Annotated in this window: 50 protein-coding genes and 2 pseudogenes; 30 read left to right on the forward strand and 22 right to left on the reverse strand. The window is 72.5% G+C overall.

What is annotated here, in order from left to right:
• The first annotated feature begins 156 nt into the window (after nt 1–156).
• From ACYQ8L_RS09105 to ACYQ8L_RS09130, 6 genes are all read left to right on the forward strand, one after another.
• Nucleotides 157–354, forward strand: coding sequence for a type II toxin-antitoxin system HicA family toxin (locus tag ACYQ8L_RS09105; RefSeq protein ID WP_459941476.1), 198 nt, complete (start codon nt 157–159; stop codon nt 352–354).
• Nucleotides 351–563, forward strand: a complete 213-nt coding sequence (locus ACYQ8L_RS09110) for a type II toxin-antitoxin system HicB family antitoxin (protein ID WP_459941477.1) — start codon at nt 351–353, stop codon at nt 561–563. Before ACYQ8L_RS09105 ends, ACYQ8L_RS09110 begins: the two co-directional genes overlap by 4 nt.
• A gap of 255 nt (nt 564–818) precedes the next feature.
• Nucleotides 819–1,043: a DUF2283 domain-containing protein gene (locus tag ACYQ8L_RS09115; RefSeq protein ID WP_459941478.1), complete on the forward strand. Its 225-nt coding sequence runs from the start codon at nt 819–821 to the stop codon at nt 1,041–1,043.
• A 345-nt stretch (nt 1,044–1,388) separates the two neighbouring features.
• Complete coding sequence (locus ACYQ8L_RS09120) at nt 1,389–2,711, forward strand: RCC1 domain-containing protein (protein WP_459941479.1); 1,323 nt, start codon at nt 1,389–1,391, stop codon at nt 2,709–2,711.
• On the forward strand, nt 2,708–3,982 hold the full coding sequence (locus ACYQ8L_RS09125; protein WP_459941480.1) for a tetratricopeptide repeat protein: 1,275 nt from the start codon (nt 2,708–2,710) through the stop codon (nt 3,980–3,982). The genes ACYQ8L_RS09120 and ACYQ8L_RS09125 overlap by 4 nt, the downstream gene beginning before the upstream one ends.
• 21 nt (nt 3,983–4,003) lie before the next feature.
• Complete coding sequence (locus ACYQ8L_RS09130) at nt 4,004–6,196, forward strand: spermidine synthase (protein WP_459941481.1); 2,193 nt, start codon at nt 4,004–4,006, stop codon at nt 6,194–6,196.
• A 15-nt stretch (nt 6,197–6,211) separates the two neighbouring features.
• On the opposite strand, the gene ACYQ8L_RS09135 is transcribed toward ACYQ8L_RS09130, so the two are convergent.
• The 5 genes and pseudogenes from ACYQ8L_RS09135 to ACYQ8L_RS09155 all read right to left on the reverse strand — a co-directional run.
• Nucleotides 6,212–7,183, reverse strand: a complete 972-nt coding sequence (locus tag ACYQ8L_RS09135; protein ID WP_459941523.1) for an LVIVD repeat-containing protein — start codon at nt 7,181–7,183, stop codon at nt 6,212–6,214.
• Nucleotides 7,184–7,543: pseudogene (locus tag ACYQ8L_RS09140) on the reverse strand (carboxypeptidase-like regulatory domain-containing protein); the annotation flags it as partial.
• A 32-nt stretch (nt 7,544–7,575) separates the two neighbouring features.
• On the reverse strand, nt 7,576–8,916 hold the full coding sequence (locus tag ACYQ8L_RS09145; RefSeq protein WP_459941482.1) for a right-handed parallel beta-helix repeat-containing protein: 1,341 nt from the start codon (nt 8,914–8,916) through the stop codon (nt 7,576–7,578).
• A gap of 130 nt (nt 8,917–9,046) precedes the next feature.
• Nucleotides 9,047–9,286 (reverse strand): nucleotidyltransferase domain-containing protein, encoded by a 240-nt coding sequence (locus ACYQ8L_RS09150; protein ID WP_459941525.1) that lies wholly within the window; start codon nt 9,284–9,286, stop codon nt 9,047–9,049.
• Between the two features lie 76 nt (nt 9,287–9,362).
• Nucleotides 9,363–9,482 (reverse strand): annotated as a pseudogene (locus tag ACYQ8L_RS09155) (hypothetical protein); the annotation flags it as partial.
• Nucleotides 9,483–9,584: 102 nt separating this feature from the next.
• On the opposite strand from ACYQ8L_RS09155, the gene ACYQ8L_RS09160 reads away from it, so the two are divergent.
• From ACYQ8L_RS09160 to ACYQ8L_RS09195, 8 genes are all read left to right on the forward strand, one after another.
• The gene (locus ACYQ8L_RS09160) at nt 9,585–9,791 is read left to right on the forward strand and encodes a hypothetical protein (RefSeq protein WP_459941483.1); all 207 of its coding nucleotides are present in this window, start codon (nt 9,585–9,587) and stop codon (nt 9,789–9,791) included.
• Nucleotides 9,788–10,042 (forward strand): type II toxin-antitoxin system RelE family toxin, encoded by a 255-nt coding sequence (locus ACYQ8L_RS09165; RefSeq protein WP_459941484.1) that lies wholly within the window; start codon nt 9,788–9,790, stop codon nt 10,040–10,042. The genes ACYQ8L_RS09160 and ACYQ8L_RS09165 overlap by 4 nt, the downstream gene beginning before the upstream one ends.
• Before the next feature lie 9 nt (nt 10,043–10,051).
• On the forward strand, nt 10,052–10,441 hold the full coding sequence (locus ACYQ8L_RS09170) for a HEPN domain-containing protein (RefSeq protein WP_459941485.1): 390 nt from the start codon (nt 10,052–10,054) through the stop codon (nt 10,439–10,441).
• Nucleotides 10,419–10,772: a nucleotidyltransferase domain-containing protein gene (locus ACYQ8L_RS09175; RefSeq protein ID WP_459941486.1), complete on the forward strand. Its 354-nt coding sequence runs from the start codon at nt 10,419–10,421 to the stop codon at nt 10,770–10,772. The genes ACYQ8L_RS09170 and ACYQ8L_RS09175 overlap by 23 nt, the downstream gene beginning before the upstream one ends.
• Nucleotides 10,773–10,795: 23 nt before the next feature.
• Complete coding sequence (locus ACYQ8L_RS09180) at nt 10,796–11,761, forward strand: ethylbenzene dehydrogenase-related protein (protein ID WP_459941487.1); 966 nt, start codon at nt 10,796–10,798, stop codon at nt 11,759–11,761.
• 54 nt (nt 11,762–11,815) lie between these two features.
• Complete coding sequence (locus ACYQ8L_RS09185) at nt 11,816–12,511, forward strand: carboxypeptidase regulatory-like domain-containing protein (protein ID WP_459941488.1); 696 nt, start codon at nt 11,816–11,818, stop codon at nt 12,509–12,511.
• A gap of 317 nt (nt 12,512–12,828) precedes the next feature.
• Nucleotides 12,829–13,665: a HEAT repeat domain-containing protein gene (locus tag ACYQ8L_RS09190; protein ID WP_459941489.1), complete on the forward strand. Its 837-nt coding sequence runs from the start codon at nt 12,829–12,831 to the stop codon at nt 13,663–13,665.
• Between the two features lie 276 nt (nt 13,666–13,941).
• Nucleotides 13,942–15,381 (forward strand): 4Fe-4S binding protein, encoded by a 1,440-nt coding sequence (locus ACYQ8L_RS09195; RefSeq protein WP_459941490.1) that lies wholly within the window; start codon nt 13,942–13,944, stop codon nt 15,379–15,381.
• Nucleotides 15,382–15,498: 117 nt separating this feature from the next.
• On the opposite strand, the gene ACYQ8L_RS09200 is transcribed toward ACYQ8L_RS09195, so the two are convergent.
• The 8 genes from ACYQ8L_RS09200 to ACYQ8L_RS09235 form a co-directional block, all read right to left on the reverse strand.
• Nucleotides 15,499–16,356, reverse strand: a complete 858-nt coding sequence (locus tag ACYQ8L_RS09200) for a right-handed parallel beta-helix repeat-containing protein (RefSeq protein WP_459941491.1) — start codon at nt 16,354–16,356, stop codon at nt 15,499–15,501.
• A gap of 208 nt (nt 16,357–16,564) precedes the next feature.
• On the reverse strand, nt 16,565–17,605 hold the full coding sequence (locus tag ACYQ8L_RS09205) for a carboxypeptidase regulatory-like domain-containing protein (RefSeq protein ID WP_459941492.1): 1,041 nt from the start codon (nt 17,603–17,605) through the stop codon (nt 16,565–16,567).
• Nucleotides 17,602–18,633: a hypothetical protein gene (locus ACYQ8L_RS09210; RefSeq protein ID WP_459941493.1), complete on the reverse strand. Its 1,032-nt coding sequence runs from the start codon at nt 18,631–18,633 to the stop codon at nt 17,602–17,604. Before ACYQ8L_RS09210 ends, ACYQ8L_RS09205 begins: the two co-directional genes overlap by 4 nt.
• Before the next feature lie 236 nt (nt 18,634–18,869).
• Nucleotides 18,870–19,907 (reverse strand): carboxypeptidase-like regulatory domain-containing protein, encoded by a 1,038-nt coding sequence (locus tag ACYQ8L_RS09215; protein ID WP_459941494.1) that lies wholly within the window; start codon nt 19,905–19,907, stop codon nt 18,870–18,872.
• The gene (locus ACYQ8L_RS09220) at nt 19,904–22,342 is read right to left on the reverse strand and encodes a spermidine synthase (RefSeq protein ID WP_459941495.1); all 2,439 of its coding nucleotides are present in this window, start codon (nt 22,340–22,342) and stop codon (nt 19,904–19,906) included. Before ACYQ8L_RS09220 ends, ACYQ8L_RS09215 begins: the two co-directional genes overlap by 4 nt.
• Complete coding sequence (locus tag ACYQ8L_RS09225; RefSeq protein ID WP_459941496.1) at nt 22,323–23,789, reverse strand: CRTAC1 family protein; 1,467 nt, start codon at nt 23,787–23,789, stop codon at nt 22,323–22,325. The genes ACYQ8L_RS09220 and ACYQ8L_RS09225 overlap by 20 nt, the downstream gene beginning before the upstream one ends.
• Before the next feature lie 115 nt (nt 23,790–23,904).
• The gene (locus ACYQ8L_RS09230) at nt 23,905–24,396 is read right to left on the reverse strand and encodes a ribonuclease toxin HepT-like protein (RefSeq protein ID WP_459941497.1); all 492 of its coding nucleotides are present in this window, start codon (nt 24,394–24,396) and stop codon (nt 23,905–23,907) included.
• Nucleotides 24,356–24,760 (reverse strand): nucleotidyltransferase family protein, encoded by a 405-nt coding sequence (locus ACYQ8L_RS09235; protein WP_459941498.1) that lies wholly within the window; start codon nt 24,758–24,760, stop codon nt 24,356–24,358. The genes ACYQ8L_RS09230 and ACYQ8L_RS09235 overlap by 41 nt, the downstream gene beginning before the upstream one ends.
• Before the next feature lie 244 nt (nt 24,761–25,004).
• Between ACYQ8L_RS09235 and ACYQ8L_RS09240 the strand changes: the two genes are divergently transcribed.
• Together ACYQ8L_RS09240 and ACYQ8L_RS09245 are read left to right on the forward strand one after the other, a co-directional pair.
• Nucleotides 25,005–25,400 carry a HEPN domain-containing protein gene (locus ACYQ8L_RS09240; protein ID WP_459941499.1) on the forward strand — a complete coding sequence of 132 codons (396 nt, stop codon included), beginning with the start codon at nt 25,005–25,007 and terminating at the stop codon, nt 25,398–25,400.
• Nucleotides 25,375–25,734 (forward strand): nucleotidyltransferase domain-containing protein, encoded by a 360-nt coding sequence (locus ACYQ8L_RS09245; RefSeq protein WP_459941500.1) that lies wholly within the window; start codon nt 25,375–25,377, stop codon nt 25,732–25,734. The genes ACYQ8L_RS09240 and ACYQ8L_RS09245 overlap by 26 nt, the downstream gene beginning before the upstream one ends.
• A gap of 152 nt (nt 25,735–25,886) precedes the next feature.
• On the opposite strand, the gene ACYQ8L_RS09250 is transcribed toward ACYQ8L_RS09245, so the two are convergent.
• On the reverse strand, nt 25,887–27,236 hold the full coding sequence (locus ACYQ8L_RS09250) for a hypothetical protein (protein ID WP_459941501.1): 1,350 nt from the start codon (nt 27,234–27,236) through the stop codon (nt 25,887–25,889).
• A gap of 393 nt (nt 27,237–27,629) precedes the next feature.
• Entirely contained in the window at nt 27,630–28,010 is a 381-nt protein-coding gene (locus ACYQ8L_RS09255; RefSeq protein ID WP_459941502.1) for a response regulator, read from the reverse strand.
• An 806-nt stretch (nt 28,011–28,816) separates the two neighbouring features.
• Here ACYQ8L_RS09255 and mutL point away from each other — a divergent pair.
• From mutL to ACYQ8L_RS09285, 6 genes are all read left to right on the forward strand, one after another.
• Nucleotides 28,817–30,631 carry a DNA mismatch repair endonuclease MutL gene (gene mutL, locus ACYQ8L_RS09260; RefSeq protein WP_459941503.1) on the forward strand — a complete coding sequence of 605 codons (1,815 nt, stop codon included), beginning with the start codon at nt 28,817–28,819 and terminating at the stop codon, nt 30,629–30,631.
• Nucleotides 30,632–30,787: 156 nt separating this feature from the next.
• Nucleotides 30,788–31,729, forward strand: coding sequence for a tRNA (adenosine(37)-N6)-dimethylallyltransferase MiaA (gene miaA / locus ACYQ8L_RS09265; RefSeq protein ID WP_459941524.1), 942 nt, complete (start codon nt 30,788–30,790; stop codon nt 31,727–31,729).
• Between the two features lie 213 nt (nt 31,730–31,942).
• Nucleotides 31,943–32,188, forward strand: coding sequence for an RNA chaperone Hfq (gene hfq, locus ACYQ8L_RS09270; RefSeq protein WP_459941504.1), 246 nt, complete (start codon nt 31,943–31,945; stop codon nt 32,186–32,188).
• Nucleotides 32,163–33,287, forward strand: coding sequence for a hypothetical protein (locus ACYQ8L_RS09275; RefSeq protein ID WP_459941505.1), 1,125 nt, complete (start codon nt 32,163–32,165; stop codon nt 33,285–33,287). The genes hfq and ACYQ8L_RS09275 overlap by 26 nt, the downstream gene beginning before the upstream one ends.
• On the forward strand, nt 33,284–34,282 hold the full coding sequence (locus ACYQ8L_RS09280; protein WP_459941506.1) for a tRNA dihydrouridine synthase: 999 nt from the start codon (nt 33,284–33,286) through the stop codon (nt 34,280–34,282). The genes ACYQ8L_RS09275 and ACYQ8L_RS09280 overlap by 4 nt, the downstream gene beginning before the upstream one ends.
• A complete protein-coding gene (locus tag ACYQ8L_RS09285) occupies nt 34,264–34,854 on the forward strand; it encodes a Maf family protein (protein WP_459941507.1) in 591 nt (196 codons plus the stop codon). The genes ACYQ8L_RS09280 and ACYQ8L_RS09285 overlap by 19 nt, the downstream gene beginning before the upstream one ends.
• Here the strand turns inward: ACYQ8L_RS09285 and ACYQ8L_RS09290 are convergent.
• Nucleotides 34,813–35,187, reverse strand: coding sequence for a hypothetical protein (locus ACYQ8L_RS09290; RefSeq protein WP_459941508.1), 375 nt, complete (start codon nt 35,185–35,187; stop codon nt 34,813–34,815). The genes ACYQ8L_RS09285 and ACYQ8L_RS09290 overlap by 42 nt on opposite strands.
• A 299-nt stretch (nt 35,188–35,486) precedes the next feature.
• On the opposite strand from ACYQ8L_RS09290, the gene ACYQ8L_RS09295 reads away from it, so the two are divergent.
• The 3 genes from ACYQ8L_RS09295 (at nt 35,487) to ACYQ8L_RS09305 (ending at nt 38,612) form a co-directional block, all read left to right on the forward strand.
• Complete coding sequence (locus ACYQ8L_RS09295) at nt 35,487–36,671, forward strand: TIGR04013 family B12-binding domain/radical SAM domain-containing protein (protein WP_459941509.1); 1,185 nt, start codon at nt 35,487–35,489, stop codon at nt 36,669–36,671.
• A 238-nt stretch (nt 36,672–36,909) separates the two neighbouring features.
• Nucleotides 36,910–37,725, forward strand: coding sequence for a DUF3786 domain-containing protein (locus ACYQ8L_RS09300; RefSeq protein ID WP_459941510.1), 816 nt, complete (start codon nt 36,910–36,912; stop codon nt 37,723–37,725).
• The gene (locus tag ACYQ8L_RS09305; protein WP_459941511.1) at nt 37,722–38,612 is read left to right on the forward strand and encodes a LysR substrate-binding domain-containing protein; all 891 of its coding nucleotides are present in this window, start codon (nt 37,722–37,724) and stop codon (nt 38,610–38,612) included. The genes ACYQ8L_RS09300 and ACYQ8L_RS09305 overlap by 4 nt, the downstream gene beginning before the upstream one ends.
• Here the strand turns inward: ACYQ8L_RS09305 and tatC are convergent.
• The 4 genes from tatC to sfsA all read right to left on the reverse strand — a co-directional run bounded on the left by tatC (nt 38,598) and on the right by sfsA (nt 41,958).
• A complete protein-coding gene (gene tatC, locus ACYQ8L_RS09310; RefSeq protein WP_459941512.1) occupies nt 38,598–39,428 on the reverse strand; it encodes a twin-arginine translocase subunit TatC in 831 nt (276 codons plus the stop codon). The two genes, ACYQ8L_RS09305 and tatC, sit on opposite strands and share 15 nt — an antisense overlap.
• A 21-nt stretch (nt 39,429–39,449) precedes the next feature.
• Nucleotides 39,450–39,752, reverse strand: a complete 303-nt coding sequence (locus ACYQ8L_RS09315; RefSeq protein ID WP_459941513.1) for a twin-arginine translocase TatA/TatE family subunit — start codon at nt 39,750–39,752, stop codon at nt 39,450–39,452.
• A 222-nt stretch (nt 39,753–39,974) separates the two neighbouring features.
• Nucleotides 39,975–41,114 carry a prolyl oligopeptidase family serine peptidase gene (locus ACYQ8L_RS09320; RefSeq protein WP_459941514.1) on the reverse strand — a complete coding sequence of 380 codons (1,140 nt, stop codon included), beginning with the start codon at nt 41,112–41,114 and terminating at the stop codon, nt 39,975–39,977.
• 127 nt (nt 41,115–41,241) lie between these two features.
• A complete protein-coding gene (sfsA, locus tag ACYQ8L_RS09325) occupies nt 41,242–41,958 on the reverse strand; it encodes a DNA/RNA nuclease SfsA (protein WP_459941515.1) in 717 nt (238 codons plus the stop codon).
• 60 nt (nt 41,959–42,018) lie between these two features.
• On the opposite strand from sfsA, the gene ACYQ8L_RS09330 reads away from it, so the two are divergent.
• Nucleotides 42,019–42,222 (forward strand): hypothetical protein, encoded by a 204-nt coding sequence (locus ACYQ8L_RS09330; RefSeq protein ID WP_459941516.1) that lies wholly within the window; start codon nt 42,019–42,021, stop codon nt 42,220–42,222.
• Nucleotides 42,223–42,438: 216 nt separating this feature from the next.
• Here ACYQ8L_RS09330 and ACYQ8L_RS09335 read toward each other — a convergent pair whose 3' ends face one another.
• Together ACYQ8L_RS09335 and ACYQ8L_RS09340 are read right to left on the reverse strand one after the other, a co-directional pair.
• Entirely contained in the window at nt 42,439–43,251 is an 813-nt protein-coding gene (locus tag ACYQ8L_RS09335; protein ID WP_459941517.1) for an energy transducer TonB, read from the reverse strand.
• Between the two features lie 18 nt (nt 43,252–43,269).
• Entirely contained in the window at nt 43,270–43,638 is a 369-nt protein-coding gene (locus ACYQ8L_RS09340; protein ID WP_459941518.1) for a hypothetical protein, read from the reverse strand.
• A 301-nt stretch (nt 43,639–43,939) separates the two neighbouring features.
• Between ACYQ8L_RS09340 and ACYQ8L_RS09345 the strand changes: the two genes are divergently transcribed.
• From ACYQ8L_RS09345 to ACYQ8L_RS09360, 4 genes are read left to right on the forward strand one after another with little or no spacing between them, the layout of a single operon-like run.
• Complete coding sequence (locus ACYQ8L_RS09345; RefSeq protein WP_459941519.1) at nt 43,940–45,139, forward strand: pyridoxal phosphate-dependent aminotransferase; 1,200 nt, start codon at nt 43,940–43,942, stop codon at nt 45,137–45,139.
• Nucleotides 45,136–45,567 carry a DUF1178 family protein gene (locus ACYQ8L_RS09350; RefSeq protein ID WP_459941520.1) on the forward strand — a complete coding sequence of 144 codons (432 nt, stop codon included), beginning with the start codon at nt 45,136–45,138 and terminating at the stop codon, nt 45,565–45,567. Before ACYQ8L_RS09345 ends, ACYQ8L_RS09350 begins: the two co-directional genes overlap by 4 nt.
• Nucleotides 45,560–46,408: a radical SAM protein gene (locus ACYQ8L_RS09355; protein WP_459941521.1), complete on the forward strand. Its 849-nt coding sequence runs from the start codon at nt 45,560–45,562 to the stop codon at nt 46,406–46,408. The genes ACYQ8L_RS09350 and ACYQ8L_RS09355 overlap by 8 nt, the downstream gene beginning before the upstream one ends.
• Nucleotides 46,405–47,541 (forward strand): aminotransferase class V-fold PLP-dependent enzyme, encoded by a 1,137-nt coding sequence (locus ACYQ8L_RS09360; protein ID WP_459941522.1) that lies wholly within the window; start codon nt 46,405–46,407, stop codon nt 47,539–47,541. Before ACYQ8L_RS09355 ends, ACYQ8L_RS09360 begins: the two co-directional genes overlap by 4 nt.
• Nucleotides 47,542–47,802 lie beyond the last annotated feature (261 nt).

Consider the following 47,802-nt stretch of genomic DNA (forward strand, 5'->3'; position numbering starts at 1 on the left):
ACGGCGATACCCTCGGGTACATTGAGATCGACCCGGACGTCTGGGCGGACGAGTACGCGGGAACGTTGGGACGGTAGGACGCTGGAAGGCGGGACGGAAGTGGGAAGCTGAGGTAATCTGGTTTCGAGGTGTGAGGAGAGAGGTTGGGGGCGGCAATTGAAAATTCGCGACCTGATTCGGTTGCTGCAGGACGATGGTTGGTACGTGGCACGGACGAGGGGGAGTCATCGGCAGTTCAAGCACCCCCAAAAGAAGGGGTTGGTGACGGTGTCTGGACATCCGGGGGATGATGTGGCTCCCGGAACGTTGGCGAGCGTGCTGCGGCAAGCCGGGTTGGGGAAGGAGAGTCGATGAGATACCTTGTGGTGATCGAGCGCACGACGACGGGGTACTCGGCGTTTTCGCCTGACGTGCCGGGCTGTGTCGCGACTGGGGCCACCAAGGAGGAGGTCGAAAAAGCCTTCCGGGAGGCGATCGAGTTCCACCTCGAAGGGCTTGCGGCCGAGGGGGAATCTCCACCAGAGTCCCGGAGCGAAGCGGTTATGGTGGAAGTTGCGGTTTGATCGCTACCCGCGCTGAGCCCTGCGGGCCCTTACAACGAAGGGGGGCGCATACCGGCAGGTTTCGAGATCCGTGTGGGAGCGCCTTTTGAGGCGCGATTCGGAGCGGAGGCCGGCCCGGATTTGGGGACTCGGAAGCCGCTCCTACAGGGTGGGACGAGCCGAGACGCTGGAATCAGAGGCGGTTTTGCGTTCCCGCGTCCTAGCCTCCCAGCCTCCTAGCAGAAGTTTGCAAAGATTTAAGCCGAGATTTTGACCATGAAAGTGGCCTACTACCCGGAAACCGACTCCCTGTACATCGAACTGTCGGCAGCCCCTGCCGCAGATTCCGTGGCGGTGGTGGAAGGGGTTGTGATCGATGTCGATGCGAAAGGACTGCCGGTGGGAATCGGCATCGACCCGGCAAGCGGAGTCGTGGACCTAGAGTCGATCGATCTGCGGTTGTGGCCGGGAGATAGGGAAAAGGTCGCGAGCGCCGGTTGACGGGATAGGTGGCGACCGGCTTCGCTCGCCGTGCGCCAGAGGAAGGCGAGGCGAGCTGCGCGAACGACCAACGACCCGCGACCAACGATTCACGATTTACGATTTACGGCCTTTAGCCCCCCAACCCAAAGGAGCGAGCCATGAAGAAGACGACCTACGTGAAGCCCAAGGTGGTGGGGACCTCCAGCGTGCATCCCTGCTAGCGTGGAGCGGGGTGGGTAGCAACAAAGGGGCCGGACGGACCGGCCCCTTTGTTGTCGGTGGCCGGGGAGTTGCCGTTTCTTGGGTTTGCGGTACCCTGCGCGTGGAGGCGAGAAAGGGGATGGAGGAGGAGAGGGGACGAGGATGAAGCGCCTGTCGAGTGTCAAAAGGGGCAGCGTTCTGGCCGTCGCGGGAGTCTTGACGGGGGCGGTGGGCGCATGGTCGGGGCCGGTGCCCCCGCAGAGACCGCTCGTGGCGGCTGGCGCGGGGCATTCGATGGTCTTGGACGTTGAGGGGCGCCTGTGGGCGTGGGGATGGAATGCACACGGACAGTTGGGTGTGGGAGACACCGCGGACCGACACGAGCCGGTGGAAGTGACCGCGACCGGGTGCGACAGGTGGGCCGCGGTGGCCGCGTACGGGCGTTTCACGGCTGGGATCTGCGCCGATGACGGGTCGCTGTGGACCTGGGGCTACGATTTCGATGGGCAGTTGGGAGACGGGGAACCTAGAGAGGACGTGGTGTTTCCGGCGCAGATTTCGGCGCTCGGTGACTGGGTGGGGGTAACGACAGGGTTAGATCACGGAATAGCCGTGGCTGGAAAGTCTCTGTGGTCGTGGGGGTGGAACAAGAACGGGCAAGCGGGCAGTCCTCCCGACGCCAATCAGGTGATCGAGACGCCCGAAAAGATGGCCGGGGTGCCGGAAGAGGGCTGGGTCTGGCTCGGGGCCGGTCGGGACCACTCGCTTGCCGTGGACACCGCCGGCCGGCTGTGGGGCTGGGGGCGCAAGGAGTACGGGCAACTGGGTGACGGCGTCGGCGGGGCCACTGAGCCCGACCGGGGTGACCCGAAGGAGATCCCTCACCCGGCCGGGAAGAAATGGGCTGTTGCAACGGGAGGCGCCGACCACACCTTGGCCATCGACGAGGACGGCGCTCTCTGGGCTTGGGGCAGGAACCACAAGGGTCAGTTGGGCGTGGGGGATACCGTGGACCGCGGGGAACCCGTGCGCGTGGGGACGGAAACGGGGTGGGTTGCCGTGGCCGCTGCGGGGGATTTCAGCGTGGCGATCCGCACAGGCGGGACCCTGTGGGCATGGGGTGAGAACCGATTCGGCCAGCTCGGGCTGGGCAATACCGAAAATCGCCTCACCCCGACGCGGGTAGGGTCGGAGACGGACTGGGCGGCCGTGGACGCCGGTCAGGAGGATATGCCGGTCGAGGTTCCTGGGGGGGACCCACTGGAACCCGGAGGGCACGTGATCGCTCTGAAGTCGGACGGGCGGGTGTTTGCTTGGGGGCGGAATACCCGCGGGCAGGTGGGGGACGGAAGCACGGAGGATCGCTGGACCCCGGTCGAGGTGTTCCGGGTGGCGGTGTCGGCGCCGACTGGCGGGGGAGGCGGCGGGGGAGGGGGAGGCGGGGGGTGTTTTCTCCAGGCGGTGGCCTGGGGAGCGGGTAGGTGACCCGTCAGACGATGTGGCGCGGATTCCGGCGGGCGTCGCAGGCGGCGCTCGCCGTTTTCGCGTTCATGATCGGGGCGAACGCAGCCGCGGCACCCGCGGTGTTCGAGGAGGCGTCGGAGGCCGTCGCCTGGTGGACGGGCGAGCCGGGCCGGGCGCTTGTGCTTCTCAGCCGGGATCCGTACTTGGTGCCGCTCCCCCCGCCTGTCCGGGCGAAGGCGCTCGGCGCCCTTGGTCCGAGCGTGTCCGACATCGGGCGTGGTGCACGATGGGAGTCGGCCGATCCCCTCTTCCTGCCCGAGAACGCCGTCCGGTTGGCGCTGGCGACGGGCCGGATCGGTGCCCTCGTGTGGGTGGTGCCGGTGCCGGCGCGCCTATTGGCGGATGCCCGTGTGGAAATCGTCCTCGATCAGATGCGCGACCGCGGACTCATTTCGGAGGGGGAGAGAGCGACGTTTCAGGTGGTCCAGGGCTGGGGCCGCGGCTATGTGGAAGGGGTGCCCACGGTCATCGGGTTTCGGCTGGAGGAGGTTGGCGACGCGTTGGGGGGGCGGCCCTACGGGATGCACGTCGATCTCAGCTATCTCAGCGCCTTGTACCTCGACGAGGTCCGAACGCCCGTGTTCGGGTTGCTCCAGGACGTGGCGCGGCAGATCGTGTCTTTGGCCGAAGGGGCCGACGGCGTCACCTTCTCTTTCTCCAACGGCCCACTCGGTGTGCCCTTGGACTTCCGGTTCGCGGGCCGGAGGCTCCTGGACGTGATGCAAGCCCCAAGCGTGTTGGAGCAACCGCTCCCTACCTCTTGGCGGGAGAGGGCGCGGGCGCTGTTTCTCTCCTCGATGCTCGAGGTTGAGGGGGCGCTCACCGTGTGCCGGGAGTTGACGGAAACCGATCCGGGTGACCCCGACGCCTGGTACGCCCGGTTCCGGGCGGAGGCCGCGGTGGGGCGGACCGAGGGGGCCCTCCTGGCGCTGGAGCGGGCGGCAGGACTCGATGCCGCCTATGGCCTCGAATATGCCGTGCAGGCGGGCGGGGCGCTGGACGCAGGGGACCTGGTCGGGGCGCTTCGGATGCTGGATCTCGCCCTGCGGTACCGCCCATGGGACGACCTGGCCCGGCTCGCCCGGGCGGAGGTCTTGGTACGCCTGGGCCACGAGCGGGCGGCCGGGGCGGTGGAGGAGGTGCGGCGGCTAGCGTGGTCACCGGTGTTCCATCCGGACGCGGCGGCCCGGGTCGCGGCCCTGGCCGAAGGGTTGGGGATCTCCTCCCCGTAGTCGGAGATGTCGGGCGATGTCATGACGGCGGTTCGCGTGCTGTGCGCCGCCTCCGGATTCGCGGCGCTCGGGATCGAGGTGCTCTGGTTCCGGGCTCTGGAACTCGTGCTCGGGGCCTCTCCGCCGGCTCTCGCCGCGGTCGTGTCCGGATACATGGGCGGCATGGCCCTCGGGACCTGGGCGGTGGGCTGGGCCCTCGAGCGAAGACGCTGGGGGCCGGGACCGGCGCTGGTGGCCGCCCACGCCGGGATCGCGGCTTCGGCCGTTCCGCTGGCGCTCGCGAGTTGGGCACACCCCGCGGCCCAGGTTGCGCTGCGCTGGGGGGGAGGCGCCGGTGGGGCTCTTGCCGCAGCTCTGGCCGCGGTGCCGGCGGCCGCCGTGTTGCCGGCCCTGGCCGCGGGGACCGGTACCCGGACGGGGCGGCTGCCGTCGCTTTACGGCTGGCTGGTGGTGGGGGGAGCCGCGGGGCTTGTTGCCACGGGCTGCCTTGGCATCGAGGCGTTGGGCCTTCGGGGGAGCGCGGCCGGGTTGGCGCTGGTGGCGGCAGCGGCGGCCCTCGGGTTCGGCCGCGTCCGGAGGGGAGCGTTGCCCTGGGAGGGGGGCGCTGAGGACACGGCGGCGGCAGAAGCCCCACTGGGTTGGGGAGCGGCAGCGCTCGGGTTTGCGTTCGGGTTCCTGACCCTGGGCTTGGAGGTGCTCACCGCCCGGCTGCTGACGCCGGTGGTGGGGGTGGGCGTGTACGGTGCGGTTCTGTCCCTGGCGCCGTTCCTCCTCGGGCTGGGTGCGGGGGGCTGGGTCGCGGCGCGCTTTCGGCCCGAACGGGGTCCGTGGTGCGCTCTGGCCGCCACGGCGGGGTTCTCAGCGCTGGCGTGGGCGTTGGCTCGCCTTCCGGAGGCCACGTTGCGGCTTGCCCTGCATCTGCCTCCAAGCGGGGTGTGGTGGGGGGACCTCACGGCGGCCCAGGTGGTGTGCGTCCTGGTCGTCGTGCTGCCCGGAACGCTTTGGGCGGGCACCTTGCTTCCACTGTTGTGGCGAAGCGCGCGGAGGTCCACGGGAGCCTTCGGAACGGTGGTCGCGGCGAACACCGCGGGGGCGGTGCTGGGGCCCCTTGCGGCGAACGCTTCGCTGGTGCCGCGGTGCGGCGTGTTCGGAAGTTACAAGCTCCTGGCCGCGGGGTACGCAGTGGTGGCCGGAGCCTGGTGGGCCTGCCGATCCGGTCCCCGCCGGGCCGGGGCATTCACGTTGACGGCCGCGGCCGCGATAGCGCTCCTTTCGGCCGCCCCCGCGCCGCCCCCCATGGTCTGGCACGCGGGGGTGTACTGGGCCGCCCCGCGGTACGCGCGCATGCTGGAACGGGTGGATGGAAAACCCGGGCCGCTGGATCCGGCGGCCCTGCCCGCGGTGCTCCAGGTCATCGAGGGACCCGTGGCGAGTGTGGTGGTGGCCGAAAGCCGCGGGCAGCGGTTCCTGGTGGTGGATGGAAAACCTGCGTCGAACACCCTGATGGACCAACCCACCCAGGTGTTTCTGGCCCGGTTGCCCCTGCTCGTGAGGCCGGCTGCCAAGCGGGTGCTGGTGATCGGGTGGGGAAGCGGCCAGACCGTGGCCGAGGTGCTCCGGTTTCCCGTGGAGCGGGTGACCTGTGTGGAGATCTCGCTCGAGGTGGTTGCGGCGGCGCCGTGGTTTCGGGCGGTGAACGCGGGGGTCCGGGAAGACCCGCGGTTCACGCTCGTGGTGGACGACGCCCGGCACTATCTCGCCACGACGCCGGAGCGGTTCGACGTAATCATCTCCCAACCGTCGAACCCCTGGGTGGGGGCCTCCTGGTCCCTTTTCACCCGGGAGTTCCTGGCCATCTGCCGGGAGCGCCTCACGCCGGGCGGGACCCTGGTCCAGTGGTTTCAGGCCTACGGCACCTCGGCGGAAGACTGGGCGCTGTTCGAGGCCACCTTCGCGTCGGTGTTCCCGTCGTGGACCCTGTGGGCGCCACGCCCGGGGGACGCCGTGTTCCTAACCCCCCCTGCGGAGCCGGACGCCCTCCCTGCGGAGGCGGGGGGCGAGCGGGGCGCGTACGTGGGGTGGTTCGAGCGGGGGGAAGCGGTGCCGCCGGGCGAGGTGAACACCGACGACCGCCCGGTCCTGGCGTTTCGGACGGCCAGGCATCTCTTTACCCATGCGGTGAGGGTCGGCCCGGGAGCAAAAAGCCTCCGGTGAAACGCCTCGACGGACTCAGCGCCGCCGGACGACCCGCATCCCGTCGGTACGGGCGGCGACGAACGCGTAGTCACCCTCCACGTACACGTTCATGGCGAACGGCACCGTGTCGTCGGTCTGCCAGGCGAACCGGGGCCGGTGGGGGTCGGCGTAGTCCACCACGATGAGGCCGTCTCGCACGGCCCCCAGGTACACCCGCCCGGCCTCTGCGGTCAGCCCCTCCAGTTGGAGCACGCCCACCCTCAGCGTGGCTCCCTGGCCCAGGAGTTCGGTCGAGTCGACAATCCCGACGAGCCGGGGACTGAGGGGATCCCGGACGTCGTAGTGGTACACCCGGTTCGCAGCGACGTATGCGTAGGTGCCGTCGAGGACGCAGTCCACGCCCTCGTCTTCCTCGTCCGATCGCCACACGACCTGCGGGTTGGCTGGGTCGGCGACGTCGATCACGGTGAACACCGGGCCGCCGCGGGTGGCGACGAACGCGTACCCGTTGCGCACCTCGACACCTTCGCCCTTTATGGGAAGGCTGGCAAGGAGGGCGGGAGCGGCTGGGTCGTCGACGCGGTAGGTTTGGAAGCTACGGCTCCCCACGGTGTAGACGACCTGGCCGGAAAGGTCCAAGCCGTACACCTGATTATCCGTGACCGCCTCGCCGAGTTTCCGCGGATGGGCCGGATCCTCCAGGGCATAGACGGCCACCCCGCCGCCCTCCGCATCGTTCCAGCCGCAGTACCAGAGCGGCCAGTCCAAGGCCCCCGCCTCGCAGCTGCGATCCCCGAACACGCCGCCCACGAACCGGGGGGCGGTGGGGTCGGCGACATCGACCACCTCGAATCCGTTCGCCGTGTCGCACAGGATCGCGTAGCCCTTCCCCGCCACGATATCCTGGATGCTAACCCCGGTGAGGCTGGGGCTTGCCGCGCGGATCTCCTCGGCGGTTACTTCCCCGACGGTGCGGCCCACATCCGGAACTCGGGTGAGTACCATACTCACCGTTTCCGTTTCCCCGTCCTCGAGTTGGACAATTTTCTTAGCCGCGTAAAGGTCGGCAAGGTAACTTGCGGTCAGGAGGAGGTTCCCCGGCGGGACTTCGCTGAACACGAAAGCGCCCGTTTGGTCGGTAATGGTTTCGTTCCCCGCCGACAAAGCGACTCTCGCCCCCGCCACGGGGGCCCCCTCGAGCATGACGGTCCCCTCAACCCGAGAGACGGAAGCAGTATCGGTCCCGTTTCCGCAGCCTCCCAGACTACAGGCCAGCGCTGTGACCACGCTCACGGTGAGCCGCGTGCGCAACAACCTGTCGAGGCGCATGGTATCTACCTCCCCGGGTGTGGTTGCCGGATTCATTACGCATACCCCAAGGCAGCGAAATGGCAAGTCTATCGAGTTCTCCGAGATTGCTCAGGGGGGGCTCTTCGGCCGCCTGGACCGGATAGGGGGTCGCTCTCTTGGTGCGGAACCCACGCCGGCGGCCCCGCGGGGATGCCTCGCCCGAGGGGCGGGTCGAACCGGACCACGTCGAGCCGGAAGGTCTCGTCCCCCGTGCCCCAGTCGGGGTAGGTGACCTCGGGCTGGTCGCGGCCGTCCCAGATGCGGGTGAGGTTGGCCTCGGGGCCGGCGGCCATCTCGGCCAGGGTGTCGGCGTCCCAGGCGTTTTGGGAGACGTCCACGGTGCCGGCGGCCTCCGGCAGTTTTCCGGCGCCCTGCATCATGGGGTTTCGGGTGTTTCGGCCCTGGGCGTTCTGCAGGGTGTAGCCCGCCGAGCCCTGGCGCCGTTCCCAGTCGGCCGACATGAACCGGCCGAGCCTTACGTGCCACTCGTTTTCCTCGAACCGGTTCCGCCGGACCCCGGGGTAGGACGAGAAGTCGAGGAACAGGGCGACCCCGTTCTTCCAGAACCGGTTCCCGAAGATTTTGGCCCCGCTCTTGTGGTCGAGGCGCACGGCCTTGCCGTTTTCCTCGAAGGCGTTGAACCGGAGGAGCGGGCCGCAGAACTCCTTGGCGTCGAGGGCGTTCTCGTTTTTGCGGAACACGCTCGCCTCCACGAGCGGATGGCTCGTGGAGCGCGCCACGAGCCCGATCTTGTTCCCCTCGAATCGGCAGAACGAGATCCGGGGGCTCCGGCGCGACTGGCGAAGGAACACGGCCGCGCCGGTGTGCCCCTCGAAGGTGCAGTTCTCGAGCGCCGTGTCGGCCCCGTTCGTCTGGCCGTAGCCGGTTTCGTTCGCCTCGAACCGGTTGCCCCGCACCGTGAGCCGCACCGAGTTCCCGGCGCCCACCCCGACCTTGTTCTTCCGGAACACGGCGTCGTCCACCGTGACGAGCGCGCCGTTGTCCGCCGCGAGGCCGAGGTCGTTCTCCACGAACGCGACGTCCCGGAGGACGCCCCGGGTGCGCATCTGGAGCCGCAGGGCCGTGGCGTTTCGGCGGAACGCCGAGTCCGTGATGACGACCGTCCCGGCCGTGGCCCCGACCACGGTGCCGCACCCTTCGGCCTCCGCCCGGTGGAGCCGCAGAACGGCCTCGGGCGCGTTCATCTGAAAGACGGCTGCCGGGGCCTCCCGGGTGCCCCGGATCCGCACCGGCGCTTCCCCGGACCCCAGGAGATAGACCTTTCCCTGCACGAGCACGGTGCCCTCCGGGCCGGCCGCGATCTGGGTGCCGGATTCGACCACGAGGGTCTGCCCGGCCTCCACGGTCATCGGCCGATCGAGCGCCACGCGCCCGCTCCAGCGGATTTGGGTTTCTTCGGCCCGGACGCAGACGGCAAGGGCCAGGAGGCATGCGGCGCCGATGAGCCGCAGTGGGCCTCCCAGCCTCCCAGCCTTCCAGCCTTCCAGCCCGAAGCGGTCAACCATTGGGTAGGGCCTCCTTGGCCTTGCGGGCGCGCACCTCGCGGTAGATGCGGCGGCGGTGCTCGCCGTCGAGCCAGAGCTTTCGGCTGCGTACGACCCAGGCGATGCGGGCGTTACGGTCGCGCTCCCAAAGAAGCCGGCCCTTCCTCCGCACCTCGCGCTGGAGCACCGGGTCGGCCCGGTTCAGGTACACCACGTCCACGCGGGTGCCGAGGCGGTCCTCGAGTTCCCCCATGACCCGGGATGTGGTCGTAGTTCTCGAGGTAGTCGAACCCCTCGCGCATGAGGAGCGCCACGTCCACGTCGCTTCCCGGCTTCTCCCGTCCGGTGGCCCGGGAGCCGAAGAGATAGGCCGCCACCACGTCGGGGTCGTCGCCCACCACCTCGACGACGGCGCGGCGGATAGCTTCGATGTCGGGTGAGGCGCTCACGTCGGGAACCCCCTGGCCGTGGCCGTGGTGTCGGTTATGCTGGATAGGCAGTATAATACCGCTGCCCGGCAGAGGACCAAGTGAGGGGGCGGGAGGTGCGGCATGGGTGTAAAACAGGCGCGGTACGTGACGGACGAGCAAGGGAATCCGGTCGCCGTGATCGTTTCGCTGGGCGAATACCGCCGGATGCTGGAGGCGCTAGAGGAGTTGGAAAGCATCCGCGCCTACGACGCGGCGAAAGCGTCGGAGGACGAGTCCGTGGATTTCGAGGAGGCCGTGCGGGAGATCGAGGAGAGGCGGGGGCGGTGAGATACAGGCTCCGGATCCTTCGTCGAGCCCAGAAGGAACTCGCCGGATTGCCATCGAAGACCTACGAGGCGGTGAGGGACGCCATCCGGGCGTTGGCCGAAAACCCGCGACCCACCCAGGCTCGAAAGCTCGTGGGCCGGGACGGCTGGAGGGTGCGAATCGGGTCCTATCGCGTAATCTATGAGATCGATGATGAGCAGGGTGTCGTCGTGGTGCTTCACGTGGGGCACCGCCGGGATGTGTATCGCTGAGGGAGGAGCATGCCGAACCGCGCCGAGGATTGGCTGACCCAGGCGGAACTGGACCTCGGGATGGCCGAGCAGGCGGCCCGCCTGGGCCGGCACGAATGGGCCTGCTTCGTGGCCCAGCAGGCCGCCGAGAAGGGCGTGAAGGCCCTGCACCTCTGGTGTGGCCAGGACGCCTGGGGCCACGTGGTGGCGCGCCTGCTCAAGGAGCTTCCGCTCGAGGTGCCGGACGACCTGGTTCAAAAGGCCAAGGTGTTGGACGGCTACTACATCCCCACCCGGTGCCCCAACGGCCATCCGGCCGGGGCGCCGGCCGAGCACTACGGCCCGCTCCACAGCGGGCCCGCGGTGGACTATGCCCGTGAGATCGTTGCGTTCGCCCGTGCTCAGATGGCCCGGGCCTGACGAGGTTCTCGAAGCGCTCGGCCGGTGGGTTCGGGACGAGGCCGCCCGGCACCCGGAACTCCGCCGGTTCGGGTACTTCGGCTCCTACGCCCGGGGCGACTGGGGTCCGGGGAGCGATCTCGACCTCGTGGCCGTGGTGGCCCGGAGCGACGAACCCTTCGAACGGCGGGGGCTTTCGTGGCGCACCGAGGAGTTGCCGGTCCCCGCCGAGTTGCTGGTGTACACCGAGGCCGAATGGGACGAACTGGGGGCCCGGGCCGACCGGTTCGCCGAGACCCTGGCGCGCGAGGTGCGGTGGCTGTGGCCCCCCCCGGCCGGGCGTAACCCCTGAGGGGCTTTCGGGTACCCCCTTCCGTGCGGTTCCGATCCTTCCTCGCCCTCCTGGCCGCGGCCGCCCTGGCGGCGGGTTGCGGCACCCCCGGCGACCGGGTGCTCGCCCTTCCCCTGGACCATCCCCCCACCGAGGGGGACTGGGCCGGGGCGGTTGCGCTCCGGGTCCGGGCGGTGGGGGGCCGCACCACCCGGGCCGCCGGGGCGGCGGTGGACGCCGACACGGTCCACAAGGCAACGGCCTCGTGCCACCACGGCACGAAAACCCCGCCGGTGGACCTGGAGGTGCGGGCGTTCTATACGCAACGCGACGTGTTCGTGCGGCTCGTCTGGTCGGATCCCACCCCCCACCGGGGGCCCGGGTGGCGCTGGGACGGCCGGGGTTGGCGCCGGGAGGGGCCGGGGCAGGACGGGGCGGCGCTCCTGTGGGGGGCGGCGGCCGAGGGGTTCACCTGCGTGCGGGCCTGCCATCTCGAGGATTTCCGGATGGCCGGGCCCCGGGCGTTCGCCGACTACCGCATGGCCACCCCGGCCGCCTGGGGCCGGCTCGACCTGTGGGAGTGGAAGGCCGGCTGGGGCCGGCCCGGGGGAGAGGCCGACGACCTTTCCCTGGGGCCGGGCGGCCGGGAGCCCGATGCGCCGGGCGACCGGTTCGTGGAGAACCGGGTGCCGGAGGGGGACGGCCCGGCGGAGGCCCCGGACCCCGAACCCGGGGCCCGGGCCCCGGCGTTCCTCGACCGGGCCGACGCCCCGGGCCGCATGGAGGTGAAGGCCGAGGGGCGGTGGCGAAGGGGCCGGTGGACCGTGACCTTCCGCCGGGCCCTCCGGGGGATTGACCCGGAGGACGTCCGTCTGGTCCCGGGCGGGGTGTACCCGGTGGGGATCGCCCTCCTGGACGGGGTGAACGAGGACCACAACGCGGTGCCCGACCCGGTGTTCCTGTGGCTCGTGCCGCGGGACCGGGTGGTGGGCGACAGGCCGGCGCGGTAGCACGTCGGAAGTGAGCGAGAGATGCGTAGGTCGGGTTTTCTGTGGTTGGCTTTGATGGTTCTGGCCGCGTGTTCGGGGTCCGGGAGCGATCCGGGTGCCCTGACCCGCCTGACCGGCAAGGTGTACGAGCCAGCGGCCGGGGTGATCGTGGACGTGTACAAGCCCGGCATGGACCTGCGGGGACCGCCGTACCTCCAGTTCGGGCCACTCGCGGACGGGGCGTTCGAGACCGAACTGCCGCCCGGGGAGTACCTGGTGGTGGCCCGGCGCCGGGCCGACGGGGCGAAAACGGGGCCGGTGCGGGCCGGGGATCTCAAGTCGGACCCCGTCCGGATCACCGTGGAACCGGGAAAACCCCTGGACCTTCCGATCCTCGCCTACGTGAAGGAGGGCAACACCAAGCAGCCCCTGGGCGAGGCGGCGGGCTGGGCCACGGCGATCCGGGGCCGGGTGGTGGACGCCGAGGGCCATCCCGTGGAAGGGGTGCGGGTCCACGTGTACGACCACATCCAGATGTCGGAGCGGCCTAAGTTCGTGTCGGCCAAGACCGGCCCCGACGGCCGCTACGAGGTGAAGCTGCCGGAGGGCGGCACCTACTACATCTGCGCCCGGGACAAGTACGGGGGGCCGCCCGAGGTGGGCGAACTCTACGGCCGCTACGACCGGGGCACCGTGGATCCCTCGGCCGTGATCGTGCCCGAGGGGCAGGTGGTGACCGGCGTGGACATCACGGTGCACAAGGTATGGTAGGACTGGCGAGGCGGCTGGGCGGCTGGGCGGCCGGGCGACCGAGGGGCGCGGTGGGGGGCGGCGTCCTCACCCGTCACCCGTCACCCGTCACGCGTCACGGGGGTAAAGCTGGGCGGCTAGGCGGCTGGGCGGCCGGGCGGCCGGGGGGCGCGCTGCCGGGGGGTGTCCTCACCCGTCACCCGTCACCCGTCACGCGTCACGGCGGTAAAGCTGAGCGGCTAGGCGGTCGGGCGGCGGGGTGGAGGACCTGCGGCCTGCGACTCGCCGCGCCCCTTTTCCTTCTGCTCGTCTCCTGTGGGGTGCCGCGGACGGTGCCGGTGGAGGAACTCGCCCGGGCGGCGGCGGCCGGGGATTCCAAGGCCGTGGCCGAACTGGTGGGCCGGATGGGCCGGCCCTGGGACGAGGAAACGCGCTCCGCCGCCTACAAGGCGGTGCTCTCCCTCCCGCCCGAGGCCGTGGAACCGGAGATCCAACGGGCGTGCCGGGCAGACGATCCCGTGCTCCGGGAACACGCCCTGGCCGTGGCCGGGAACCGGAAATGGCCCTGGGCGCTCGATGCGGCGCGGGAGGCCCTGGCCGACGAGGGTTTCCCCCGCCGGTACGTGGGGGCCTGGGTGCTGGGGGAGTTGGGCCGGGCCGAGGCCGCCCCCGACCTGGTGGCGGCCCTCGCCGCGGGCGGGGAGACCGCCAGGGAGGCCACCCGGGCCCTGGTGAAGCTGGGGGAGGCCGGGGTGCCGGCGATCTTGGAGGCCGCGCCGTCCCTTTCCCCCGCGTCGCGCGTGCAGGCCGTGCTCGCCCTGGGAGACATCCGGGATCGGCGGGCCAAACCTTTCCTCGTGGCGGCGCTACGCGACCCGCAGACCCGGGCCCCGGCAGCCTGGGCTCTCGGGATGCTGGGGGACCCGGAGGCGGCCGGCAACCTCGCACCCCTCCTCGACGACCCGGACTGGCGCGTGCGGCTCGAGGCGGCCCGGGCCTTAGGGGTGCTCGAGGCGCGGGACGCCGAGGCCGGTCTGGAACACTTGCGAACCGGCGACCCGGTCCCCGCCGTGCGGGAATGGGCGGCCCGGAGCCTGGCCCTGGTGCGCAAAACCCCCCAGACCTTCCGCGACGCCAAGGGGGAGGAGCGGTTGCCCGACAGCGTGTATCGGTGAGGCGGCGGGGCCGCTTGGCGGCGAGGCGGCTGGGCGGCTTCCTGCGCTTTGGTGGCGCCGTACCACGCGAGGGGGGAGCGGGTACGTCAGGATCCGAGTTGTGGGAGCGCCTTCCAAGGCGCGATCCGGGCCGAAGGCCCGCAGGGAGGGCGTCGCGGCCTGGAGCCCGCTCCCACAGGCTTGGGCAAGCGGCGACGCCGAAATCCGGACGGCTTTTAGCCGCCTCGCTGCCCGGCCGCCCAGCCGCCTAGCCGCCCCAGAACGGAGTCCACACCTTTGTCCACCCGTCCCGTTGATCTCTACCGCCATCCCCTGACCCGGCCGTTCCTGCGGCCTGTGGTCCAGACCGCCCTCCGGGCGCTTTGGCTCGCCGGAACCGTGGCGCTGATCGCCCTGGGCTGGGGCTACGACGCCATCCCCGGGGTGCCCGATCTCCACCCCCGGGTGTACACCCACGCCACGACGCTCCTGTTCTGGGTGTTCTGGTTCATGGGGCTCGTGGTGGCCGTGCCGGTGCTCGGGCGGGCCTGGTGCGGGGTGTGTCCCCTGGGGTGGGTGGCCGACGGGTTCGGCCGCCGGGGCCTGGGGCTCCCGTGGCCCCCGTGGATCGCCCGGGGGTGGGGGAGCCTTGCGGTGTTCGGGGCCGGGGTGGCCGCGGTGGTCGGGTTCGAGGCGAACCTCAGCCCCCACGCCACCGCCGCGCTCATCGCCGGGGTGGTGGCGCTCGCCGTGGGAAGCGCGGTTCTGTGGCGCCGGAGCGCCTTCTGCCGGGGCCTGTGTCCCGTGGGCACCGTGCTTTCCCTCTACGCCCGGCACACCCCGCTCGCGGTGAGGGCCCGGGACCCCGGCCGCTGCAGCGCCTGCGGCCGGGCCTGCGTGGCCACCGACCCCGAGTGGCGACGCCTCGACTGGGGCCGGTGGGTCTGGTTTCGCCGCAGGGACCGGGCGGGTTGCCCCGTGGCGCTCGATCCGACCCGGATGGATCCCACGGAGTGCCTGCTGTGCCTGCGGTGTGTGCGCCGCTGCCCGGAGGGGAACCTGGGGGTGTGGTGGGGCCGGCGGCCGGCCGCGGGGGCGCTGCCTCCCGCCCGGGCCGTGTTCCTGGGGCTCCTCCTGGGGCTCGTGTCCCTGGCCCTCTACCGCACCTGGCCCGAGGCCGAGGTGGCCGTGACGCCCGGGGTGCTGCCGCCGGCCTGGTTCCGGGCCCTCTGGATGGGGGCGGTCGTCCCGGCGGTGCTCCTCGGCCTGCCGCCGATCCTGGGGCGCCTGGGCGCGCGGGTGTCGGGGCGTCCCGTGGCCGGGGCGCCCGGGTCCGCGCCCGGCCCCGGGCCGAAGGCTCGCGGCTGGGGGTGGCTCGCCGCGTTGCCCGCCTTCGTGGGCCCGGTCCTCGGCGGCCACCTGGCGCTCGCCCTGGTGAAGCTGAACGCGAAGGCGGCCTACCTGCCGTACCTCGTCTACGATCCGTGGGGCGCCGAGACCTACCTCGCCATCCACGCCTCGGGCCTCCTGCCGAAGCCCGACCTTCTGCTTCCGCTGGCGGCCCTTCGCTGGGTCGCCCTCGGGATCCTGGCCGCCGGCATCCTCGGGGGCGCCCGGGTCCTGTGGTGGCGCGTCCGCGACCCGGCCACCCGGCCGGCGGCGGCGTGGTACCTGCCGTCGTGGTTCGTGGTGAGCGGCGGCCTGGCCGCGGCCCTCTGGCATTGGCTGGGGGGGTAGGGGGACGTGCGGACGGTAGGACGTGCGAACGTTGGGACGTTGGGACGTTCGGACGGAGACGACCGGCGCGGCGGGCGGGGCGGACGACCTGCGAGGAACGGCTTTCGGGCCCACCGACTACCGGGGCGGCTCGCCCCGGAAGGGCCAGGGGACCGGTTCGGGGTCGGGGAGAACGGGCTCGACCGTGATCCCGGGGCCCCGGGGTCGTTCCCGGCCGTCCAGGGAGGCCTCGGCCACCTCTTGGGCCGTGAGCCCGCCCCAGTAGTTCTCGGGAAACGCGAGGCCCCGGTCCTGCTCCCACCCGAGCTTTACGGGCACCCGGTTTCGCCTGAGGTTGTTCCGGCGGAACACCGTGCCGCCCCCGCACCGGGTCACCGCGAAGACGCCCACCTCGTTGTCCGAGATCTCGTTTCCCTCGATCCGGGCCGGGTGGCCGCGTTCCTCGAACCGAATCCCGTGGGTGTTGTGGTGGATCCAGGTGCCCGTGACCACGAGGTCGGCGGTGGAGAACCGCACCCCGTCCACGTTTTCGGCGAACTCGCAGTTCCGGATCGCCGCCGGGCTGTAGTGGACCTGGATGCCGCTGAAGGCGTGGCGCGCCCGGACGCGGTCGAGCTTGGCCCCGGCCGCGAAGTTCACCATGAGGTACTTCCAGTCCCCCGGCCGGGGATCGGGTTCGGCCGAGGCGAGGTCGATCGGTCGGTCGGCCGTGCCCACGGCCGTGAGCCGCCCCTCCACCGTGATCTCGGCGTCGCCGATCCCGTCGCCGTCCCAGTCGATCCGCCGGAAGCGCACCCGGGTGCCGGGGGCGAGCACGAGTTCGCCCCCCGAGCGCACCACCACGATCCGGTCCACCACCACCTCGCCCGACCACTCGGCCCGGCCGGTGATGGACTCGGTGGGCATGGCGTGGAGGTCCGACGGCGCCACCCCGGGCCCGGGCGCCCGGCATCCGGCCAGGAACAGCAACGGCACAACATGGGCGGTGAAAGCCCAGACGAGTGTGAGCGGCGACGAACGAGGGAAGGGTCGTGACGGGTGGCGGGTGACGGGTGACGGGGGTCCCGCGGCCCGGCCTTCCCGCCTCCCGGCTTTCGCGCCGCCCGGCCGCCCGGCCGCCCGGCCGCCTCGCGTCCCCGCGTCCCCGCGTCCCGGCTTCCCAGCCTCCCAGCCTCCCAGCCGTTCAGTTCCCACCCAACACCCTCTTCACCACGATCTCCACGCCCTCCCGCACCCGGCCCTTGGGCACCACGAGGCCGTGATCCGGGGAGCCCTCGTAGAACCCGAACCACTCGCCCGGCACCGGGGAGCCGCCGGCGTTCTCCCGCGCGCCCAGGTAAAAGAGGCCCCCGTCCCCCAGGGGCAGCTCGAACCGGCCGTCGGGGCCGGTGGGGAGCGTGCGAAAGTCGGGCATGCCGTGGCCGATGATCCGGTTGCGGTAGGCGAACACGTACACCCCGGCCACGGGCCGGCCCTCCGGGTCCACCACCCGGCCCCGCACCCCGGTGCCGGTGAGCCGGAGGATCCCGGCGTCGGGAGGGGCGTCGCGCTCCTTCTCCACCAGGTGCAGGTCGAGGCGGGTCTCCTGGCCGTCCTTCACGGCCACGGGGTTCGCCGGGGCGATGCCGTAGAGGTCGCCCTCCCGCACCGGCCCCATGCCGGGACCCTGGCGCTTCCGGGCCACCACCCAGTACTCGCCGGCCCAGACCCCCTCGATCCCATAGGCGCCGTCGGGTCCCGTGGGAAACGACTCCATCACCCCCGGGCCCCGGAGCCCGTGGTCCGGGTCGGCGTACAGTGTGACGACGGCGCCCTCCACCGGTTGACCCCGGAACCGGACGTGGCCCGCGATCGCGCCGAACCCGGGTTCGGCCTCCCGAAGCGGGGCGAACGAGGGGGACTCCGCCGGCACGGCCTGGAGCCCGATCCAGACCGGCTCCCCCGCCGGGACGTAGAAGGGGTTCTGGCCCGGCAGCGCGGCGAGCGCGCCCGGGCCCCGGGCCTCCACCCGGTAGGCCCCCGGCGGCAGCCGGTCCAGGGCAAACCGGCCGTCGGGGCCGGTGCGGACCTCGAAGGCGGGCCCGCCGGCCCGGGGTTCGAGCCGCACCGCGGCGCCCGCCAGGGGGGCGCCGTCGCGCATCACCCGGCCCCGCACCGAGGCCGTGGGGGCCGCGCAGGCCCCGAGTAGGAGGGCCGCAAGGAGGCCGGCGGTCCACCGGGTCACCGCGCCCCTCCGATCCGGATCGTCACCGGCGCCGGGGCGTTGCCCGACACCTCGGCGTCGCCGAACGCCTCCCCCTCGGCCAGCGGGCCGCCCAGGCTCTTGCGGGCCCTCAGGTAGGCCGCCGTGCCCGGGGGGATCGGCACATGGGCCTTGCCCTCGGCGTCGGTGGGGGCGCTCACCGCGAGCGGCGGACCGGCCCGGTTCGGGGCGGCGTAGGCGAGCACGTAGTACCCCTCGGCGGGGGCCCCGTCGGGGCCCGTCACGACCACGGGCACGCCCTGGTAGGCATGGGGGTCCTCCTCGAGTTGGCTCAGGCGTTCCACGAGGGGGATCTCGATCCGGACGGTTTCGTTGGGGCCCACGGTCAGGGGGTTCCCCGCGTAGAAGTTGAACCGGTCGCCGATCTCGATGGGGCCGAACGACCCGCCCCGGGCCCGCTTGCGGGCCACGAGGTAGTAGGTGCCGGGGGGAACGGCCACCCGGAATGCGCCCGTGCGCACGGGCACCGTCTGCCGGGCCGGGCCCCGGAAGGCGGTGGCGGGGTCCGCGTAGATCGAGAGGTAGCATTTCTCCACCGGCTCGCCCTGGAACGTGATGACCCCCTCGATGCGGCTCCGCTCCGAGGGTTGCCGTTCCTCCCGGGGCACCCGCACGAGATTGAGCCCCACGGCGGTCCAGGCCCCCTCGGTGACCACCACGGGGGACCCGGCGTAGAGGCACCAGAGATCCCCGGGTTCGGGCCGGGGCCCGGCGTTCCCCTCGGCCTTGGCGAGCCCCTCCACCACGTAGCGGCCGGGGGGAAGCTCGATCCGGTAGGTGCCGTCGGTGGCCGTGCGGGCCTGGGCCGCGGGCGCCTCCCCCGTGAGCGGGCCGAAGGTGCCCGGCGCGTACGGATAGGCCCGGACGACCAGCCCCTCCACGAGGGTCCCCTCGTGGCTCACCCGCCCCCGGATCCCCTGCTCCGCCAGGGCTCCAGGCGCCCAGCCCGTGAGCACCAGGGCCGCCAGCACGGCCAGGAAGGTTCCCACCGATCGCTGTGCAGTCCCGGCGGCGGCGCACCTCCCTCTCCCCCCGAGGGGGAGAGGGCCGGGGTGAGGGGGGCCTCCGGAACGCCCCCTGCGCGACGGGATCCGGATCCCGTCCGCACAGCGGGTTTTCGCCTTCCAGCCTTCCAGCCTTCCCGCCTTCCCGCCGCAAAGGGACTCGCAGTTTCGCGCGAACGGGCTTTTCATCGGCGGGCCCGCTGGTTCGTTCGTCCTACCCGTCACCACATCTCCTCCACCTCGATCCGGATGCCTTGCCTGTGCTGGCCTTCGGCCACCGGGACCCCCGCGCCGTCCTCGCCCCGGAACGCCCCGACCTTCTCGCCGGGTTCGGCCGGGCCCCCCAGGCGGCTCCGGGCCCCGAACCAGTACCGGCCCGGGCCGGGAAGATACACCCGAAACCGGCCCACGGGGTCGGTGGGCGCCGACAGGGCCGCCGGTTTCCCCACCATCCGGGGGTCTGTGAACGCGAGCACGTGGAGCCCGGCCACCGGGCGCCCCGCGGCGTCGGTCACCGTGCCCTCGGCCCAGGTGTCGGCCGCCGGGGTCGCCCGGAGGGTCTGGCCCCACACCGCTGGGTTCAGGGGCCGGAGTTCCAGGGGGGGCACCGCCACCGGGCCGGGGGGCTTCACCTCCACCGCGGTCTCGGCCACCCGGTCACCGGGTTCCAGGGCGCCGTGGGGTTCGCCGGTCTGGCGCCACCGGGCGGCCAGGGTGTAGGGGCCGGGGGCCAGGACGAGCCGGTAACGCCCCTCGGCGTCGGGTGTGGCGGCCGCCGCGAACCCGGGCCCCGTGGGCCGCTCGGGCCGGCCCGGGTAGGCGTACACCATCACCTCGGCCGGGGGGGCGCCCCGCACCTCCCCCTCCACCGAAACCCCGCCGGCCGCGGCCGGCGAGCCGAAACCGGACGGGTCCGAAAGGGCCACGTGGGCCGTGGCCGTGCGCCCAGCGGCCACCGAAACGGGCGCCGGCTCGGCCTGGCCCCGGAGCCGCACCCGGCGGCCCGGGCGGTCCACCGTGGCCCGGGCCCAGACCCAGTAGGTGCCGGAGGGGAGTTCGAGCCGGAACCGTCCCTCCTCGTCCGTGGGGCCTTCGGCCACGGGCGGCACCGAGGGGTCCAGGTCCGGCCGGGCGTAGGCCTGCACCAGGGCGGCCGGCACCCCCCGGCCCTCCCATTCCACCGTGCCCTCGACCCGCCCCGGCCCCTCGGGGGAGGTGCATGCGGCGAGCAGGAGGGCGAGGCCGAGAACCCACCTCACGGCGCCCCCCTCCCGAGCCGGGGCGCGAGCCCGGCCGCCGCGAGGTAGAGGCCCGCGCCCAGGGCCAGGGTGGCCGTGTACCCGCCGTGGAGGGCGACCAGGAGCGCCCCCACCGACCCCAGCACCCCGGCCGCCCCGTTCAGGGCCCAGGCCCAGGGCAGGCACGGCCCGGTGCCGGGGCCGAGGAGCCCGAGTCCCGCCGGGAAGGGGATGCCCATGAGCACCGCGAGCGGGAGGAGGGCGACGAAGGCGAGCCCCGCCCGGCCCGCGAGGCCCCAGGGATGGTCGGGCCGAAGCCACGCGGGCCCGAACTCCGCCCAGAGCGCGGCGGCCCCGGCCACGGCCAGAAGCACGAGGCCGAGCCGCCCCGGGGTGGGCGCGATCCGCCGGGCGCCGAGGCTCCCCAGGCCGCTTCCGCACAGGAACGCCGCGAGAACCGCGGCGGCCGCGTACACGGGGTGGGCCAGGAAGAGCACGAGCCGCTTCAGCACCCCGATCTCGACGAGCATGTACCCGGCGCCGAGGAGCGAGGCGTAGGCGAGCGCCGCCCCGCCCCCGCGGGGAAGCCCGTGGCGCAGGCCCACGGGCGCGAGGAGCCCGAGCCCCACGGCGGCCGCAAGCCCGAGGAACGCGGTGCGGAGCACGAGCACGCCCTGGTTGTCGAACCCGGCGGCCCGGTCCGGGGCGGTGAGGAAGTCGCCGGGGCGCAGGGTGTAGTAGAAGAACGGCCGGTCGTCCGTGGGGGGCGAGACGTCGTAGGGCAGCTCCGCCAGGGCCGCCCCGAGGTCCGGGGCCTCGAGGAGCCGCGCGAGGAGCCCCCCGTCGGCCTCGCCCCCGGGGTAGAGGACCCGGAACCGGTTCTCCCGGGCGAAGGCCCGGATGACGGCGTCGTCCGCGGCCGAGAACGGGGTGCGGCCCACGAGCACGCTCGCCACGGCCCGGTCGGCCACCACCCGCACGTGGGCCGCCGGGTTCGCCACCCCCTCCCGGTCCAGGAGGTCCCGGGCCAGGGCCACGAGCCGCGGGGCGCGGCGTTCCGTGGCGAACAGGGTGATGGACACGATGCCCCGCTCGGTCAGCCGGGCCCAGTACGCGGCCAGGGCCTCCCGGGTGTGGAGAAAATCCTCCGACAGGGTGAAGGCGCCGGCGGCCGGGGGCATCCGGCCGAACACGGCCGAGGCCTCGATCACGTCGTAGCGCTCGGCCGTGCGGGCCGTGAACGCCCGGGCGTCGGCCACCATGAGCGAAACCCGGGGGTCCCGGTACGGCCGGCCCGTGAACTCCCCGAATATCTCCTCCACCATCTCCACCACGCCGGGGTTGATCTCCACGGCCCGGATCGTGGAGCCCGGGAACGAAAGCCCCACCCACACGTCCTTCCCGCCCCCGGGGCCCACCACCAGGGCCCGGGCGCCGGGCCGCAGGTGCCAGGCCAGGGCCACCAGGTTCCGGCGGAAGTACTCGGGGGTCCGGCGGGCCTCCTCGCCCTCGAAGAGGTTCGTGTACCCGGAGTCGTCCACCACGAGCCCGATCTGGGCCGGGTGGGGCCCCCGGTAAGCGGGCGAAAGGCCGAAGGGCCGGGCGGTCTCGCCGGGGGCCAGGGGGTAGGCCGCGACCCGGCTCATGGGGTTCCACCGCACGGCCAGGAGCCCGGGTTCGTACCGGCCCCGGGCCAGAGGAAGTTCGGCCGCCCCGGTGGCGTCGAGCCCCTGGGCGGCGGCAAGGCCCGCCAGGACCACCACCGCCGGTCCCCAGCGGCCGATCCGCCGGGCCACGGGCGCCGCGGCGAGGGCGGCCACGAGGGCGAGCGCGGCCGGCGCGCTCCAGACGGTGAGGGCGAGCGGCACGGCCGCCGCTCCCGCGCCGGACCCGGCGAGCACCCAGGCGTAGGCGCGGTGGAGGCGCGGGGGGCTCGCCGCGAGTTCGGCGGCCAGGGCCACGCCGGCCCCCAGGAACGGGAGGCCCGCGGCGCCCGCCAGGGCGAGCACCCGCCAGGCGATGCCCTCGGTGGGGAGCGTTGCGGCCGTGCGGGCGAAGGGCTGGAAGAAGGGCTGGTGGAACGGGGCCAGGGTCCAGGCGGCGAGCCGGGGGCTCGCGTGGATGACGCACAGCCCCCCGACCACGGCGAGCATCCCCATGGCGAACCCGGCCGCCCCCCACCGCACGAGCCCGGGCGAGGCCCTCCGGCGAATCCCCACCCACACGCCGCCCAGGGAAAGCCCCAGGAGCGCGAGCCCGATCGTGAGGCTCGCGAAGTGGTACCACATGAGCACGGAGAAGAGCCGGAGCAGGAGGAGTTCATAGGCGAGCACCCCGGCCGACAGCGCGAAAAGCCCGGGGCCGCCGAGCCCTGCGGGGGGCGACAAAAAGGGCTGCCCCGGGGCAGCCCTTGGTCCGTCGAACGAGGCCCCGCGCTCAGCGGGAAGCGAGCTCACGCGGCTCCTCGACGGTGAGCACCTGGCCCGGCGCGACCCCGGTCACGACCTTCCGGGTGCCGTTGGGGAACCGGACCTCCACGGTGTAGGTCTCCCCCGCCCGGACCCCGAAGTGGAGCTCCTGGGGGGGCTGGGCGCAGAAGCCCGAGGCGGTGGGCAGGTCGGCCATGCCCACGATCCGGTCGCCCTGGCGCACCCAGACCCGGGAGCCCACGGCCATGCGGTTCGAGATCGTACCGACGAGCCGCACCTTGAGCCAGTTCCCGTCGTTCAGGGTGTTGCGGAACAGCCGGTTCTCCACCCCCCAGTTCACCACGTAGAGGTCGAGGTCGCCGTCGCCGTCCACGTCGGCGAAGGTGGTGCCCTTGGTGCGCACGGTTTCGCAGCGCACGTCGGGGTTGCGCTCGGCGATGTTCGTGAAGGTGCCGTCGCCGTTGTTCCGGTAGAGCTGGTTCGCCACCTTGCAGTCGCCCTCGTAGAGGTCGAGGTCGCCGTCGTGGTCGATGTCGCCGAACGTCGGGCCCTTGCCCCAGCCCTCGTCGGCGAGTCCCGCGGTCTTCGCCGCCTCGGTGAAATGCCCCGTGCCGTCGTTGAGGTACAGGGCGTTGGGGCCCACGTAGTTCGACACGAACAGGTCGAGGTCGCCGTCGGTGTCCACGTCGGCGAAGGCCGCTCCGAGGCCCCAGTTGGGGTCGGCCACCCCGGCCTCGGCGCTCGCGTCGCGGAACGTGCCGTCGCCGTTGTTGAGGTAGAGCCGGTTTGGTTCCCCGGCCGGGTACCGGCCGTTCACCACGTAGAGGTCCTGCCACCCGTCGCCGTTCACGTCGGCCCACACGGCCATCCACGACCAGGAGCGGTCGCCCACGCCGGCCTGGTCGGTCACCTCGGTGAAGGTGCCGTCGCCGTTGTTGTGGAACAGTTGGTTCTTGGCACCCACCCCGTAGTTGGCGAGGTAGAGATCGAGGTAGCCGTCCCGGTCGTAGTCGGCCGCGGCCGCCGCATAGGTGAAGGCCTTCGAGCCCACCCCGGCCTTCTCGGTCACGTCCACGAACCGGCCGCCCACGTTCCGGAGCAGGCGGTTCGCCTCCACCTCGTACCGGCCACCCTTGGCCAGATAGAGGTCCACCCAGCCGTCGTTGTCGTAGTCGAAGAAGATCGAGCCCATGGCGAACCCGGCGTCGCCCAGGTTGTCGCCGGCCTCGGCCGTGATGTCGGTGAAGGTGCCGTCCCCGTTGTTGCGGTACAGGCGGTTGGCGCCGCCCTTGTTGGAGACGTAGAGGTCCCAGTCGCCGTCGTTGTCGATGTCGGCGAACGCGGCGCCCTTGCCGTTGCCGGCGTCGCCGACCCCGGCCTCCTCGGTCACGTCCACGAACAGGCTCTCGGCCGCGAGCGCCGGCGCCCAAGCGAGCGCGGCCACGGCCACGGCGGAAACGATGCGGCGCTTCAAGGGTGCCTCCTGGAACGAAGAAACGGTGGAAGCCGACGGTGCCACAGTATGTCCCGGGAACCGCCGCCGGTCAAAGGGCGCGCACGCCACGGGGTACGGAAAACGGGCGGCAAGGTTACTCGGTGTGCGAACCCTCGGTTTGCTCGAGGCGCTCCAGGAACCGCCGGTGGGCGTTTCGAAACGCGTCCAGCGCGGCCGGCACCCTGCGGTCCAGGAGTTGGAGTTTCTCCACGTCGAGGGCGCGATGGTACAGATGGCGGAACACGTGCCGGAACGCCCGGAGTTCGTCGATCCGGTCCCGTTCCTCGGCCGTGAGGACGGCGGGGCGCACCCCGGGCACCTCGATGGCCATGCGCTCGAGAAGGTGCCGGTGCCACCGGGACGGATCGATCCGGTTTTCGAACGCCTTCGCCACCCGGAAGAAGTAGTTCTCCATGGCGGAATAGAGGCTCGAGATCGTGTAGGCCAACGCGACGTAGTCGAACTCATCGGGTTCGATCCGGGCGAGTTTTGCCTTGACGAGGCCGTACTTCTCCACCACGGTCTCGACGTCGCGCGCGTCGGCCTCAAGTTCGGCCCGAAGAACCTTCGCCTTCTCGTCGCTCATAGAGGACCACTCCATCCCGTTCGATCGCCTCGCGCAAAACGGGGCGGGCGTCGGCGGGGTCGACCACGTCCACCTCGAAGTCGCTCCGGAGGGCCGTGGCCACGGCGCGAAAAAACGCCTCGGGCGAGTCGGCCTCCACCGCAAGATCGATGTCCGAAAGTTCGGTGAAGGGCCGGCCCTTGGCCACCGACCCGAAGAGCACGATCCGGCGGATCCCCGCCCCGCAGCGCTCCACGATGGCCCGCGCGATCCGCTCGGCCTCGGCACGCGCCTCCTCGGCGCGACGCCGCTCCCTCTCCCGCCGGGCGGCGTCGAGTTCCCGGAGACGAAGGACGATGGGATCCGTCGCGCCTTTGTCGCTCACGATCGGCCTCTCGGGGTGCCCTGCGACGTCGGGCACGGGGAACTGCGCAGGAGAGTGGGGAGGATCTTCTGGCCCCGGCGTCGAAACGCCTGGCGCGCCGGGTGTCGGCCGCCACAACCTCTTGGCGCCACGATGATTCCCGACCCGCCGCGGGGTGTCAAGGAGGGGGCCGGGCGCCGTTGCCAGCCCGAAGGGGGCCTGGTAGGTTGGGGGCGACGCGCTTGCCGACCGAAGGAGGCCGCACATGCCCGCGCGCACGAGGGACTGGATGGCCCAGGCCTGGAGGGACCTTGAGCAGGCCCGCCACAGCCGGGAAGGCGGGTTCCACGAGTGGGCCTGCTTCGCCGCCCAGCAGGCGGCCGAGAAGGCCCTCAAGGCCGTGTACCAGCACCTTGGATGCGACGCCTGGGGCCATGCGGTGAAGGGGCTCTTGGAGGGGCTCGGGAAGCGGGTGCCGGTGGATCCGGAGTTGTGGGACGACGCCACCGACCTCGACCGGTACTACATCCCGGCCCGGTACCCCAACGGCTGGGCCGAGGGGGCGCCCAAGGACATGTTCACTCGGCGGGATGCGGATCATGCGATCGGTTGTGCGGAAAGAATCCTACGGTTCTGTGACGGTCTTCTCGCTCGATCGTGAGGAGGCCCTGCGCCGGGTGCGCGAGGCGGCCGAGCGGTTGGGGCGCGAGCGGCCCGAGGTCCGGTTCGTGGGGCTCTTCGGCTCGCTGGCCAAGGGCACGGCCGTGCCCGGCTCGGACGCCGACCTGATCGTCGTTCTGGACCCCACGGATCTCCGGTTTCTCGACCGGCCCCTGCGCTACGGGCCCTACTTCGAAGGCGTGGGGCTCGACGTGGACCTCTTCTGCTACACCCCCGAGGAACTCCCCCGCACCCCCCTCGCTCGCACCGCCCTGCGCGAAGCGCTGCCGCTCTGGGGGAACCTCCCGGAGCCGGGGGCCACAACAGGGGAGTAGCATTGCCCCGAGGCACCCCGACCTTGGCTGTTCCCTGGTCCGAAAACTTATAAACTTAGCAGCGTCCCGGCCTTGGTTCCCCGAAGGTACGCAAAAAAACACCCCGGAGGGCGGACCCTCCGGGGTGTTTTTCGCGTTGCCGGTGCGCGAGCTTAGTAGCTCACGTTCACCATGGCGTAGAGTTCGTAGAGGTCGTCCGGGTCCTTCCCGGCGTCGCTCTTGTCGTAGAAGTCGCCCAGGAACGCGTAGGCGCCGTTCAGGCTCAGGTCCACGACCTCGGCCAGCTTGTAGCCGACCCGGAGGGCCACCTCGGTGCCGAGGCTCTTACCCTCTCTCTCCTCCGTCTTCCGGTCGTCCTCGAGGGCAGCGAAGTAGCCCAGGCCGCCCTTGACGTAAACCTGCTTCATCATCGGCGGCACGTAGCTGCCCGACAGGGTCACGCCCCAGAGACCCCAGCCGGCGTAGGCGGCGTCGGTCATGGCGTAGCCGAACTGCCCGTAGCTGTTCCAATAGGCGTCGTTCACGAAGATGAGAAGGTTGTCGCTGTAGAAGGAGAACTGCTCGGCCGTGTTCGGGCTCACGAAGTTCTCGGCGTCCGAGTCGCCCGCGTCGTCGTCGCTGCTGAAGAAGATACCCCGCAGGCCGAGCTTGGCGCCCGCCACCGAGAAGTTCACCTTGGCGCTCGCGGCGAACCCGCTGATGTCCAGGTCGTCGCTACCCGCGCCGTCCTTCACCGTCCCGAAGTTGTACGCGAACCAGCCCTTCACGTCGAACATGTCGGCTTTGTAGGCGGCGTTCGCACCCACGTAGTACACGTCGGCGGAGTTGGGGAACCCAAACCCGCCGGCGTTCGCGTTGAAGTAGTACCCGTCGACGCCCACGCTCAGGTTGTCCATGGGCTTGAAGCCGAGCTGCAGGGCCCACAGGTCGATGTCGTCCTCGGCGCTGACGCCGCCGACGGCCGGCGTGCTCTTCGCCGTGGGAGCCGCCGCGCCCTCCCGCAGGAGGCCCTCCTGGAGCTTGAACCAGCCCGCCGTAACTTTGACCATCCCGAAGTCGCCGCCCAGCTTAAGCCCGGCCATGTCGGAGGCGGTCAGCACCGCGTCCCAGTTGTCCCCGAAGCCCTGCAGGCCGAGCCGGGCGCTCACCGGGGTGTCGGGGATCTTGACGTCAAGGTACAGGTTCTTCGTTTCCAGGTTCACGGAGTCCCCACCCCAACCGCCGCCCAGGTTCCGGGAGGTGGAGTAGGAGGCGTCGCCGTACTGCATGTCCACTTCACCGAAGTACGTGAGGCTCACGTACTCGTTGAGGCCCATGGTCCACTTGGCCCGGAACCGCTGGTCCACGAGCCGGTCCGGGTCCGCGTCGTCCTTCTTGGACAGGTTCGCAGTGATGAAGCGCGCCCGATAGTAGCCGTTGATGCTGTGGTCCTTCGCGAAGGCCGGCAGGGCCATCGCGACGGCCAGGGTGCTCGACAGAGCGACGATCAGTTTCTTCTTCATTCCCATTCCTCCTGTAGTTGGTTGACCCAACCCTTCAGAAAACCTTCGGTCCTAGGAAACCCTCTCCTTTTTCCTCCGGTGGCTCACCTCCTTTTTGCCAGGTCGTGGGAAACCGAATCTACCCCTCCGAAACCCTCTCTATCTCCGAACCAAGCCGCCCCAAGAGGGGACGGTGGAGGTCAATAAAAAACCTCGCGCGCGGAGCATAACAGCGGTTCAAAACGGGTGTCAAGCCCCGAAACGCCGTTCTCACGCCGCAAAACGCGAGGTCGCTTGCCTGTAGGGTGGTCCGGCAACCCGTTGCTCCCTGGTCTAGGGGTCCGTGGCCGAATCGGCAGGGAGTATAGCCATGGGCCGCGCGGTTGACAAGGGGTGGGCGAAAATAGCGGGGTTTCAAGCGGTTTCGCCGGGCATCCGGCGGGGGAGCTTGGCGAGGCGGTCGAGGAGGGTTTCGGGATCGAGGGGCTTGAGGAGGTACCCGTCCACCCCGAGTTCCCGGGCCTGGAGCACGGTGTCGGCGTCGGAGCGCGACGTGAGGACCAGGATCGGGAGGTGGCGGGTCTTGGCGCCGGCCCGCAGCCGCATGACGAGCTTTAGCCCGTCGAGCACGGGCATGACGATGTCGGTGAGCACGGCGTCGTAGTGGTTGGTGAGGGCCAGCTTCAGGCCCTCGAGGCCGTTTTCCGCAAGGTCGCAGGTGTGCCCCGCGCCTTCGAGGATCTCGGCGGCCTTCTTTCGGACCACGGAGCTGTCGTCCACGACGAGGATGTGCATGGCGACTCCGCTCGGACGCTGGGACGCGAGGACGTTGGGACGGTGCGGTGTGGCCCCCTCACCCCGGCCCTCTCCCCCCGCCGGGGGGAGAGGGAGGCACACGGCGAACGGCCCCTGGCGCGAAGCGGTTCCCCCTCCCCTGGCGGGAGGGGGACAGGGGGAGGGGGGTAGGAACGCCTTCCCCTGGTCCTCGTCCCCCGGGGAAGATGAAGTCTCTTTACGGGTGGCGCCGGGCGCCGGCGTCGAGGTCAGGTGGGCCGAGGTATCCCTGAGGTATCCCTTTTGATTGCCCCTCCGGGGGGTGGCACCTGTGCCCGCCCATACCCTGTTGGGAGATATCGGCAGGGAGGGCGCGCTTCTTGAGGGGGCACGGAGGCGGGTGTTAGAGTCGGGTAGGCGGCTAGGCGGCTAGGCGGCTAGGCGGCTAGGCGGCTAGGCGGCTAGGCGGCTAGGCGGCTGGGCGGCTGGGCGGCTGGGCGGCCGAGGGGCGCGGCGCCGGGCGGTGTTCTCGCCCGTCACCGCTCACCCGTCACGCGTCACGGGGGTAAAGCTTGGCGGCTTGGCGGCTAGGCGGCTAGGCGGCTAGGCGGCGGGCCGTGCGCCGGGGGTGCGGGGGTGGGAGCGGCGTCCACGCCGCGATCCGGGCCCGAAGGCCCGCCGGAAGCGGTTTTGCGCAGGATTGCCCTGACTCCCAGGCGGGGGGCACGGGGGTAGGCCTCCCAGCTTCCCAGCATTCCAGCTTTCCAGCCCTCATGCCGCCCAGCAGCCAGGCCGCCTCGCCGCCTAGCTCGTACACGGAGATCCCCATGGAACATCCAACCGGCCCCCGCCGGAAGGTGCGGGTGCTGCCCGACGAGATCGCGAACCGCATCGCCGCGGGCGAGGTGGTGGAGCGGCCCGCGAGCGTGGTGAAGGAGCTCGTGGAGAACGCCGTGGACGCCGGGGCGACCCGGGTCCGGGTGCTCCTGGAGGGGGCGGGGCGGCGCCTCGTGGCCGTGGAGGACGACGGCGAGGGCATGACCCGCGACGACGCCCTCACGGCCCTCGAGCGCCACGCCACGAGCAAGATCGCCGGTGCCGAGGACCTCGACCGGATCACCACCCTGGGATTCCGGGGGGAGGCCCTGCCGAGCATCGCGTCGGTGAGCCGGGTGCGGATCGTGACCCGGCCGCCCGGGGCGGCCGAAGCGACCGAGGTGCGGGTGGAGGGGGGCCGGGTGATCTCGGTCGAGGCTGCCGGGGCGCCCCGGGGCACCACGGTGGAGGTGGCGGACCTCTTTTTCAACGTGCCGGCCCGGCTCAAGTTCCTCAAGACCGACGCCACCGAGCTTCGCCACTGCGTGGAGACCGTCACCCAGTTGGCGCTGGTGCACTTCGACGTGGGGTTCGAACTCCGAAGCCAGGGCCGGGTGCTCCTGGCGGCCCCGCCGGGCCAGAGCCTGGAGGAGCGCACGGCCCAGGTGGTGGGGGCGGAGGCCCCGGGCGGGCTCCACTGGGCCCGGAGCGGCGAGGGCGACCGGGCGCTCACGTTCGCGTTCGCGGCGCCCCACGAGGGCCGGGGCTATCGGAAGGGCCTCCGGCTCTTCGTGAACGGCCGGCCCGTGCAGGACCGGCTCCTGGTGCGGGCCGTGACCGAGGGGTACCGGGGGCTCCTGGAGTCGGGCCGGTACCCGCTGGCGCTCCTGTGGGTCGAGATCCCGCCCGACGAGGTGGACGTGAACGTCCACCCGGCCAAGCGGGAGGTCCGGTTCCGGGACGAGGGCCGGGTGTTCCGGTGGGTGGCCGGGTTCGTGGCCGAGAGCCTGGCCCGGGCGCCGTGGCTGGCGGCCGGGGGGACGGCGGACGAGCCGAGGGGCGCGGAGGCCCCCCGGCCCGAACTCGGCCGGGTGGCCGAGGCGATCGAGGGGTACGCCCGCCGGGTGGGCTCGGGCGGTGGGGCACCGGCGCGGCCGTGGGCCCCGCGGCAGGCCCCGGCCCTCGGGGGGGCGGGGACATCCCGGCCCGCGCCGCCGCCTCCCCGGCCGGGGCTCCGGTTCGAGGAACCCCGGCGCGGGCCCTACGAGGGCCTGCGGTTCCTCGGGGCGGTGGAGGCGACGTATCTGGTCTTCCAGGACCCCGACGGCCGGGAACTCGTGGTGCTCGACCAGCACGCGGCCCACGAGCGGGTGCTCTACGAGCGGTTCCTCGCCGAGGGGCCGGCCCGGCCGGTGCAGCGGCTTCTTGTACCGGTGACCGTGGAGTGCTCCCCCACGGAGCGGGCCCTGTTCGAGGAGCGGCGGGACCTCCTGGAGTCCCTGGGGTTTCGGGTGGAGCCCTTCGGCGAGGCGGCGCTGGCGGTCACCGAGACCCCGGCGGATCTCCCCGCCGGGGCGGCCGAGGCCGTGGTCCGGGACCTCCTGGCGGCCGGGGCCGAGGTGGCGGCCGAGGGGCGGGACGCCGTGGCCCGCCGGGCCGCCTGCGCCGCCGCCGTGAAGGCCCGCAGGGCCCTGGAAGCCTCGGAGGCCCACGCCCTCCTTTCGGCCCTGGGCCGGTGCCGCCACCCGACCCACTGCCCCCACGGCCGGCCCCTGGTCGTCCGCCTGGGCCGCAAAGAGCTCGAGGGGATGTTTCATCGGCGGTAGGGCGGGCGTTAGGACGCGTGGACGTGCGGACGTTAGGACGGGAGGATGTTGTTGGCTCAGTCGCTGGTTCGGCTGGTTCCCGACGCCGGGGATCCGCTGGTGGGATCCCTCGCCACGACGAACGACGAACGGCGAACGACCGGCGAGCCGGGCCGTCTGGCCGCCCAGCCGCCTGGCCGCCCGGCGATCCTCGTCCTCACCGGCCCCACGGCCTCGGGGAAGACCCGGTTCGCCATCGAGGTGGCCGAGCGGATCGGGGGCGAGATCGTGTCGGCCGACTCCATGCAGGTATACCGGCACCTCGACATCGGCACGGCCAAGCCCACCCCGGCCGAGCGGGCCCGGGTGCCCCACCACCTGATCGACGTGGCCGATCCCGACGAGCCCTTCCACGCGGCCCGGTTCGTGGAGGAAGCCGACCGGGCCATCGCCGCGATCGCGGCGCGGGGCCTCGTGCCCATCGTGTGCGGGGGCACCGCGCTCTATGTCAAGGCGCTTCTCCACGGCCTTGCGCCCGCGCCGGGGCGGGACCCGGCCGTGCGGGCCGAACTCGAGGCCCGGTGGGACCGGGGCGAGGCGGCGGCCCTGTACGAGGAGCTCCGGGCCGCCGACCCCGACACGGCCCGGCGCCTCCACCCCAACGACCGCACCCGGATCCTGCGGGCCCTCGAGGTGTGGCGGGTGTCGGGCCGGCCGCTCTCGGCCTTCCTCCGGGAGCACGGGTTCCGGGAGGCCCGGTACCGGACGCTCCTCCTGGCGCTCCGGGTCGAACGGGCCGAACTCTACCGCCGGATCGACGAGAGGGTCCTGGCCATGGTGGAGGCCGGGTGGGTCGAGGAGGTCCGGCGGGTGCTCGCCCTGGGGTACGGCCCGGATCTTCCGCCGCTCCAGGCCATCGGGTACCGCCAGATCTGCGAGCACGTCGTGGGGGGCCGACCCCTGGACGAGGTGATCCCCGAGATCCAGAAGGAGACCCGCCACTTCGCCAAGCGCCAGATGACCTGGTTCCGCCGGATGCCCGTGGAGTGGGTGGGGCCGGACGAGGTGGACGAAGCGGTGGCGCGTTGGCGGGAGTTCGCCCGGGCCCCCTGCCCCTGACCCGGTTCCCCCGGAGACGCCGGAAGGGGGGAGAGTTGGCCGGGCGCCGGGACCTCACCATCGCGCCGCCGTGCCGGTTGGAGCCTCCCAGCCTTCCGGCTTTCCGGCCTCCCCGCCGGAAATGGGTTTGCAATCTTCCCGCGAGGCGCTAAGATACGCGCCCGTTTCGGTGATCCTTTTTTCCGTTTCCCTTTCCTGACGAGGGGGTTTCCCATGGCCGCCAAGGCGAAGCTCAACATCCAGGACCAGTTTCTGAACAACCTGCGGCGCGAGAAGGCCCAGGTGACCGTGCGGCTCACCTCGGGCGAGGAGGTGGAGGGGGTCGTCAAGGCCTTCGACAACTTCTGCGTCGTGGTGAAAACCCCGGGGAACTACCTTCTCCTCTACAAGCACGCCATCGCGTACATCCGCCCGTTCGAGGCCCTGAAAAAGTTTGAAGCGATCTACGAAAACTTCTAGGGCCGCCGTTCTCCTCGTCGTCTGCCTCGCCTTCGCCCTGCCGGCGGGGGCGGCCGGGCTGCCCCTGGTGGTGGAGGTGTCGTCCGATCCTTCGCCGGCCGGGGGCGGTGTGCCGCCGGAGGTCCTGGCCCAGGCCAGCGACCTGGCCGTGAAGGCGGCGGTGGAACGTCACGTGGCCCCGGCCGACCGGGGCCGGGCCCTCGCGGCCCTTGGCCCGGCGGGGCGGTACGTGCAGCGCCTTTCCGTGCTGACGGACCGGGTGGAGGGGGGCCGCCGGGTCACCGAGGTGGAAGCCGTGGTCGACCGGGACCGGGTGCTGGAGGTGCTCGCCGGGTTCGGGATCCCCACGGCCCGGCTTGCCGTAAGGCCCCGCGTGCTCGTGGCCGCCGCCCCGGGCCCCGCGGCCGCCCCGTTCGTGCGGGCGTTCGCCGACGCGCTCGGGCGGGAGGGCGTGAGGTTTCGGACGGCCCCGGGGGACGGCACCGCGGAGGAGGCGATCGAGGCGGCGCGCACCCTGGGGTGCCACGTGGTGTTCCTGGCCCGCGTGGAGGCCGCGGTGCAGGCGATGCCCCCGCCGGCCTCGGGCCCCGCCCTGGTGCCGGGCGAGGGGCAGCCCGAAGAGGGGTGGGCGGTGGCGTCCGCCACGGCCCGGGGGTGGGTGGTGGACGCGGTTACGGGGGACCCCTTGGGCGAAGCGGAGACCGCGGCCGACGGCGCCGGGGCCGACGGCGTGGAGGCCGAGGCCCGCGCCGCCGCCCGGGCCGGCCGGCGGCTCGTGGCGGCCCTCCTCGCGGCATTGGAGCGGTCGGGGTGGGGCCTGACGGGGGAGCCCGAGATCCTCCGGATCCGGGTGACGGGGCTTCCGGCCCCCCGGGCCCTCGAGGACCTGGAGGCGGCCCTGGCCGGCCTGGCCGAGGTGGAGGAGGTCCGGCTCGCCGAGATCGCCTGGCGGGAGGGGCTCTGGGAGGTCCGGGCTCGGCCCGGAGGGTTCCCCTGGGACGTGGTGCTCTCCTGGGTGAGCCTGCCCGGGGGGCGGGTGCGGGTCGAGGCCGAGGAAGGGGGGGATCTCCGCTGCACCTGGGTGGACGGGGAGCGGTGAGGGCGGGGCGGCCGTTCGCGGCCCGGGGGCTCACGGTGGATCCCCCGCTCTTCCTCGCGCCCATGGCGGGCCTCACCCACACGGCCCTCCGGCGGCTCCTCGTGGAACTCGGCGGGGTGGGGCTCCTCTCCACCGAGATGCTCGCCGCCCGGGCCCTTCCCCAGGAGCGGCCCGACCACCCGTTCCTCCTCCGCACGCCCGAGGAAACCCCCCTCTCCTGGCAGCTCCTGGTGGGCCGGCCCGAGGACGTGGCGCCGGCCGTCGAGGCCCTGGAGCGCCTCGGCGCCGACGCCGTGGACCTCAACCTGGGGTGCCCGGCGCCCCAGGCCCGGAAGCGGGGCGGCGGGGCGTTCCTGGCGGCCGATCTCCCCCGGGCCCGGGCCGTGGTCCGGGAGGCGCGCCGCCGGTGGGCGGGGCCGCTCTCGGCAAAGTTCCGGCTGGGGGAGGGGCCCGACGAGGCGCCGCTCAGGGACCTCGTGGCGCTCCTGGGGGACGAGGGGGTGGACTGGGTCACGGTGCACGCCCGGTTCCGCGGGGAACCCTACGGCCGGCCGGCCCGGTGGGACTGGATCGCCCGGGTGAAGGTGTGGTCTACGGTGCCCGTGGTCGGAAACGGGGGGGTGGCCACGGCCGACGATGTGGGCCGGATGCTCCGGGAGACGGGGTGCGACGGGGTCATGGTCGGCCGGGCGGCGGCAAGGACCCCGTGGCTCTTCCGGGAGGCCGCCCGGCGGGTGTTCGGCCGCGACCTTCCGGGCGGCCGGCCTGACCCGGCGGGGGTGTACCGGAGGTTCGCGGCCCTCGTGGCCGAGAGCTTCGACGAGCGACGGGCCCTGGGCCGGCTCAAGGAGTTCACCCACCACTTCGCCGAGAACTACGCCTTCGGCCATGGGCTCGCGAGCGCGGTGCAGGCCAGCCGGTCGCTCGCCGAGGCCGTGGCCCGGGCCGAGGCGTTTTTAGAGGAGCACGAGCCCCGATGGACGGTCTGCCCCTGATCCTCGCGTCCACGAGCTCGTACCGCCGGGAACTCCTGGAGCGGCTCCGGCTCCCGTTCGAGGTGGCCGAGCCCGCCTACGACGAACCGGCGCTGACTGGGGTGGCCCCGGCCGAGTTGGCCCGGCGCCATGCCCTGGGGAAGGCCCGCTCCGTGGCCGCAGCCCACCCGGAGCGCATCGTGATCGGGTCGGACCAGGTGGCCGAGCTCGAGGGCGAGATCCTGGGGAAGCCGGGCACCCGGGAGCGGGCCGTGGCCCAACTCCTTCGGGCGTCGGGCCGGGCCGTGCGGTTCCACACCGGGCTCGCCGTGGTGTGGGGCGGGCGGGAAGAGACGACGGTAGAGCCCTTTTCGGTGACGTTCCGGCGCCTCACCCCGGCCCAGGTCGAGGCCTATGTGGACCTCGACCGGCCGTTGGGCTCGGCGGGGTCGTTCAAGATCGAGGCCCTGGGGATCGCCCTGATGGAGCGGATGGAGGGCCGGGACTACACGGCCCTGATCGGGCTCCCGCTCATGGCCTTGGTGGACCGGCTAGAGGCGCTGGGGGTGGACGTTCTCACGGCCCCCCGCTGAGAGATACCGGCCGCGCAGGTGCCCGAGGCTCGACTCCAGGGCCTCCCGTACCGACGCCCGGAACTCGGCCGGCAGCCCGCCGCAGGCCCCGAGCAGGGTTTCCTTGAGGTACATCTCGAAGTGGTCCCAGTAGATCGGGCTCCGGAGCGCCCAGGTGCGGGAAGGGTCGGCCTCGTTCTCCGCAATGGTGTGCTCCAGGGCGGCGGTGATGCCCGCGAGGAGTTCGCGCACGGCGACCGGCTCGCGCCACACCCCCTCGCGGTGGGCCGCATGGAGCGCCCGCTGGAGCTTGGTGGTGCCGGGGCATCGGAACTCGGCCCGACTCGCGGACATGGCCGTTCCCTCCTCTTTGTGCCGGGCGGCGGGGCCGCGAAGCGGTTCGGCGGGACAAACTCGGGACCTCGGGCCGGCGCACCCCCGGCGGTACCGGAATCCAGGGCAGCCCTGCCCTGATGTGCCGTGGCGGCCTGCCCTCCCACGCCGCGCGGAAGCCTTCCGCCGGGGCGCCCGGCCGGTATCCATGCACGGTCCGTGCCCGTTTCCGCCGGGGAGGGAGCGGGAAAGTGGGAAACGCGCTTCCCAATCTGGGAACCAAATTCCCCTGAACGGGGACAGGAAAGGGAACCGACGCGGTGGCACCCCCAACCCTTTGCATCCTCCGGGAAACCCCGACCAACCGGTATTCGCTGAACGCGGTGGCCGCGCTCCTGGAGGCGGCCGGGGCGGCGTGGCGCTCTGCCGGGTCGGCTCGCGACCTCGAGGCCGCTGCGGCGCCGGGCACCGCGGTGCTCTACTCGTTCATGACCCCGGACCTGGAGCGGGTCCGGGACGAGGTGGCGGCCCTCAGGCCGCGCCTACCCGGGGTCCGGTGGGTGGCCGGGGGCACCCACCCCTCGGCCGATCCGGAAGGCACCCTGACCCTCGGGTTCGACCACGTGTTCGTCGGGGAGGCCGAACGCACCCTGGGCCCGTTCCTCGCCGCCGGGGACGGGCCGGCGGTGATCCGGGACCCCGAGGGCGGTCCGGCCGAGTTGGACCCGTTCCCGGCCCTTTCGGAGGCGCGGCCCGGCCCGGTGGAGATCACCCGGGGGTGCCGGGGCGGGTGCCGGTTTTGCGCGGTGGGGCGCCGGCGGGTGCGGCACCGGAGCCCGGAGGCGGTGCTGGCCGCGGCGGGCCCCATGGTCGCCGCGGGCCGCCGGGTGATCCGGTTCATCACCCCGGACGCCCTGGCCTACGGGGGAGGCCTCGGGGCGGTGGAGGAGCTTCTCAAGGGGCTCCGGGCCCGGGGCGCCGAGCCGGTGCTGGGCACGTTCCCGTCCGAGGTGCGGCCCGAGCGGGTGACGCCCGAGGCGGCCGAGCTCGTGGCGCGGCTCTGCCACAACCGCACCCTGGTGATCGGCGGCCAGTCGGGAAGCGACCGGGTGCTCCGGCTCCTCGGCCGGGGCCACACCGTGGCCGACGTGGTGGCGGCGGCAGGGAACGCCGCGGGGGCGGGGCTTCGGCCCAACGTGGACGTGATCTTCGGCATCCCGGGGGAAACGCCCGACGAGCAGGCGGCCACGGTCGAGCTCTGCCGAGAGCTCCACCGCGGGTTCGGGGCCCGGATCCACGCCCACTATTTCCACCCGCTCCCGGGCACCCCCCTGTGGGGGGCCGACCCGGAACCGCTGTACCCCGAGACCGAGGCGTTCCTCGTGGGGGCCGAGAGGGCGGGGTACCTGGACGGCTCGTGGCGCGACCAGATCGCGCTCGCCCGCCGGATCCGGGAGTGGGCCGAGCTAGGTTGGATCAGGACGGCTGGACGGCTGGGCGGCTAGGCGGCTGGGGCTTCCCGTGGTATCTGCAATTCCGATATAGTTGAGTTGTCGTATCAATAGGTAGCGAGCGACCCCAGCAATCGGGTGGGATTGTGCTTCCTGTGTCGCGGCCTGCCGCGACCGGGATGCCGTCCCTCGAGTCCGGCCGGGGCGGCCAGTTCGGGTTCGCTTCTCCCTCCGGGTGTCGGGGGGGGCCGCGTCCACCGTCCGAACGTCCACGCGTCCCAACGGAACCGCCATGTCCTACAAAGTCCTCGATCTCTTCAAAGACCTGCCCGGCACGAACTGCGGCGACTGCGGGAAGCCGGGCTGTTTCGCGTTTGCCACCGCGGTGTACCTGGAGGCCTACCCCCTGGAACGCTGCCCCCACCTGGGGGAGGCCGGGGCCGCGATCCGGGCCAAGCTGGAGGCCGACCGGGCCGAGGGCGGGGGTCGGAAGCCCGACTCCAGCGAGCAGGCTCTGGAGCACCTGCGGGGCGTGATCGCGGGGCGCGACCTCGCCGAGGTGGCCGAGCGGTGCGGCGGGCGCTACCACAAGGGGCCCCCCGAGGCCGTGGAGGTGGCGTTCCTCGGCATCCCCCACCGAATCCTCCGGGACGACGTGGTGGCCGAGGGGGAACCGCCGACGGTGTGGGTGAAGATCCTCCTTCTCATCTACGCCACCCGGGCGACCGGCAGGCCCCCCGCCGGGGAGTGGATCGCGTTTCGGGAACTCCCCAACTCGGTGAGCAAGGCCAAATCGTTCGAGGCCTCGGCGGCCCGGATCGCGGACGGGTTCGCCGGGGAGCCCGGGGCGCTGGCCGAGGCCGTGGGCCGGGTGGGGGGGCGGCCGGTGGAGCACCCCTCGGCGCCCCAGGCGTTCCGGATCGACGCCCTGCCCCGGGTGCCGCTCCTCCTTCTCTTCTGGCCCGCCGACGAGGAGTTCGGCGCCCGGGCCACCCTGCTCGTCGACCGCGGGGTGCTCGACTACCTCGACCAGGAGGCCCTGGTGTTCCTGTCGGAAGCCCTGGCCCAGAAACTCCTGGGCGGGGATCTCGCCGAGGTGGTGGCGTGACGTTCCGGCACCTGGAGGCCTTCGTCGCCGTGGCCCGGGAAGGGGGGTTCACGCGGGCGGCCGAACGGCTTTGCCTCACCCAGCCCACGGTGAGCGGCCAGATCCGGGAGCTGGAGGAGGAACTGGGGCTGGAGCTCTTCCACCGCCTGCCCCGGGCGGTGGAGCTCACCGACGCGGGGAAAGCGCTTCTTCCGAAAGCCCTCGATGCCCTGGCCTCCCGGGACCGGTTCGCCCAGGAGGCGGCTGCGTTGCGGGGTCTCGTGGCCGGGGAGCTTGCGGTGCACGCGAGCACGATCCCCGGGGAGTACCTGCTGCCGCCCGTGCTGGCCCGGTTCAAGGCCGAGCACCCCGGGGTGCGGGTGATCCTCCGGGTGGCCGACACGAGCGAGGTGCTCCGGCGGGTGGAGGAGGGGGACGCATGCCTCGGGGTCGTGGGGAGCGCGGCGGGAGGCGAGTTGGCCTCGGAGCCCCTCTGGTCGGACCGGATCGTCCTCCTGGTGCCGGCGGGCTGGCCGGTGGCCGACCGGATCGCGGCCGAGGACCTGGGGGATCTGCCCCTGGTGGCCCGGGAGCCGGGTTCCGGAACCCGCCGCACGGTGGAGGCGGCCCTGGGGGAGCACCGGGTGCGGCCCCGGGTGGTGGCCGAGCTCGGGTCCACCACGGCGGTGCTCGAAGCGGTGAAGGCCGGGCTGGGCGGCGGGTTCGTGTCGGAGAGGGCCGCGGCCGAGGCCCTGGCCACGGGCCGGGTTCGGAGCGTGGCCGTGGATGGGGTGGTCCCCGTGAGCCGGCGGTTCTTGGCCGTTTGGCACCCCCGCCGGGCCCTGGGGCCTGCGGCCCGGGCCCTGCTCGGGCTCCTGCGGGAAGAGGCCGGATCAGCCGGCGGGTGAGCCCTGTTCCGCCGGCTCTTCCTCGGTGTCCTCCCCCTCCTCGCCGTCCTCGTCCTCCCCGGGTTTCGGCCCGAACACCCTGGCCACCACGATGCTGATCTCGTAAAGGACCCATAGCGGCCCGGCCATCATCAACTGGGTGACCACGTCCGGCGGGGTGAGCACCGCCGCCGCGATGAAGATGATCACCACGGCGTAGCCCCGGTTCCGGGACAGGGTGCGATGGGTGATGAGGCCCATCTTGGCCAGGAAGAACACGATCACCGGCAGCTCGAACACCACCCCGAAGGCCAAAAGGAGCTTGATCGCGAACCCCACGTAGGCGTCGATGGAGATCGAGGCCTGGATCGGCCCCCCGGCGGCGTATGCCAGCAGGAACTTGAACCCGAACGGGAACACCACGGTGAACGCGAAGGTGACCCCGGCGAAGAAGAACAGCGTGGCCGTGCCCACGAAGGGCCAGACGTAGCGCTTTTCGTGGGGATAGAGCCCCGGGGCCACGAACTTCCAGGCCTGGTACAGGATCACCGGGCTCGCGAGCAGAACCCCCCCCAGGAACCCCATCTTGAGGTGGGTGAGGAACCCCTCCTGCACCCGGATCATCGCGAGGTGGCTCCCCTCGGGCAGGGCCTCCACCAGGGGCTGCACGAAAAACGCGAACAGCCGTTCACTCACCCCGTAGCACGCGGCGAACCCGGCGATCACGGCCACCGCGCATTTGATGAGCCGCTGGCGCAGTTCCTCCAGGTGGGCCGTGAACGGCAGCTTCTCCTGGTCCTCGGGGTCGAGGGGCGGGGTTTCGGGCGTGTCGGTCATGGGGGGTCGCGGTCCAAGGGGTTACGCGCCGGACGCGGGTCCCGCGTCGGTTTTCTCGGGCGTTTCCGGATCGGCCGGCTTGGGCTCGGCATCGGTGTCCGGGGGCGGGCCGGGCCGGGTCTGGGCCCGGGCCTTCTCCAGGTCCTTCCAGAGTTCCTGGGGGTCCAGGGGCTTGTGGACCTCCTGGTAGATGGTCCGCTGGATGTCCTCGGTCGCCCGGCGGAACTCGGCCAGGCCCCGCCCCAGGGCGCGGGCCAGGTCGGGGAGCCGCTTGGGTCCGATCACGATGAGGGCGATCCCCAACACGAGGAGGATTTCGCCCATTCCCATTCCGAACATCGGAATATCCTAAGAAAGGCTGGGAAGCTGGGAGGCTGGGAGGTTAGGAGGCGTCGGGCCTCCGCGAGCCAGGTTATCGTGACGTTTCCCAGCCGTAGCCCCTCGCCCGGGCCGCCGGGCGCGCCGCCGGCCCGGGCGATGGCGGTTCAGGCTACGGGTGGTGCCGCCCGGCTGTCAAGAAAGAGGGCCCAAAGGGCTGGCGCCTTCTCACCGCAGCCACTCGGCGATCCGGACCCGCCACACGAGGGCCGTGAGCGCCTGCACGACTTCGTCGGTGGTGAAGGCGCAGTGGCCGTAGCGGTCCACCCGGAAGTGGGTGCGCCAGAGGGCCGAGCCCGAGAACAGGGTCTTCAGCCCGTACAGGGGCTCGTGCCAGTAGGGGACGATGGGGTCCCCCGTGGTGTGGAGGGTGACCAGGGGAACCCGAAGGCGGCCCGAGGTCTCGTACCCCTCCGCCACGGCCCGCCGGGCCTCGGGGTCGGCCCGGAACCGCTGGATCCGCAGGTTGAGCCGCCAGTCGTTGTCCGAGCCCGAGTACCAGCGCCGGGTGTTGTCGTAGGGGTTCCCGCCAAGCTTCTCCCGGGCGTCGTTCGTGCCGAACACGTTGTACCAGAGCACCCCGAGCACGGTCTGGGCCCCGGTTTCGGGAACGGCCGGGTCCACGGGCGCCCGGGCCACCCGGAGCAACTGCTCCGTGGCGTGTGGATTTGCGCGGATCGCGGCGAGAACCCGGGGGACGTACACGTCGTCCCACCGGGCGATCAGTTCCTCCGGGATCTCGACCGCGGTTCCCGGCAGCACCCCCGGGAAGAAGTAGTCAAAAAGGACCCGGAAATCCCCCACGTAGTCCAGTTGCCGCTGGAAGCTCCCGACGGGGCCGCAGGCGGCGAGCCCGCCGGAGAAGAGATCCGGGTGTTCCTCCAGGGCCAGCACGGTCACCGCCCCTCCCTCGGACGCCCCGGCGAGGAGAACCCGGGTCGGGTAGAGGCCCTCCGCCGGGAACACGGTCTCCACGAGCTCCCGGACGTCCTCCACCGCCTCGGGAATCACGAGTCCCGTGTCCCGGTAGCTCGTCGCCGCGAAGGCGTACCCGAGCCCGGTCACGAGGTCGGGGATGGAGGTGCCGTCGGGGAGCACGAGCTGGTTCTCGGGGATCGCGACCGGCTCCAGGGGCGAGACGTACCCGTGGGCGAACACGAGAACATCGCCGTTCCACGGATCGGGCACGCAGATCCGGTAAAGGGCGCCGCCCGGCTGGATCCCGTTGCGGCAGGTGGCGGCCGGGGAGGGAGGCGCGAGGACGAGGCAGGCGAACAGAGCGGAGACGAGGGCGCGGCCGAACCTCATGGCTTTCCTCCTTTCCCGGGCGCGGGACCGGCACGCCCGGACACGGGCGCCCTCCCGGAGAGCCGTGGGTCGCCGCCTTCGCGGGGGCAAGCCTAGCGCGCGAATCCCGGGGCACAAGGGGAGACGTTCACGCGGGATCCAGCCGGACCGGCAAAAGCCCGGTGGCCGCGACCCCCTCGGGGGTCACCCGGGTGCCGAGGGCGTAGACCTCCACCCCGGCCCGGGCGGCGCGGGCCAGGCCCTCGGCATAGGCCGGGTCGATGTCGGCCGCGGGTTCGAACCGCCGGCCGTCCTCGCGCTGCACCACGTACACCATGGCGGCCCGGTCGCCCTCGGCCACCCGGGCCGCGAGCTCCTCCAGATGCCGGAGCCCCCGGGCGGTCACGGCGTCGGGGAACCGGGCGGCCCCGTCCTCCACGAGGGTCACGTTCTTGACCTCGACCCAGCACCGGCCCGCCGGGCCCCGAAGCACCAGGTCCACCCGGCTCCGCTCCCCCATGGGGCGCTCCCGCTGGATCTGGTCGAACCCGGAAAGCCCCGGGATCGCCCCGCGTCGCACCGCTTCGGCCACGAGCCGGTTGGGCACGCCGGTGTCCACCCCCACCCAGAACCCGTCGGCCTCGATCGCCTTCCAGGTGTAGCGGAGTTTCCGTTTGGGGTTTCGGCTGTCCCACAGGAGCGCCCGGTGCCCCGGGAAGAGGCACCCCCTCATCGAGCCGGTGTTCGGGCAGTGCGCCACCGTGGGGGTGCCGTCGTCGAGCACCACGTCGGCCAGGAACCGCTGGCGCCGGGCCTGGAACACGCCGAACACCCGGGGTTCGGGAAAGGGGACGAACGGGTTCAAGGGGGGGACCTCCTCGTCCGATGGAAAGGGGGAACGACGCAGCACCCGGAGGTGAGACCCATGAAGGGAATCGGCTGGATCGTGATCCTGCTCGGGCTCCTGGGCGTCGGGTATCTGCTGGCCCGGGACCTGGGGGTCCTCCAGGGCCGGGCCGACGGCCGGGCCGTGCTCGAGCCCCTGGAGCGGGCCAAGGACGTGGCCGACACCGTTCGCTCCACCGAGGAGGCCGTGAAACAGGCCCTGGAGAAGATCTCGAAGGAGTGAGTCGGCGCGGACGCTAGGACGCGCCAGCCGGCGAGGCGGCGAGGCGGCGAGGCGGCTAGGCGGCTAGGCGGCTGGGCGGCCGGGCGGCTCCGGCGTGGGGAGGTTCCGTCCGCACGTCCAAGCGTCCCAACGTCCTACCGTCCCCACGTCCTCGCGTCCTAACGTCCACGCATCCCAGCGTCCGCACGTCCCACCGTCCACCCGTCCCCACGGTCGTCACTCCAACCGGTACTCGAACTGGGCGAAGAGCCGCAGGCGCCGGATGCTCCAGTGCCGGGGGAATTCCGGGAACACCGCCCGGCGCACGGCCTCGGCCGCCTCGTCGTCGAGCACCGGGCTCCCCGAGCTCCGGGTGATCTCGATCTCCTCGGCCCGGCCATCGGCCGTGATCGTGAAGCCCACGGTCACGGAACCGGGCCGGCCCGCCGCCAGGAGCGCCTCCTTCCACCGCCACGACACGTCGATCGCCGCCTGCACCCGGTCGAGGTATCCCCGGTAGCGCGGGTCGGCCGCCCCGAGCTGCAGGGTCACCTCCTCGGCGCCCGCGGTGGGGTCGGGCGGTTCCCGCACGGCGGCGGCGAGGTCCTGGCTCCGGGGTAGGAGCGCGGCGAGGGGCGGCGGAGCCGGCCGGGGCTCGGCCTCGGGAGCGGGGGCCGCCTCCGCGACCGTCCCGGGACGCGGGGCCGGCGGGGCCTCCTCGGGTCGGGGCGCCGGGGATGGGGTCGCGGGCGGCGGCGGAGCCTCGTGTGGCGCCGGTTCCGGTTTGGGGGGCGGCTTGGGCGTCCGCTCCGGCTTTGGCTCGGCCTTCGGCCGGCGCCTGGGCCGGGCCGGGGGGCGGGGCCGCCGGTCCCGCGCGGGGGCCGGTTCGGCCGGGAGTTCTCGCATCTCCACGAGCACGGCCTCGGGTTCCCTCCGGTCCGGTGCCCCGGGCCCGGGGAACCACCAGGCGGCCGCCAGGTGCGCCGCGACCGAGAGCACGAGGGCTAGGAGCGGCGGCAGGATGTCCTCCCGAAACGCCAGGGGTTCCATGGCCGGGGGTTGTCTCCCTCACTCCAGTTCGTCCGCCACGTCGGGGAGGTCCTTGAACCGCAGGTAGGCGTCGCCCACCTGGGCCGTGGCGGGTATGGCCCGGAGCTCCAAGCCGAAGGGCTCACAGGCCGCGGCCAGCGCGCGCTTCAGGACCTCCAGGGCCCGCCGGGCCTCCGCCGCGGGCGGCGTTTCGGGCCACTCCAGGGTGATCCAGCAGGGGGTCCAGCGGGCATCTCCCCCCACGGCCGGCCCCTCGCAGCCCCGCCCCCGGCCCGAGAACTGCACGCCCCCGCCGGCCCCCGGTGCCAACCGGCCGGGCTCGAGGAGCCCCGCGATCTCCTCCAGGGCGGCCTCGGGGAGGCTGATCTCGAAGAGCACCCGCACCATGATCTCGGCCTCCTTGACCGGCGCAAACGTCGAGGGTCCAGGCTAAGCCAGCCGGCCCGCCGGGGCAAGCTCGCCTTGCCGGTTGGGAAAACCGGCTGTTATGATCGGCTGGGCGGCTGGGCGGCTAGGCGGCTAGGCGGCTAGGCGGCTGGAAAGCTGGAAGGCTCGCAAAGCCAGCAAAGCCCGCAAGGCCCGGGGGGGCGAAAGCTGCCTTTGCAGGACTCCGGGGGGCCGCTCCGCGTCGGGCAAGGGGCCGATCGCGGAATCCGTTACTTCTTCGTGCACCGGGGGCAGAGCACCCATGACCGAAACGTCCCAGGCCCGATGCGCCTCGCCGGTTTCCCGCCGGGCCCAGGCGCTGCCGAGCTTCATCGCGATGGACGTGCTGGAAACCGCCGTGGCCATGGAGCGGGGCGGGGCGCACATCGTGCACCTCGAGGTCGGGGAGCCCGACTTCGACACCCCCGAGCCCGTGCGGCGGGCCGCCGCCGAGGCCCTGGAGCGGGGGGAGACCCACTACACCCACAGCCTGGGGATCCACGAACTGCGAGCCGAGATCGCGGCCCACTACCGGGCCCGGTACGGGGTGGACGTGGACCCGGAGCGGGTGATCGTGACCTCGGGGTCGTCGCCGGCCCTGTTCCTCACCTTCGCGGCGCTCCTGGACCCGGGGGACCAGGTGGTGGTCACCGACCCGTGCTACGCCTGTTATCCCCCGATCATCGAGTTCTGCGGGGGGGAGCCGGTGCGGGTGCGGGTGCGCGAGGAGGACGCGTTCCAGTTCGTGCCCGAGGACCTCACGGGGCCGGTGGGGCCCCGGACCAAGGCCGTGCTCGTGAACTCGCCCGCCAACCCCACGGGCACCCTGATCGACCGCGACCGGCTGGCCGAGGTGGCCCGTCGGGCCGAGGCCGCCGGGGCCTACGTGGTGTCCGACGAGATCTACCACGGGCTCGTGTACGAGGGCCGGGAGCACTCGATCCTGGAGTTCACCGACCGGGCCTTCGTGATCAACGGGTTCTCGAAGCTCTACGCCATGACCGGCTGGCGGCTCGGGTACGTGATCGCCCCGCCCGAGTTCGTGCGGCCCATGCAGAAGCTCCAGCAGAACTTCTTCATCTCGGCCAACGCCTTCGTGCAACGGGCGGGCATCGCGGCCCTCACCCAGACCGACCCCCACGTGGCCGAGATGCTCGCCACCTACGACCGGCGCCGGCGCTACATGATCGAGCGGCTCGAGGCCATGGGGTTCCGGTTCCGGTGCCACCCCACGGGGGCGTTCTACGTGTTCGTGAACGTGCGCCACCTCACCGACGACGTCTACCGGTTCGCCTTCGACATCCTGGAGAAGGCCCGGGTGGGGTGCACGCCGGGGGTGGATTTCGGCCCCGGGGGGGAAGGGTACATCCGGTTCACCTACGCCAACTCCCTCGAGAACATCCGCGAGGGCATGGACCGGCTCGAGGCCTACCTCGCAGAGCGGTCCGCGGAGGCCCGATGATCACGTTCGATCTGTCGTGCGACCAGGGACACCGGTTCGAGGGCTGGTTCCGGAACCGGGAGGAGTTCGAGCGCCAGCTCGCCGAGGGGCTCCTCGTGTGCCCCCTGTGTGGGTCGGGGAAGATCAAGAAGGAGCCGAGCGCCCCGGCCGTGCACGTGGCCCGGCGGACCGCCCCCGAGACCCCGCCCCCCGGCGCGGGGCAGGCCGAGAAGCCCCGGCCCGAGGCCTTTTTCCTCGCGCTCGCCCGGTTCGTGGAGAAGCATTTCGAGGACGTGGGCGACCGGTTCGCCGAAGAGGCCCGCAAGATCCACCGGGGCGAGGCCGAGGCCCGAAACATCCGGGGCACCACAACCCCCGCCGAGGAGGAGGCCCTCCGGGAGGAGGGGGTCGAGTTCCTGAAGGTTCCCCTGCCCAAATACGATGCCTGAGCTCTCCGCCCCCGTGCGCGTGACCTGGGATCTGCCGCCCGACCCGGACCTCGCCAGGGCGCTCTGGGGCCGGCTGTGCGAGGCCCGGGTGCTGTTCGTCGAGGTCCACGTGGCTCCCACGGCACTCGCCGGTCTCTCTGGCCTCGCCCACGGGTGGGCCGAGGCCTCGGGGCCCCGCCCGTCGCTCCTGGGGCGCGCCGACCCCCTTCTGGCCGCCTTCGAGGCCCTGGGGCCGCGGGCCGTGGCCGAGGCCGAGGTGAAGGTGCTGCCCCCCTACCGGCCGGAGCGGAGCGTCGAGGCGCTGGCCGGGGCCACCCACCGGCTCGGGCCCGCGCTGTGGTGCGATCCCGAGGGGCTCGGGGAGCTGCCCGAGGCGGTCCGGCTCGCCCGCGCGTACGGCCTGTCCGGGGTGGATCTGCTGAACCCCCCCGCACCGGCCCGGCCCCTTTCGGCCGGGGACCGGGCCCGGGCCGCGGAGCTCTGGCGGGCCGAGGGCGAGGGGTTGGAGGCCCGGGTCCACGATCTCTTCCTCGCCCGGGACATGGGCCTCGACGTGTCGGGCTACCGGGGCTGCCAGGGGGCCTCGTTCCTCGCCCACGTGACGGCCGAAGGCCGGCTCGTGGCCTGCCGGACCCACCCGGTGGACCTCGGCGACCTCGCCTCCACCCCCCTGACCGGCCTCTGGGCCGCCCCCCGGCGGGCCGAGGCGGCCGCCCGGCTGGGGGCCGTGCCCGAGGCCTGCGGGGCCTGTGGGCTCTCGGCTTCGTGCCGGGGGGGGTGCCCGGGCCTCGCCGGTCCCGACGGCCGCGACGCCTCCTGCCCCGGCCCGGTGCCGCCATGATCTACCTCGACCAGGCCGCCAGCTCCCATCCCAAGCCGCCGGAGGTGTACCGGGCCGCGGCCGAGGCCCTGGAGCTCGGGGCCAATCCCGGCCGCTCGGGCCACCGCCGGGCCCTGGAGGCGGCCCGCCGGATCCACGGCGCCCGCGAGGCCGTGGCCCGGCTCTTCGGGGTGGCCGACCCGGCCCGGATCGTCTTCACCCTAAACGGCACCCACGCCTTGAACCAGGCCCTCAAGGGGGTGCTTCGGCCGGGGGATCACGTGGTCACCTCGGTGATGGAGCACAACAGCGTGCTCCGGCCCCTGGCCGCCCTGGAGCGGAAGGGCGTCTCGGTGACCCGGGTGGGGGCCGACGCCCAGGGCCGGGTGCGGGCCGCCGAGATCGAGAAGGCCATCCGGCCCGAGACCCGGCTCGTGGCGTTGGTGCACGCGTCGAACGTGTCGGGCACCCTGCAACCGGCGGCCGAGGTGGGGGAACTGTGCCGGAAGAAGGGAATCGTGTTTTTGCTCGACGCGGCCCAGACCGCCGGGGTCGTGCCGATCGCCGTGGAGGACCTGGGCTGCCACCTTCTGGCCGCCCCGGGCCACAAGGGCCTCCTGGGGCCCCAGGGCACCGGGGTGCTCTACGTGCATCCCGATCTCGAACTGGAGCCGCTCCTCGACGGGGGCACCGGGACCCGGAGCGAGGAGCCCCGGATGCCGGCCGAGATGCCCGAGGCCCTGGAGGGCGGCACGCTGAACACCCCCGGGATCGCGGGGCTCGGGGCGGGGGTCGAGTGGCTTCTCGGCCGGGGGGTCGAGGCCGTCCGGCGCCACGAGGAGGAGATCCTCGGGGTCCTGCTTCCCGAGCTTCGGCGGATCCCGGGGCTCGTGCTCTACGGCCCGGAGGACCCGGCCGAGCGGGTGGCCGTGGTGTCGTTCAACCTCGAGGGCCGGGACGGCGCCCACGTGGGGTTCGCCCTGGACGAGCTCCACGGCATCGCGGTCCGGGTGGGCCTCCACTGCGCGCCGCTCGCTCACAAGGCCCTGGGGTCGTTCCCGGCCGGCTCGGTCCGGGCGAGCTTCGGGGCGCTGAACTCGTTGGCCGACGCCGAGGCCCTGGTCCGGGCCCTCCGGGAGATCGCCCGGCTGTGAAGCCGGGGCCCAGGCGCAGGGCGTGCGGCGCCTTAGGAGCCGGCCTCAACGGCGGATCGAGGGTGAACTCGACGAAACTGCGAAGGCCGTGAGCGTCCTATGAACCCGGCGCCAATAGAGGCGCGCAAGGAGATCGCGGGGGCATGGGACCTGCTTCCGGCCGTGCGTGAGTGCGGCATCCGGCTTACGCTGCATCCGTCACTCAGCCGCGTGGACGGAGGCACTCAGAAACTCTGGGCGTTTTCGCCAGTCCGCTTGGCC

Source organism: Deferrisoma palaeochoriense, assembly GCF_054656955.1.

Coding starts and splice junctions, on each gene's coding strand:
- ACYQ8L_RS09110 (WP_459941477.1), top strand. CDS start 351: ATGAGATACCTTGTGGTGATCGAGCGCACGACGACGGGGTACTCGGCG.
- ACYQ8L_RS09115 (WP_459941478.1), top strand. CDS start 819: ATGAAAGTGGCCTACTACCCGGAAACCGACTCCCTGTACATCGAACTG.
- ACYQ8L_RS09120 (WP_459941479.1), top strand. CDS start 1,389: ATGAAGCGCCTGTCGAGTGTCAAAAGGGGCAGCGTTCTGGCCGTCGCG.
- ACYQ8L_RS09130 (WP_459941481.1), top strand. CDS start 4,004: ATGACGGCGGTTCGCGTGCTGTGCGCCGCCTCCGGATTCGCGGCGCTC.
- ACYQ8L_RS09135 (WP_459941523.1), bottom strand. CDS start 7,183: ATGGTACTCACCCGAGTTCCGGATGTGGGCCGCACCGTCGGGGAAGTA.
- ACYQ8L_RS09150 (WP_459941525.1), bottom strand. CDS start 9,286: ATGGGGGAACTCGAGGACCGCCTCGGCACCCGCGTGGACGTGGTGTAC.
- ACYQ8L_RS09160 (WP_459941483.1), top strand. CDS start 9,585: ATGGGTGTAAAACAGGCGCGGTACGTGACGGACGAGCAAGGGAATCCG.
- ACYQ8L_RS09170 (WP_459941485.1), top strand. CDS start 10,052: ATGCCGAACCGCGCCGAGGATTGGCTGACCCAGGCGGAACTGGACCTC.
- ACYQ8L_RS09185 (WP_459941488.1), top strand. CDS start 11,816: ATGGTTCTGGCCGCGTGTTCGGGGTCCGGGAGCGATCCGGGTGCCCTG.
- ACYQ8L_RS09230 (WP_459941497.1), bottom strand. CDS start 24,396: ATGAGCGACGAGAAGGCGAAGGTTCTTCGGGCCGAACTTGAGGCCGAC.
- ACYQ8L_RS09240 (WP_459941499.1), top strand. CDS start 25,005: ATGCCCGCGCGCACGAGGGACTGGATGGCCCAGGCCTGGAGGGACCTT.
- ACYQ8L_RS09250 (WP_459941501.1), bottom strand. CDS start 27,236: ATGAAGAAGAAACTGATCGTCGCTCTGTCGAGCACCCTGGCCGTCGCG.
- ACYQ8L_RS09255 (WP_459941502.1), bottom strand. CDS start 28,010: ATGCACATCCTCGTCGTGGACGACAGCTCCGTGGTCCGAAAGAAGGCC.
- mutL (WP_459941503.1), top strand. CDS start 28,817: ATGGAACATCCAACCGGCCCCCGCCGGAAGGTGCGGGTGCTGCCCGAC.
- hfq (WP_459941504.1), top strand. CDS start 31,943: ATGGCCGCCAAGGCGAAGCTCAACATCCAGGACCAGTTTCTGAACAAC.
- ACYQ8L_RS09285 (WP_459941507.1), top strand. CDS start 34,264: ATGGACGGTCTGCCCCTGATCCTCGCGTCCACGAGCTCGTACCGCCGG.
- ACYQ8L_RS09290 (WP_459941508.1), bottom strand. CDS start 35,187: ATGTCCGCGAGTCGGGCCGAGTTCCGATGCCCCGGCACCACCAAGCTC.
- ACYQ8L_RS09300 (WP_459941510.1), top strand. CDS start 36,910: ATGTCCTACAAAGTCCTCGATCTCTTCAAAGACCTGCCCGGCACGAAC.
- tatC (WP_459941512.1), bottom strand. CDS start 39,428: ATGACCGACACGCCCGAAACCCCGCCCCTCGACCCCGAGGACCAGGAG.
- ACYQ8L_RS09315 (WP_459941513.1), bottom strand. CDS start 39,752: ATGGGCGAAATCCTCCTCGTGTTGGGGATCGCCCTCATCGTGATCGGA.
- ACYQ8L_RS09320 (WP_459941514.1), bottom strand. CDS start 41,114: ATGAGGTTCGGCCGCGCCCTCGTCTCCGCTCTGTTCGCCTGCCTCGTC.
- ACYQ8L_RS09330 (WP_459941516.1), top strand. CDS start 42,019: ATGAAGGGAATCGGCTGGATCGTGATCCTGCTCGGGCTCCTGGGCGTC.
- ACYQ8L_RS09335 (WP_459941517.1), bottom strand. CDS start 43,251: ATGGAACCCCTGGCGTTTCGGGAGGACATCCTGCCGCCGCTCCTAGCC.
- ACYQ8L_RS09340 (WP_459941518.1), bottom strand. CDS start 43,638: ATGGTGCGGGTGCTCTTCGAGATCAGCCTCCCCGAGGCCGCCCTGGAG.
- ACYQ8L_RS09345 (WP_459941519.1), top strand. CDS start 43,940: ATGACCGAAACGTCCCAGGCCCGATGCGCCTCGCCGGTTTCCCGCCGG.
- ACYQ8L_RS09350 (WP_459941520.1), top strand. CDS start 45,136: ATGATCACGTTCGATCTGTCGTGCGACCAGGGACACCGGTTCGAGGGC.
- ACYQ8L_RS09355 (WP_459941521.1), top strand. CDS start 45,560: ATGCCTGAGCTCTCCGCCCCCGTGCGCGTGACCTGGGATCTGCCGCCC.
- ACYQ8L_RS09360 (WP_459941522.1), top strand. CDS start 46,405: ATGATCTACCTCGACCAGGCCGCCAGCTCCCATCCCAAGCCGCCGGAG.